76 protein-coding genes, 1 pseudogene and 2 riboswitches (2 of these 79 running past the window's edge) are annotated in these 55,431 nt (G+C 37.4%); of the genes and pseudogenes, 64 read left to right on the top strand and 13 right to left on the bottom strand.

Features of this window, described 5'->3' with window-relative positions; translation table 11 throughout:
- Positions 1-1,062, top strand: the 3' portion of a protein-coding gene (locus BHU72_RS04300) for a PhoH family protein (RefSeq protein ID WP_069701403.1). It extends 279 nt beyond the left edge of the window; only the last 1,062 of its 1,341 coding nucleotides appear in the window; the start codon falls outside the window, past its left edge; the stop codon is at positions 1,060-1,062.
- 59 nt (positions 1,063-1,121) lie between these two features.
- On the opposite strand, the gene BHU72_RS04305 is transcribed toward BHU72_RS04300, so the two are convergent.
- Positions 1,122-2,330: a [Fe-Fe] hydrogenase large subunit C-terminal domain-containing protein gene (locus BHU72_RS04305; RefSeq protein ID WP_069701404.1), complete on the bottom strand. Its 1,209-nt coding sequence runs from the start codon at positions 2,328-2,330 to the stop codon at positions 1,122-1,124.
- A gap of 248 nt (positions 2,331-2,578) precedes the next feature.
- On the opposite strand from BHU72_RS04305, the gene BHU72_RS04310 reads away from it, so the two are divergent.
- The 15 genes from BHU72_RS04310 (at position 2,579) to BHU72_RS04380 (ending at position 13,905) form a co-directional block, all read left to right on the top strand.
- Entirely contained in the window at positions 2,579-3,574 is a 996-nt protein-coding gene (locus tag BHU72_RS04310; RefSeq protein WP_218076096.1) for an ABC transporter substrate-binding protein, read from the top strand.
- The gene (locus BHU72_RS04315; protein WP_069701406.1) at positions 3,552-4,337 is read left to right on the top strand and encodes an ABC transporter permease; all 786 of its coding nucleotides are present in this window, start codon (positions 3,552-3,554) and stop codon (positions 4,335-4,337) included. The genes BHU72_RS04310 and BHU72_RS04315 overlap by 23 nt, the downstream gene beginning before the upstream one ends.
- Before the next feature lie 18 nt (positions 4,338-4,355).
- Positions 4,356-5,021, top strand: a complete 666-nt coding sequence (locus tag BHU72_RS04320) for an ATP-binding cassette domain-containing protein (protein WP_069701407.1) — start codon at positions 4,356-4,358, stop codon at positions 5,019-5,021.
- A gap of 102 nt (positions 5,022-5,123) precedes the next feature.
- Positions 5,124-5,312 carry a ferredoxin gene (locus tag BHU72_RS04325; RefSeq protein WP_069701500.1) on the top strand — a complete coding sequence of 63 codons (189 nt, stop codon included), beginning with the start codon at positions 5,124-5,126 and terminating at the stop codon, positions 5,310-5,312.
- Positions 5,313-5,473: 161 nt separating this feature from the next.
- Positions 5,474-6,013 carry a hydrolase gene (locus tag BHU72_RS04330; protein ID WP_069701408.1) on the top strand — a complete coding sequence of 180 codons (540 nt, stop codon included), beginning with the start codon at positions 5,474-5,476 and terminating at the stop codon, positions 6,011-6,013.
- Positions 6,014-6,322: 309 nt separating this feature from the next.
- A riboswitch (cyclic di-GMP riboswitch) is annotated at positions 6,323-6,410 on the top strand.
- Positions 6,411-6,486: 76 nt separating this feature from the next.
- On the top strand, positions 6,487-6,831 hold the full coding sequence (locus tag BHU72_RS04335; protein WP_069701409.1) for a DUF192 domain-containing protein: 345 nt from the start codon (positions 6,487-6,489) through the stop codon (positions 6,829-6,831).
- Positions 6,832-6,924: 93 nt separating this feature from the next.
- The gene (locus tag BHU72_RS04340) at positions 6,925-7,104 is read left to right on the top strand and encodes a Flp family type IVb pilin (RefSeq protein ID WP_069701410.1); all 180 of its coding nucleotides are present in this window, start codon (positions 6,925-6,927) and stop codon (positions 7,102-7,104) included.
- A 68-nt stretch (positions 7,105-7,172) separates the two neighbouring features.
- The gene (locus BHU72_RS04345) at positions 7,173-7,688 is read left to right on the top strand and encodes an A24 family peptidase (protein ID WP_069701411.1); all 516 of its coding nucleotides are present in this window, start codon (positions 7,173-7,175) and stop codon (positions 7,686-7,688) included.
- The gene (locus tag BHU72_RS04350; protein ID WP_069701412.1) at positions 7,685-8,074 is read left to right on the top strand and encodes a TadE/TadG family type IV pilus assembly protein; all 390 of its coding nucleotides are present in this window, start codon (positions 7,685-7,687) and stop codon (positions 8,072-8,074) included. The genes BHU72_RS04345 and BHU72_RS04350 overlap by 4 nt, the downstream gene beginning before the upstream one ends.
- Before the next feature lie 11 nt (positions 8,075-8,085).
- Entirely contained in the window at positions 8,086-9,003 is a 918-nt protein-coding gene (locus BHU72_RS04355; RefSeq protein ID WP_069701413.1) for a Tad domain-containing protein, read from the top strand.
- A gap of 12 nt (positions 9,004-9,015) precedes the next feature.
- Positions 9,016-9,717 carry a Flp pilus assembly protein CpaB gene (cpaB, locus tag BHU72_RS04360; RefSeq protein ID WP_069701414.1) on the top strand — a complete coding sequence of 234 codons (702 nt, stop codon included), beginning with the start codon at positions 9,016-9,018 and terminating at the stop codon, positions 9,715-9,717.
- The gene (locus BHU72_RS04365; protein ID WP_069701415.1) at positions 9,698-10,549 is read left to right on the top strand and encodes a CpaE/TadZ family protein; all 852 of its coding nucleotides are present in this window, start codon (positions 9,698-9,700) and stop codon (positions 10,547-10,549) included. The genes cpaB and BHU72_RS04365 overlap by 20 nt, the downstream gene beginning before the upstream one ends.
- On the top strand, positions 10,546-12,018 hold the full coding sequence (locus tag BHU72_RS04370) for a TadA family conjugal transfer-associated ATPase (protein WP_069701416.1): 1,473 nt from the start codon (positions 10,546-10,548) through the stop codon (positions 12,016-12,018). Before BHU72_RS04365 ends, BHU72_RS04370 begins: the two co-directional genes overlap by 4 nt.
- Before the next feature lie 2 nt (positions 12,019-12,020).
- A complete protein-coding gene (locus tag BHU72_RS04375) occupies positions 12,021-12,980 on the top strand; it encodes a type II secretion system F family protein (RefSeq protein WP_069701417.1) in 960 nt (319 codons plus the stop codon).
- Between the two features lie 4 nt (positions 12,981-12,984).
- Complete coding sequence (locus BHU72_RS04380; protein ID WP_069701418.1) at positions 12,985-13,905, top strand: type II secretion system F family protein; 921 nt, start codon at positions 12,985-12,987, stop codon at positions 13,903-13,905.
- Positions 13,906-13,949: 44 nt separating this feature from the next.
- Here BHU72_RS04380 and BHU72_RS16365 read toward each other — a convergent pair whose 3' ends face one another.
- The gene (locus tag BHU72_RS16365) at positions 13,950-14,978 is read right to left on the bottom strand and encodes an HD-GYP domain-containing protein (protein ID WP_069701419.1); all 1,029 of its coding nucleotides are present in this window, start codon (positions 14,976-14,978) and stop codon (positions 13,950-13,952) included.
- Positions 14,979-15,384: 406 nt separating this feature from the next.
- Between BHU72_RS16365 and BHU72_RS04390 the strand changes: the two genes are divergently transcribed.
- Genes BHU72_RS04390 through BHU72_RS04400 form a run of 3 tightly spaced genes read left to right on the top strand, consistent with a single transcriptional unit; the run spans position 15,385 to position 17,883 of the window.
- Entirely contained in the window at positions 15,385-16,182 is a 798-nt protein-coding gene (locus BHU72_RS04390) for a ComEC/Rec2 family competence protein (RefSeq protein WP_176720395.1), read from the top strand.
- A 12-nt stretch (positions 16,183-16,194) separates the two neighbouring features.
- Positions 16,195-16,485, top strand: a complete 291-nt coding sequence (locus BHU72_RS04395; RefSeq protein WP_069701420.1) for a hypothetical protein — start codon at positions 16,195-16,197, stop codon at positions 16,483-16,485.
- A 27-nt stretch (positions 16,486-16,512) separates the two neighbouring features.
- A complete protein-coding gene (locus BHU72_RS04400; protein WP_069701421.1) occupies positions 16,513-17,883 on the top strand; it encodes a TrkH family potassium uptake protein in 1,371 nt (456 codons plus the stop codon).
- A gap of 107 nt (positions 17,884-17,990) precedes the next feature.
- On the opposite strand, the gene pckA is transcribed toward BHU72_RS04400, so the two are convergent.
- Together pckA and mnmL are read right to left on the bottom strand one after the other, a co-directional pair.
- On the bottom strand, positions 17,991-19,562 hold the full coding sequence (pckA, locus tag BHU72_RS04405; protein ID WP_069701422.1) for a phosphoenolpyruvate carboxykinase (ATP): 1,572 nt from the start codon (positions 19,560-19,562) through the stop codon (positions 17,991-17,993).
- 50 nt (positions 19,563-19,612) lie between these two features.
- The gene (mnmL, locus tag BHU72_RS04410) at positions 19,613-20,575 is read right to left on the bottom strand and encodes a tRNA modification radical SAM protein MnmL/YtqA (RefSeq protein WP_069701423.1); all 963 of its coding nucleotides are present in this window, start codon (positions 20,573-20,575) and stop codon (positions 19,613-19,615) included.
- Between the two features lie 167 nt (positions 20,576-20,742).
- Here mnmL and BHU72_RS04415 point away from each other — a divergent pair, with 167 nt between their 5' ends.
- The gene (locus tag BHU72_RS04415) at positions 20,743-21,483 is read left to right on the top strand and encodes an SIR2 family NAD-dependent protein deacylase (protein WP_069701424.1); all 741 of its coding nucleotides are present in this window, start codon (positions 20,743-20,745) and stop codon (positions 21,481-21,483) included.
- Between the two features lie 18 nt (positions 21,484-21,501).
- Here BHU72_RS04415 and BHU72_RS04420 read toward each other — a convergent pair whose 3' ends face one another.
- Complete coding sequence (locus tag BHU72_RS04420; RefSeq protein WP_069701425.1) at positions 21,502-21,780, bottom strand: late competence development ComFB family protein; 279 nt, start codon at positions 21,778-21,780, stop codon at positions 21,502-21,504.
- Positions 21,781-21,838: 58 nt separating this feature from the next.
- Positions 21,839-23,749 (bottom strand): DUF294 nucleotidyltransferase-like domain-containing protein, encoded by a 1,911-nt coding sequence (locus BHU72_RS04425; RefSeq protein ID WP_069701426.1) that lies wholly within the window; start codon positions 23,747-23,749, stop codon positions 21,839-21,841.
- A gap of 182 nt (positions 23,750-23,931) precedes the next feature.
- Positions 23,932-24,030, top strand: a riboswitch (TPP riboswitch).
- A 139-nt stretch (positions 24,031-24,169) separates the two neighbouring features.
- Between BHU72_RS04425 and thiS the strand changes: the two genes are divergently transcribed.
- From thiS to BHU72_RS04475, 10 genes are all read left to right on the top strand, one after another.
- Entirely contained in the window at positions 24,170-24,373 is a 204-nt protein-coding gene (gene thiS / locus BHU72_RS04430; protein ID WP_069701427.1) for a sulfur carrier protein ThiS, read from the top strand.
- Between the two features lie 56 nt (positions 24,374-24,429).
- A complete protein-coding gene (locus BHU72_RS04435) occupies positions 24,430-25,203 on the top strand; it encodes a thiazole synthase (RefSeq protein WP_069701428.1) in 774 nt (257 codons plus the stop codon).
- A gap of 8 nt (positions 25,204-25,211) precedes the next feature.
- Complete coding sequence (gene thiH, locus BHU72_RS04440) at positions 25,212-26,315, top strand: 2-iminoacetate synthase ThiH (RefSeq protein ID WP_069701429.1); 1,104 nt, start codon at positions 25,212-25,214, stop codon at positions 26,313-26,315.
- A 14-nt stretch (positions 26,316-26,329) separates the two neighbouring features.
- A complete protein-coding gene (gene thiF / locus BHU72_RS04445; protein WP_069701430.1) occupies positions 26,330-26,941 on the top strand; it encodes a sulfur carrier protein ThiS adenylyltransferase ThiF in 612 nt (203 codons plus the stop codon).
- 27 nt (positions 26,942-26,968) lie between these two features.
- Positions 26,969-27,628: a thiamine phosphate synthase gene (thiE, locus tag BHU72_RS04450; RefSeq protein ID WP_069701431.1), complete on the top strand. Its 660-nt coding sequence runs from the start codon at positions 26,969-26,971 to the stop codon at positions 27,626-27,628.
- 22 nt (positions 27,629-27,650) lie between these two features.
- Positions 27,651-28,436 carry a bifunctional hydroxymethylpyrimidine kinase/phosphomethylpyrimidine kinase gene (thiD, locus tag BHU72_RS04455; protein WP_069701432.1) on the top strand — a complete coding sequence of 262 codons (786 nt, stop codon included), beginning with the start codon at positions 27,651-27,653 and terminating at the stop codon, positions 28,434-28,436.
- Between the two features lie 21 nt (positions 28,437-28,457).
- A complete protein-coding gene (gene thiC / locus BHU72_RS04460; RefSeq protein ID WP_069701433.1) occupies positions 28,458-29,759 on the top strand; it encodes a phosphomethylpyrimidine synthase ThiC in 1,302 nt (433 codons plus the stop codon).
- A 207-nt stretch (positions 29,760-29,966) separates the two neighbouring features.
- Entirely contained in the window at positions 29,967-30,383 is a 417-nt protein-coding gene (locus BHU72_RS04465; RefSeq protein ID WP_069701434.1) for a bacteriohemerythrin, read from the top strand.
- Positions 30,384-30,386: 3 nt separating this feature from the next.
- Positions 30,387-30,848, top strand: a complete 462-nt coding sequence (locus tag BHU72_RS04470; protein ID WP_069701435.1) for a chemotaxis protein CheX — start codon at positions 30,387-30,389, stop codon at positions 30,846-30,848.
- A gap of 178 nt (positions 30,849-31,026) precedes the next feature.
- A complete protein-coding gene (locus BHU72_RS04475; protein WP_069701436.1) occupies positions 31,027-31,305 on the top strand; it encodes a spore coat protein CotJB in 279 nt (92 codons plus the stop codon).
- Between the two features lie 112 nt (positions 31,306-31,417).
- On the opposite strand, the gene BHU72_RS04480 is transcribed toward BHU72_RS04475, so the two are convergent.
- The 3 genes from BHU72_RS04480 to BHU72_RS04490 form a co-directional block, all read right to left on the bottom strand.
- Positions 31,418-32,938: a recombinase family protein gene (locus BHU72_RS04480; protein WP_069701437.1), complete on the bottom strand. Its 1,521-nt coding sequence runs from the start codon at positions 32,936-32,938 to the stop codon at positions 31,418-31,420.
- On the bottom strand, positions 32,904-33,425 hold the full coding sequence (locus tag BHU72_RS04485) for an ImmA/IrrE family metallo-endopeptidase (protein WP_069701438.1): 522 nt from the start codon (positions 33,423-33,425) through the stop codon (positions 32,904-32,906). Before BHU72_RS04485 ends, BHU72_RS04480 begins: the two co-directional genes overlap by 35 nt.
- A 69-nt stretch (positions 33,426-33,494) precedes the next feature.
- Entirely contained in the window at positions 33,495-34,106 is a 612-nt protein-coding gene (locus BHU72_RS04490) for a ComEA family DNA-binding protein (protein WP_069701439.1), read from the bottom strand.
- A 196-nt stretch (positions 34,107-34,302) separates the two neighbouring features.
- On the opposite strand from BHU72_RS04490, the pseudogene BHU72_RS16495 reads away from it, so the two are divergent.
- Positions 34,303-35,235, top strand: a pseudogene (locus tag BHU72_RS16495) (DUF6731 family protein).
- 12 nt (positions 35,236-35,247) lie between these two features.
- Positions 35,248-35,790: a hypothetical protein gene (locus BHU72_RS04500; protein ID WP_069701440.1), complete on the top strand. Its 543-nt coding sequence runs from the start codon at positions 35,248-35,250 to the stop codon at positions 35,788-35,790.
- A gap of 43 nt (positions 35,791-35,833) precedes the next feature.
- Here the strand turns inward: BHU72_RS04500 and BHU72_RS04505 are convergent, their stop codons facing one another.
- The 3 genes from BHU72_RS04505 to BHU72_RS04515 form a co-directional block, all read right to left on the bottom strand.
- Positions 35,834-36,145 carry a hypothetical protein gene (locus BHU72_RS04505; protein WP_069701441.1) on the bottom strand — a complete coding sequence of 104 codons (312 nt, stop codon included), beginning with the start codon at positions 36,143-36,145 and terminating at the stop codon, positions 35,834-35,836.
- A 133-nt stretch (positions 36,146-36,278) separates the two neighbouring features.
- Positions 36,279-36,515: a hypothetical protein gene (locus tag BHU72_RS04510; RefSeq protein ID WP_069701442.1), complete on the bottom strand. Its 237-nt coding sequence runs from the start codon at positions 36,513-36,515 to the stop codon at positions 36,279-36,281.
- A 239-nt stretch (positions 36,516-36,754) separates the two neighbouring features.
- Positions 36,755-37,117 (bottom strand): helix-turn-helix domain-containing protein, encoded by a 363-nt coding sequence (locus tag BHU72_RS04515; protein WP_069701443.1) that lies wholly within the window; start codon positions 37,115-37,117, stop codon positions 36,755-36,757.
- A 182-nt stretch (positions 37,118-37,299) separates the two neighbouring features.
- On the opposite strand from BHU72_RS04515, the gene BHU72_RS04520 reads away from it, so the two are divergent.
- Positions 37,300-37,536 (top strand): helix-turn-helix transcriptional regulator, encoded by a 237-nt coding sequence (locus BHU72_RS04520; RefSeq protein WP_083248254.1) that lies wholly within the window; start codon positions 37,300-37,302, stop codon positions 37,534-37,536.
- Between the two features lie 13 nt (positions 37,537-37,549).
- The gene (locus BHU72_RS16015; protein WP_218076097.1) at positions 37,550-37,696 is read left to right on the top strand and encodes a hypothetical protein; all 147 of its coding nucleotides are present in this window, start codon (positions 37,550-37,552) and stop codon (positions 37,694-37,696) included.
- Here the strand turns inward: BHU72_RS16015 and BHU72_RS04525 are convergent.
- Positions 37,693-37,887, bottom strand: a complete 195-nt coding sequence (locus tag BHU72_RS04525) for a hypothetical protein (RefSeq protein WP_069701444.1) — start codon at positions 37,885-37,887, stop codon at positions 37,693-37,695. The two genes, BHU72_RS16015 and BHU72_RS04525, sit on opposite strands and share 4 nt — an antisense overlap.
- A 269-nt stretch (positions 37,888-38,156) precedes the next feature.
- Between BHU72_RS04525 and BHU72_RS04530 the strand changes: the two genes are divergently transcribed.
- The 30 genes from BHU72_RS04530 to BHU72_RS04665 all read left to right on the top strand — a co-directional run.
- Positions 38,157-38,360: a hypothetical protein gene (locus tag BHU72_RS04530; RefSeq protein ID WP_069701445.1), complete on the top strand. Its 204-nt coding sequence runs from the start codon at positions 38,157-38,159 to the stop codon at positions 38,358-38,360.
- Between the two features lie 52 nt (positions 38,361-38,412).
- Complete coding sequence (locus tag BHU72_RS04535) at positions 38,413-38,604, top strand: hypothetical protein (protein WP_069701446.1); 192 nt, start codon at positions 38,413-38,415, stop codon at positions 38,602-38,604.
- Positions 38,605-38,681: 77 nt separating this feature from the next.
- On the top strand, positions 38,682-39,194 hold the full coding sequence (locus BHU72_RS04540) for a hypothetical protein (protein ID WP_083248255.1): 513 nt from the start codon (positions 38,682-38,684) through the stop codon (positions 39,192-39,194).
- Positions 39,181-39,426, top strand: a complete 246-nt coding sequence (locus tag BHU72_RS04545; RefSeq protein WP_141709247.1) for a hypothetical protein — start codon at positions 39,181-39,183, stop codon at positions 39,424-39,426. The genes BHU72_RS04540 and BHU72_RS04545 overlap by 14 nt, the downstream gene beginning before the upstream one ends.
- A gap of 15 nt (positions 39,427-39,441) precedes the next feature.
- Complete coding sequence (locus tag BHU72_RS04550) at positions 39,442-39,711, top strand: hypothetical protein (protein ID WP_069701449.1); 270 nt, start codon at positions 39,442-39,444, stop codon at positions 39,709-39,711.
- Positions 39,704-39,829 carry a hypothetical protein gene (locus BHU72_RS16370; RefSeq protein ID WP_301553487.1) on the top strand — a complete coding sequence of 42 codons (126 nt, stop codon included), beginning with the start codon at positions 39,704-39,706 and terminating at the stop codon, positions 39,827-39,829. Before BHU72_RS04550 ends, BHU72_RS16370 begins: the two co-directional genes overlap by 8 nt.
- A complete protein-coding gene (locus tag BHU72_RS04555; RefSeq protein WP_069701450.1) occupies positions 39,830-40,009 on the top strand; it encodes a hypothetical protein in 180 nt (59 codons plus the stop codon).
- Positions 40,010-40,021: 12 nt separating this feature from the next.
- On the top strand, positions 40,022-40,174 hold the full coding sequence (locus BHU72_RS15770; protein ID WP_176720397.1) for a hypothetical protein: 153 nt from the start codon (positions 40,022-40,024) through the stop codon (positions 40,172-40,174).
- Positions 40,175-40,269: 95 nt separating this feature from the next.
- Positions 40,270-40,527 (top strand): hypothetical protein, encoded by a 258-nt coding sequence (locus BHU72_RS04560; RefSeq protein ID WP_069701451.1) that lies wholly within the window; start codon positions 40,270-40,272, stop codon positions 40,525-40,527.
- A 12-nt stretch (positions 40,528-40,539) separates the two neighbouring features.
- The gene (locus BHU72_RS04565; protein WP_069701452.1) at positions 40,540-42,522 is read left to right on the top strand and encodes a coiled-coil domain-containing protein; all 1,983 of its coding nucleotides are present in this window, start codon (positions 40,540-40,542) and stop codon (positions 42,520-42,522) included.
- A gap of 1 nt (position 42,523) precedes the next feature.
- Positions 42,524-43,423 (top strand): recombinase RecT, encoded by a 900-nt coding sequence (locus BHU72_RS04570; protein ID WP_069701453.1) that lies wholly within the window; start codon positions 42,524-42,526, stop codon positions 43,421-43,423.
- Positions 43,416-44,123 (top strand): MBL fold metallo-hydrolase, encoded by a 708-nt coding sequence (locus BHU72_RS04575; protein ID WP_069701454.1) that lies wholly within the window; start codon positions 43,416-43,418, stop codon positions 44,121-44,123. The genes BHU72_RS04570 and BHU72_RS04575 overlap by 8 nt, the downstream gene beginning before the upstream one ends.
- A 14-nt stretch (positions 44,124-44,137) precedes the next feature.
- Positions 44,138-44,611, top strand: a complete 474-nt coding sequence (locus BHU72_RS04580) for a hypothetical protein (protein WP_069701455.1) — start codon at positions 44,138-44,140, stop codon at positions 44,609-44,611.
- Between the two features lie 19 nt (positions 44,612-44,630).
- A complete protein-coding gene (locus tag BHU72_RS04585) occupies positions 44,631-45,482 on the top strand; it encodes an LvrA C-terminal domain-related protein (protein ID WP_069701456.1) in 852 nt (283 codons plus the stop codon).
- A 2-nt stretch (positions 45,483-45,484) separates the two neighbouring features.
- Positions 45,485-46,027, top strand: coding sequence for a replicative helicase loader/inhibitor (locus tag BHU72_RS04590; protein WP_069701457.1), 543 nt, complete (start codon positions 45,485-45,487; stop codon positions 46,025-46,027).
- Positions 46,028-46,039: 12 nt separating this feature from the next.
- Positions 46,040-46,324: a hypothetical protein gene (locus BHU72_RS04595; protein ID WP_069701458.1), complete on the top strand. Its 285-nt coding sequence runs from the start codon at positions 46,040-46,042 to the stop codon at positions 46,322-46,324.
- A 3-nt stretch (positions 46,325-46,327) separates the two neighbouring features.
- Positions 46,328-46,600 carry a hypothetical protein gene (locus BHU72_RS04600; RefSeq protein WP_069701459.1) on the top strand — a complete coding sequence of 91 codons (273 nt, stop codon included), beginning with the start codon at positions 46,328-46,330 and terminating at the stop codon, positions 46,598-46,600.
- Complete coding sequence (locus tag BHU72_RS04605) at positions 46,597-46,803, top strand: hypothetical protein (RefSeq protein WP_069701460.1); 207 nt, start codon at positions 46,597-46,599, stop codon at positions 46,801-46,803. Before BHU72_RS04600 ends, BHU72_RS04605 begins: the two co-directional genes overlap by 4 nt.
- A gap of 30 nt (positions 46,804-46,833) precedes the next feature.
- Entirely contained in the window at positions 46,834-47,214 is a 381-nt protein-coding gene (locus BHU72_RS04610) for a hypothetical protein (protein ID WP_069701461.1), read from the top strand.
- A gap of 24 nt (positions 47,215-47,238) precedes the next feature.
- Entirely contained in the window at positions 47,239-48,270 is a 1,032-nt protein-coding gene (locus BHU72_RS04615) for a hypothetical protein (protein WP_069701462.1), read from the top strand.
- Between the two features lie 134 nt (positions 48,271-48,404).
- Complete coding sequence (locus BHU72_RS04620; protein WP_069701463.1) at positions 48,405-48,806, top strand: nucleoside triphosphate pyrophosphohydrolase family protein; 402 nt, start codon at positions 48,405-48,407, stop codon at positions 48,804-48,806.
- Positions 48,807-48,826: 20 nt separating this feature from the next.
- Entirely contained in the window at positions 48,827-49,330 is a 504-nt protein-coding gene (locus BHU72_RS04625; RefSeq protein WP_245671855.1) for a Holliday junction resolvase RecU, read from the top strand.
- Positions 49,327-50,142, top strand: a complete 816-nt coding sequence (locus BHU72_RS04630; protein ID WP_069701465.1) for an MmcB family DNA repair protein — start codon at positions 49,327-49,329, stop codon at positions 50,140-50,142. The genes BHU72_RS04625 and BHU72_RS04630 overlap by 4 nt, the downstream gene beginning before the upstream one ends.
- Complete coding sequence (locus BHU72_RS04635) at positions 50,142-51,569, top strand: DNA cytosine methyltransferase (protein ID WP_069701466.1); 1,428 nt, start codon at positions 50,142-50,144, stop codon at positions 51,567-51,569. The genes BHU72_RS04630 and BHU72_RS04635 overlap by 1 nt, the downstream gene beginning before the upstream one ends.
- Before the next feature lie 116 nt (positions 51,570-51,685).
- On the top strand, positions 51,686-51,835 hold the full coding sequence (locus tag BHU72_RS04640; protein ID WP_245671858.1) for an XtrA/YqaO family protein: 150 nt from the start codon (positions 51,686-51,688) through the stop codon (positions 51,833-51,835).
- The gene (locus tag BHU72_RS04645) at positions 51,832-52,644 is read left to right on the top strand and encodes a putative phage abortive infection protein (protein ID WP_069701468.1); all 813 of its coding nucleotides are present in this window, start codon (positions 51,832-51,834) and stop codon (positions 52,642-52,644) included. Before BHU72_RS04640 ends, BHU72_RS04645 begins: the two co-directional genes overlap by 4 nt.
- Positions 52,645-52,895: 251 nt before the next feature.
- On the top strand, positions 52,896-53,288 hold the full coding sequence (locus BHU72_RS04650) for a hypothetical protein (RefSeq protein WP_069701469.1): 393 nt from the start codon (positions 52,896-52,898) through the stop codon (positions 53,286-53,288).
- 213 nt (positions 53,289-53,501) lie between these two features.
- Entirely contained in the window at positions 53,502-53,807 is a 306-nt protein-coding gene (locus tag BHU72_RS04655; protein WP_141709248.1) for a hypothetical protein, read from the top strand.
- 45 nt (positions 53,808-53,852) lie between these two features.
- A complete protein-coding gene (locus BHU72_RS04660; protein WP_245671856.1) occupies positions 53,853-54,716 on the top strand; it encodes a terminase small subunit in 864 nt (287 codons plus the stop codon).
- On the top strand, positions 54,700-55,431 hold the 5' portion of the coding sequence (locus BHU72_RS04665; RefSeq protein WP_069701503.1) for a PBSX family phage terminase large subunit. It continues 552 nt past the right edge of the window; the window shows 732 of its 1,284 coding nt (coding positions 1-732); its start codon is at positions 54,700-54,702; its stop codon lies off the right edge, out of view. Before BHU72_RS04660 ends, BHU72_RS04665 begins: the two co-directional genes overlap by 17 nt.

The following is a 55,431-nucleotide window of genomic DNA, read 5'->3' on the forward strand; positions in this document are numbered from 1 at the left end:
TTATTTTTAGAAATAAACAATGATAATCGAATTCTTGCTGTTGCACTTAATTTATTGCTAGAGGAGTCCTGTAACGCATCTCCTAAATCAGTCATTCTAGTAAGTATGGATGCTATAGTACGAATTAAAGCTGACGTGTTAGGGCTTAAAGCGGAAGACTATAAAAATGAAAAAGTAGTAGACTATCATTTACTTTACCCGGGATTCTCCGAGTTTGTGATTTCTAATGAATGCTTAAATAAATATTATACAGAAAAAAAACTAGTTAAATCTGAGTTAGAAGAAGACATGGGGGAATCAGAGGTAGCGCTTTTTCCTAACCAAATGGTAATTCTAAAAAATGCCCTGTTACCGAATCAATCAGCCATCGTGAAATACAATGCCACCAAACAATCTCTTGAACCGTTTCAACTGTTGAGAGAACATGTGTGGGGAATATATCCGAGAAATGCTCAACAAAAGATGGCATTGGAACTTTTGTTAGATGATAACATTTCCTTAGTTACAATCACAGGTAAGGCAGGAACAGGGAAGACATTAATATCATTAGCAGCTGGATTATACAAGACGGAAGATGAGCGAAAATATAATAAAGTGTTGGTAGCAAGACCGATTATTCCGTTTGGCAAAGACATCGGGTTTTTACCAGGAGAGAAACAGGATAAGCTAAGGCCGTGGATGCAGCCAATTTTTGATAACCTTGAGCTGCTTTTTAATAAAAGGCAGAAGGATATAGAAGACATTGTTGCCAGTATTAATATCGAAGTGGAAGCGCTTACCTATATTCGCGGAAGAAGCATACCGAATCAATATATCATAATAGATGAAGCCCAAAACTTATCAAAGCACGAAGTCAAAACTATTATTACACGTGTTGGAGCCAACAGCAAAATTATTCTACTTGGTGATCCAGAACAAATTGATAACCCATACTTAGATTCAACAAACAATGGACTTACATATGTTGTAGAAAAATTTAAATACGAGCACATCTCTGGCCACATATCCTTATTAAAAGGGGAACGTTCAGAGTTAGCGCGCTTAGCATCACATTTATTATAGATACAATCCATGATAAAACCTTGGCATCTTAATGATGGCCAAGGTTTTGTTAGATCAAATTACTTCTTTTCAGTCAAAAAAGTACGTGTGAAAATTGGATTTGGTTCCAGTAAGCTTTCAAACGAGTGAAACCCTAAACGCTTTAATAATGCAATCACGTAAGGATTATCAACGGGTGTTTTATAGGTAGCTTCATCGCCGTATGTATTGACATATTTAGTCGCTCGGTCTTTATCAACTAATGCCTTTCCTCCTCCAACGCATCCGCCAACACATCCCATTCCTTCTAAGAAGTTAGCTTTAATATTTCCAGTTTGAATGTCTTTTAGGAGGGATTTACATTCCATGATTCCATTGGCTTGGAAAGAGCGCAACGGAATCGAACGATCAGGATTTAAACGGTTTAAAGTATTCTGAACCGCCTCACTTACTCCACCTGTTCTTGCGTATTTTCGTCCAGCAGTCGAAGAATGGTCTTTTAAATCTTCTTCTAGCTCTTCTGGTTTGATTTCTACTGCCTCAAAGACTTCTTGAATCTCTTGGAAAGTTAGTACGTAATCGACCGCATCCTTGACATCTGGTTCTTTTGCTTCTGCCCTTTTTGCAATGCATGGCCCGATAAATACAGTTTTCGCATTCGGGATTAGTTTTTTAATAGCGCGGCCACTTGCTACCATTGGTGAAACAGAGGGAGGCATATGAGGAACTAATTCTCCATACACTTTCTTAATCATACCTATCCACATTGGGCAACAGCAACTTGTTAATAAGAAGTCATCTTCATTCTTGATGTGATGGTCAAACTCTATCGCTTCCTTTAATGTTAGAATATCAGCAAACAAAGAAACTTCAACCATACCTGCAAAGCCTAATTTTTTGAATGCACTCCTTAACTTACCTTGTGTCATAGCGTCACTAAACTGACTGACGAATGCTGGTGCAATCATCGCATATACAGGATCATCTGTATTATTGATAAGTTCGAAGATTGGTAAAACTTCCTTTTTCCCAATCAGATTTTTACTTTTGCAGTCTCCTACACAATCATGACAGCCTGTACAGCAATTTTCATGAATGGCAACATTTCCGTATTCATCACGTGATAATGCTTCAAAAAAGCAAACCTTATCACAAACTTTACGCATTTCATCGGAACATGAACACTCTGCTAAACGCAAAACCGGTTTTTGTTTATCAGGATTTAGCAAACAATCAAGATGGGACTCATCAATTTCAACATCAAATAAAGAATTATCATAAGATTTCATAGTACCCCTCCTATACCTTTTCTTTTAAAATATATTTACAACTACAATAAAAAAGCTTAGAATTTAATTTAGAATTATTATAAAGCAGCAATTGTATCATAACGAAAGATATCAGAATTGACAAGAAGAAATTACCTATGAATATATTAACCATTTATTTCAATGATTATAGATATCTTCCATGATATGATATTAACATATAGCTTCAACTTTTTAAAATATACATAAAGATGAATGGAGAGAGAAAATTGAAAATCACAAAACAAATCTTGTCTTTAGCACTAATTATGTTTCTTACAATGGTACTGATTGCTTGTGAAATTGAAGAAAAGCCGGTTTCTCAAAGCGAGGATAAACAAATTCTTCGAATTGCTACCTTAAAAGGACCCACTGGAATGGGGATGGTACAGCTTATCGAGAATAATCTACATGGGAAAACACAGTTACATTATGACATTACTTTATATGATAGTCCCGACGCAATGATTGGAAAGATAGTTAACGGTGAAGTTGATATAGCAGCAGTACCGTCGAATGTAGCATTGCTTTTATATAATCGTACAAATGGTGCTGTGCAACTGGCAGGCGTGAACACACTAGGGGTATTATATGTACTTGAGAATGGTCAAAAGATTCAAACAGTAGAAGACTTGAAAGGCAATCAAATCGGTATTAGTGGGAAAGGAGCAACTCCCGATTTCATCACTCGTTATATACTAGAGCAAAATGGAATAAAACCTGATGAGGATGTACAATTAGAGTTCAAATTAGAGCATGCGGATTTAGCAACGGCTATGGCAGCTGGTGATGTGAAGATCGCTGTATTGCCGCAACCGCATGTTACAACGGCGATAGCTAAAAATCCTCAAATTCGCGTTGCATTAGATTTAAATCAACAATGGTCGTCATCTACAGGAGGAAATATCTTACCAATGGGTAGTATAGTAGTCCAAAAATCTATCGCTCAGTCGAATCCCGAGCTAATTCATACATTCTTAGAAGAATATAACCAGTCTGTGACTTTTGTTAACGAGCAAATGGATTTAGCTGCAGAATGGATGGAAAAGCATAACATCCTCCCAAAGAAAGAAATAGCACGTAAGGCGATTCCTGATTCTAATATTGTTTTAATGAAAGCAGTTGATGCAAAACCATATCTGGAACACTATTATCAAACGCTTTTTGACTATGAACCTAAGTCCGTAGGAGGAAAATTAGCAGATGAGGGTTTCTACTTCCAATAGCAGATCGAAATATTCTCGATTCTTATATATTACGAGCATTGGAATGTTCTGGATATCCCTCTGGTATCTATTACACGTATATATACAGAAGGAATTATACTTACCTGCACCAATTGATGTAATAATTAGAATAACAGATCTTATTGTAAAACAATCTTTCTGGATTTCAATAGGCTCTACCATGTTTCGGGTCCTTGTTGGCATTTTACTTTCTTTGACGGTCGGAACAGCATTTGGTATTATCGCTAGCTTTAATCGAGTATTTTACGACTTATTGTTTCCATTTGTTTCAGCGATTAAATCAACACCTGTAATGTCGTTTATAATCCTAGCGTTGCTTTGGTTTTCATCGTCGAATGTACCAATTTTCATATGCTTTTTAATGTGTTTTCCAATTGTTTATTCAAATGTGATTGAGGGCATTCGCAATACAGACCGTACTCTAGTGGAAATGGCTAAGGTTTATGGAGTAACAAAGAAGAAAATATTGTCTAAGATATTTCTACCTTCCATACGACCATATATTTTAGCTGCTGTTTCCACTACCTTAGGACTTGGCTGGAAAGTCAGTGTTGCAGCAGAAGTTCTCAGTCATCCAAGGTTCGGAATCGGTTCTAACATTTTTAATGCAAAAGTATATCTTGACTCAGTAGAATTGTTCGCATGGACTTTCGTTGTCATTATTCTTAGCGTATGCTTAGAAAGTCTATTTCAAAAAGTAATGAAAGTAAAATACCTAAGGGGTAACGATAATATTGTATGAGAGGGCTCCTAAAAGAATATGAATAATCAATCGCAGTTATCATTAGAGAGTAAAGATAGAACATTGAACATCGTCTTGTCCAAAAAAACATACAATCATGTGAGTGTAATCGAAGAAACTTCGGTTTCGCTTCCATTTGGTTATACACATTGTTTTTTTGGCCCATCAGGATGCGGCAAGACAACATTTCTACTTGAAATTGTACAGTATCTAAAGAACCCCAAAAATAATCGTATAGAATTAAAGACTCCAACTATATCGTGTATTTTTCAAGAGGACCGCTTACTACCGTGGCTTACGCTTTTAGAAAATATCTTATTTGTTACTGATAAATCTAACAGTAAACCTGCCTGTGTACCAGTGGATTTTATCTTAGATATTGTTGGCTTACTGGAATTTAAGCATTACTATCCCAATCAACTAAGTGGAGGAATGAAACGAAGGGTAGCAATTGCTAGGGCATTAGCATATGACGGTGAAATATTTATCATGGATGAGCCGTTTAAAGGACTTGATCAAGGGATTAAAACTCAAATTATAAACTACATGAAAGAAACCTTTACTTCTCAAGGAAAAACTGTGCTGTTTGTAACCCATGATGACCTTGAAGTAAAGGATTTTGCAGATTATCAGTATATTTGTGAGGGACCTCCATTTAGAATTATAGAGACGAAGAAAATTTGAGAATTTAAGGTGAATACTTCTCATTAGAGTTGCTCAAACTATGATAAGGCAATACATTGAATATATTGTCAACTTATTTGGAAGGGGATTATTTAAATGGCAATGAAAGCAACTGTAGATCAAGATTTATGTATTAGTTGTGGTGCGTGCATTGATATTTGTTCCGAAGTGTTTGATTGGAATGATGACGGTAAAGCGCATGTAAAATCTAATGAAATATCTTCAGATTTAGAAGACAGTGTTCGTGAAGCTTCGGAATCCTGTCCTACTGACGCGATTCCTATTAGTTAATCAATTGTTTAGATGGAATATATGAGCAGTATTTGAAAAAGAGATCATTTGGAAATTTCATTTGATCTCTTTTTTTCATTTCAGGTACGTGTCCATTAGAAGTACGTTTCTTGCAGTTATATATGTTATACTTTATGAAAAACTCATAGGAGCGTGTCGAAATGCTATCTACGCAAGATACAGTATTGGTAGTGATTGATATTCAAGAAAAGTTAGTAAAAGCAATGAAAGATCAAGAGCTACTTATTCAAAATGTACAGAAAATGATTCAAGGAGCACAGGTATTAGAAATACCTATTATTGCGTTAGAGCAATACCCAGAAGGGATAGGTGCAACAGTACCGGAAATTACTGCTTTAGTTCCAGATTGGTCGGCAATATCGAAGAACTGTTTTAACTGTGGGGCTAGCGAGGAATTTATAAATACATTAACTGCTTATAATAGAAAACAAGTATTATTAGTTGGCATAGAAGCTCATATATGTGTGTATCAGACGGCATTGGACTTAAAACAACGGGGATATGACGTAGAAGTAGTAATTGATGCTATTTCATCAAGGACTGAACTAAATTTAGAGCTAGCAATTGATAAATTAAGTAACAAGGGAATAGGGGTTACAAGCGTAGAAATGTCATTGTTTGAGTTGTTAGGTAAAGCCGAAGGAGAACAGTTTAAAAAGATTCTAAAAATTATAAAATAATCAGGCCATCTGACCTATATTAATTGATTGGCCTAGGAAAATAGTTACGGAAAAAACTGTAAATTTAAATGGTATAATCTTGGTTATATCTTGCGATTTGAGCAAAAAGGAATTATACCTATGACGTATTTCTGAAATATAGAATTATATTTCAGAAATACGTTTTTTATTAGGACTTTTGATATTTGTTATAAGCGTTAAGACATAGAATTCTATTTCTTATAATCGCGAAATATGATGGATGCTTATCTTGGTGGTTGTAAGTATAATAAAGACATAACAAAGATTCATCGATTAAACATCGCTGAATCTCGATAAAGGCAAAACTGATGAAAGTCAGTGACGCAAAGCTACAGGGGCTAATGTGTTTCGTGCACGATGCTCGCCAGCTACCGAAAGATTAGGGTGTTTTACATATTTTATCCCTACTTTCGGCGAAAGCAGGGATATTTTTTATACAAAGGAGGAGTGAAATGGCTTTAATCAATCTGTCGAACCACAGGACGCTAGCGAATTCACTTTTTAAGGCAGACACCTTTTGGAAACGATTCAAAGGTTTAATGTTTACGAAAGAATTATCTGCGGATTGTGGTTTACAGATTCATCCCTGCCGGTCGATTCACACATTTTTCATGAACTACACGATTGATGTACTTTACTTAGATGATAAGAATCGTGTCATTGCAATTGATCACAAAATGAAGCCTTATAAGCTTGGAAAGTATTATAAAGCTTCCCAGTCAGTCATCGAGCTTCCAGCTGGTAGGGCAAGTGAAACAAACACAAACATTGGCGATCAATTAGAAATTCAACATTAGAAACAAACTATAGAAATAAGTAAACAACTGATAAAAAGCTTAATTAAACAAAAGAACAAAAACAAAAAAACTCAAATTAAAGGAGCGAATGATATGATAAACAAATTAAAATCATTAGTACGTGAAGAGCAAGGACAAGGGATGACAGAGTATGGATTAGTCTTAGGATTAATCGCGGTAGCAGTAGTTGGAGCACTAGCATTACTAAGAGAGCAGATTATTGAAATGTATGATGGAGTCGTAGACATCGTAACAAACCGCGAAACTCCATAGGAATTTTAAAATGGCCTTGCGTATTCAGCGTAAGGCCATTTTTAAAAAACAGATTGCGAGGGATACCAATGATACTTGACATACTTCTACTGCTTGTTTTAATCATTTGCACCATTACAGATATTAGAGAAAGAAAAATTTACAATAAAATCATCTTCCCTTCCCTTGCTGTTACAATCCTATGGCATACGATGGAGGCTGGTTGGGCTGGCTTGGGAACTTCACTGTTAGGATTTGTGATGGGGTTACTATTACTATTGATTCCTTTTATGCTGGGTGGAATGGGAGCAGGAGATGTCAAGCTGTTAGCTTTAATTGGAGCAATTAAAGGGTATGCGTTTGTACTCACTACCGCAGTGTATATGGCACTTATTGGTGGAACTATAGCGATTGTCATTTTGTCTCGTAAAGATGCCTGGAATATCATACGATCTCTAGGATATTATCTTTCAGCAATTCAATGCGGAATGAAGGTGCCTTTAGTCGCTCTAGACTCACAAAACATGAAAACAACATATCCTTATGGCGTGGCAATTGCTCTTGGAGCAGTTATCAGTTTATTCACTAAAGGGTGGTTATTATGAGGTTTATTAAAGATGAAAAGGGACAATCGCTCGTTGAAATGGCGTTATTACTTCCGATACTTATAATTTTATTAGTCGGTATTATTGATATGGGTAGATTCTTATATACAAATCTTCATTTACATCTGGCTACACAGGAGACCGTTAGATTGGCAGGCTTAGGTGCAATGGATGAAGAGTTGAAACAATTTGTCGAGGGTTACTTCCATGGTGGTGACGCCAAGCAATTGAATATGACGGTCTCGCCAAACCAAGCAAATCGGAAATCAGGGCAATATGTAACAGTAATCTTGGAATATCCAATGGAAACTAAGACACCTATCATTTCTAGAATACTTCCACTACCAATTATGATTAAGACAGAATCAACGATACGCATCGAATGAGGTGAAGTTGGATGATTAGATTAATAAAGAAGTTAACCAATGAACAGAAAGGAAGCGCCATCATTCTAGTTTCGCTTGCTTTCATGGGTTTGTTAGCAATGACGGGCTTAGTATTAGATGGAGGTTCTTTGTACGTTACGAAAAGTCACTTACAAAAAACGGCCAATGCCGCTGTTTTGTCTGGCGCACAAGAATTAAATAACGCAACAAACCGAGTGCACGATGTTGTAAATCAAATTCTAGTAGCACATAATGAGCCGGATAGTATTCATGCTCTTAATGTTGTTGCCAATGATCGAGTAGTAGTCGAGTTAAGCCGAGAAGTTCCATTAAACTTTATGAGCCTATTCGGTATCGCCACGGCAACAGTCGATGTGGAAGCCAAGGCAGGACTTGGAGTAATGGGAACTGGTGCAGGCGCTGCTCCATTAGGAATCGATGATTCTGTGCAATTGAATTATTATAGTACTTATAAATTGAAAGTAGACCAAACGGGAGTAGATAGTGGAGTTTTTGGTGTATTAGCCTTAGGTGGAACAGGGGCTAGTACTTACGAAGACAACCTTCGTTTCGGTTATAAGAACGAAATAAAAGTAAATGATATATTGGATACCCAAACGGGCAACATATCTGGGAAAACGAGGACATCTATCAATGAGCGCATTCAAAAGTGTCCGTATCAAGTCAATGAATACCATCACAAAGACTGCCCAAGGATTCTTCTGGTACCAGTCTATACACCACATGAACATACACAAAATCAATTGAAACAAGTAAGAGTTACAGGATTTGCCTATTTCTATATTACAGAACCTATGGGCAGCAACGACACAAGCATCACAGGCGTCTTTATCAAAAAAACCGGGAGAGGTGTAGTAAGTGCTACTGGTTCTGATCGAGGGGCCTATGTAACGAGACTTATACAATAGGCAGGTGAGAAAATGAGATCAAAATTCTTTTTTATCTTAGCAATTATCATGGGTTTGGTTACCACGGCCCTTTTCTATAACTATATGAGTCAAATGAGCAAGGAAACAGTGCTTAATGAAACGCTCGTTGATGTCATCGTTGCAAAAGAGAAAATATCAAGAAATCAGATGATTTCAGCCAATGTATTACAATTATCAGCAGTACCTGCGGTATCAGTCCATCCAAATAGCGTACAAAGCTTAGAACAAGTTATAGGCGCTTATGCAACTTCTGATATTGAACCTGGTGAAACTATTTTAACTCATCGCGTCCAAAAAGAAGTGGGCGAAAGCGAAGTTCTAGCAAGAAAAGTCCGAAATGGATATAGAGCGGTATCTGTAGGTGTAAATTTTGTTCAATCGATTTCTAATATGATTCATCCCAATGACTATGTTGATGTGATTGTCAGTGAACAAGTCCAAGTTGGAGACCAAAAAATCATTCAATCGCAGTTGATTTTAGAGAAAGTGAAAGTATTAGCAATTGGTCGTAAAATGTTAGAAGCAACCAGTCCAGAATCCTATGTAGAGTATACCTCAGTCACTTTAGAGCTGACAAGTCAGGATTCCGTTAAGTTAGTAAATGCTGCGGAACGAGGAGAGATTCAATTTACGATGCATAGTCGTATTTTGCCACCTAAGGAGGGGGCAGCCAATGAAAAACTTGCAAACTAATGAAATCCCACTCAATGATAAGGCAAAACGCGGGGAAATGATTACTGTGTGTAGCGCTAAGGGCGGAGTCGGCAAAACGATGCTATCCGTCAACTTAGCGGTAGCTTTAGCAAAAAAAAATATGAAGGTATGCATCCTCGATGGCGATTTTCAGTTCGGTGATGTAAGTTTAGCAATGGACATTCATGCTACGTTTACAGTAAAAGACATCGCTGAGGAAATGGACCGCATGGATGCTACGACGCTGTTAAGTTATCTAAATCGACATGAAAGTGGTGTCGATGTCCTATCAGCACCAGATCGCCCTGAATTTGCAGAATTAGTCACAATACCAGTGTTGGAACGTACACTCGATTTTCTACTGCAGCAATACCACTATGTCATCGTAGATAGTGAAGTTGGATTCCAAGAGAAAAACTTATATCTTAAGGAGAAATCAGACACCTTATTAGTTGTCACCAACTTAGAAATGACAACCTTAAAAAACACGAAAATTATGCTTGAGACATTATCGGTATTAGGATTCCGTGAGAAAGTCCAGGTTGTCATTAATCGAGCAGATATGGAAAGTGTCATTCAAGCCACAGATGCTCCAGATATTTTAGGAGTCGCATCACCTATCTATATTCCTAACGATTTTCAGACAACTTCACAGTCTATCAATATTGGAGTACCATTTGTGATTAATCGTGGGCGAACGGACATTGCGAAAGCGATTTTAAAAACAGCAGATATAATGACAAGTCGAAGAGAAATTGCGACGTTCGAAGCACCAAAGCGAACAATTTTCGAGAAATTCTTTAAAAGAGGTCGAAATGAGGGGAACGAATGAGTTTACTACAGAGAATTCAATCCCAATCTATCACTCAAGACGGATCACATAATCCTATAGATGGAAAAGATAAGACTGAGAAAAAGGATATACTGGCCTCTTACAGAGAGTCAAAAATCAATGAATTTAAAGAGACTAACCCAGCAGAATACAAAGAATTAGAACAGCAAAGAAAGCAAAATGTATTACTCAAAAAACAAAAACAAAGTGCGCATGACAATAAACATCAAGAAATAAAAAATTTGCTACACAAAAAAATAATTACAGAGCATAAAAATCAATCGGTTGATGAGATTATCCCTCATCTTGACTCTATGGCAATAGAAATCATTAAGGAAGATGATTCTTTGCGAGGAAAAGTTGATAGAGGTAAAGTTGTCAACGAATTGATCAATGATTTAACAGGCTATGGCCCTATTAACCCGTTGCTTTTAGACGAAGATATATCAGAAGTTATGGTAAATGGTCCGAATCAGGTATACGTTGAACGTAAAGGAAACTTAGAACTGACAAATATCACGTTTCGAGATGATGAGCACGTTCTCAATATTATAGAAAAAATCGTTGCGCCGATTGGAAGAAGAATTGATGAAAGCAGTCCAATGGTAGATGCTAGACTTCCTGATGGATCACGTGTGAATGCAATCATCCCTCCACTTGCTTTAAAGGGCCCAACGATTACAATCCGAAAATTCGCAAAAGACCCCTTTGTTATCGATGACTTAGTCAATTTCGGTACAGTATCTAGAGATATGGCAACATTTTTAGATGCATGCGTAAAAGCGCAATTGAACATTTTTGTCAGCGGTGGTACTGGCTCAGGGAAAACGACAACATTAAACGTATTATCCGCATTTATTCCTAACGATGAAAGGATAGTTACTATAGAAGATGCTGCAGAATTACAGCTTTGGCAGGATCACGTAATATCCCTTGAGTCGAGACCACCGAATATTGAAGGAAAAGGAGCTATCACAATTCGCGATCTAGTAAGAAACTCTCTTCGTATGCGACCAGATCGAATTGTTATAGGTGAGGTTCGTGGGGGCGAAGCTCTAGATATGTTGCAAGCGATGAACACAGGTCACGACGGGTCATTAGCTACTGGTCACTCCAATAGTCCACGTGACATGATTTCTAGATTAGAAACAATGGTGTTAATGGCAGGTATAGAGTTACCAATTAAAGCGATTCGTGAGCAAATCGCAGGCGCGATTGATATAATTATTCAACAGTCAAGATTAAAGGATGGATCAAGAAAAATCGTTAATATTACAGAGGTTCAAGGTCTTGAGGGAGATGTTATCGTCTTACAAGATATCTTCTCGTTTAAACAAGAAGGCGTGGATGCCAATGGCAAGATTATAGGAAAGTTGTCACCGACAGGTATTCGACCGAAGTTCTATGACCAACTAGAAAAATCAGGGATTCATATTCCTGCGACCGTATTTATGGATCGTGAGGTGTAGTGATGGAATGGATTATTATCGCTTGTTTCTTTGCTACATCAGTCTTGATTTTTTATGCAATTCTTTATATGATGGTGAATTCCGATCAAAGGTTAGAAAAAAGAATCTATCATTACTTAGATGTAAGTGAAACTAAAAAACTAGAGCCAAAACAATGGAACATGCTGATGCATCTGTATACATTGAAGAATAAAATAGCAAAACCACTAGCATTAAATAAAAACGTACAATTAAAAATTCGAATAGAAAGCGCTGGACTGCCTTTAAAACCAGAAGAGTTTATTATTTTTCAATGGATAGCTACTTTTTTATGCGGAGGCGTCTTTTATTTAATCAGTGGCAAGCTCTTTCCACTCTTATTAGGTCTGGTGATTGGATATATCGTTCCTGATTTTTGGTTGAAAAGTAAACAAAACAAGCGACTCAATGAGTTCAACGCAGCTCTGCCAGATATGATAACAACAGTAGTAGGATCATTGCGAGCAGGTTTTAGCTTTCCACAAGCTTTGAAAACCGTAGCGGACGAAACGAAGGGTCCAATGAAAGAAGAAATCGATAAACTATTAAAAGAATTACAATTCGGTTTAAGTGTTGAAAACGCGCTAAACAATCTAAATGAACGTATGCCAAGTGAAGATTTAGAACTTATGATTCACGTTATTATCATCCAGAGACAAGTAGGCGGGAATCTAGCAACAGTACTTGATAAAATCGTAGATACAATTCGCGAAAGAAAACGCATTCAACAACAAATCATCACATTAACTGCACAGGGTCGTTTATCGGGAGTTGTCATAGGACTACTACCAATAATCTTAGGAATTGTTATCTATTTAATTGAGCCTGATTATGTAGGAACGTTGTTCTCACATCCTATAGGGATTGGTATGTTAATCATGGGAGTTATTAGTGGGATTATAGGGTATGTATTAATTAGAAAAATGACTATGATCGAGGTGTAATACGATGATGTATCTGACATTGTTTGTTACAGTCACAACCTTAATATATGCTGTATTTATTCTGCGTGATGAGAAGGTAGAAACTGTAAAAAAAAGATTAGCATTTCTGGATAAGGATAAGCAGCATGTTGAAGTTATTGAGAAAAGCGATGATAAGTCTGGATCAATAATTAGACGATTATTCCATCCTCTATGGGTTCGTCTCAAACGGGCGTTCCGTCAGAAAATATCAGTAGATAAAATAGAGAAATTGGAACAGCTACTATTGCAAGCAGGAAATCCATTTAGTTTAACACCCATTGAATTCCGATTAATACAAATGATTTTCATGGTATTAATACCATCCATAAGCATCCTATATGCTTTTATGCTAAAAGTTAGCGTTCTAGGAATCATGATGTTTATAATGATAGGATTTGCAATCGCAGCATATCTGCCATATTTTTATTTAAAGCAAAAAATAGCAGAACGTACGCGTAATGCTCAAAGGGAACTGCCAGATATCTTGGATTTACTGACAGTAAGTCTAGAAGCGGGATTGGGATTTGATTCAGCACTAAGTAAAGTTGTGGCAAAACAAGAAGGAGTATTATCTAAAGAATTTCACCGTTGTCTAGAGGAAATTCGATTAGGTAAAACACGAAGAGAAGCACTCATTGGGGTTCGTGAACGAGTTCAAACGAATGACATTAACATCTTGATTAGTAGCATTTTACAAGCTGAGAAGTTAGGGGTAGGGTTAGTGCAGGTTTTCCGTGTCCAATCCGCAGAAGTACGTGAGAGAAGAAGACAAAGGGCGGAAGAAGCAGCGATGAAAGCACCTATTAAAATATTATTTCCGCTCGTCTTATTTATTTTTCCAAGCATCTTTATAGTTTTACTTGGGCCAGCTGTGATTCAGTTTATTACAACTTTTAGCAAATAATAGAAAGCATAGATACTAGTTCGACTGTATCTATGCTTTCTAATTTATTCCGTAATAATATTTTTTATAAAAATAGTTTTTTCTTTCGATAGATCAATATCTCGTATATCAGCATGGTCAAAACTAGATGAATCGTCATGATTGGCAGAAGATAGAACCCTTACAATAGGTCGAGATGGTAAGCCTCGATGCTGAGCTATGACTACTCCTACCTCATTAGTAGTTAAGGTTACCCAACTGCCTGTAGGGTATACGGCAATAGATTTAAGGAAATGCTTTACTACTTCTAAATCATATCGTGTACCTGCATAACCCATGATATACTCACAAGCCTCAAATGGCGGTAACTTTTGATAGGATATTAGGTCATCATAATAATCAGTGACACCTACAATACGTGCGCTAAGAGGTATTTCACTACCTGCTACACCCCTTGGATATCCTGAACCATCAAGATGTTCATGATGTTGTAGTGCAATGTGGGCAGTAAGGACATTGAAGTCATGTTTTTTACGTAACGTATTAAATCCTACCCAAGGATGATTCTTATCATCATCCTCAGAAACTAGTGTTTTGCCTATATCATGTAATAAGGAACCAATGGCAAGTTCTACTAATTGGATTTGATTCAATTCTAACTTTACGCCAACTACAACAGATAGCATACAAGTATTTAAAGAATGTACAAATAATTCGTTATCCTTAGTCCGTATGTCCATTAAATTGGCGAGGATGTTTTTGTTCTGAGAAATCTCTTGGACAAGAGTATTAGCAACACTTGAAATCGGCTGGAGGTTAAAGTCTTTACCCGCTTGCACACATTGCATAGCAACTGATAGCTGCTGTATGGCTTCCCGTCTAGTTTCCTCAGTTACTAAATCTTGTGTTTCTTCAATATCTTGGAAACGGTCATCTAGTATGTACAGTGCGGATACACCAATATTACGTAATCTAGTAATTAGACCAACCGTAAGTTCTACACCCTTTTTTAATAAGATACCACCGTTTTCTTTATAGATGTTTCTTCCTAATTTTTGCCCGTATTGGACATTGTCGATAGACGTATAAATCAAATAATTCACTTCCTAAATTATATGTAATGGTATATTAGAACTTATTCAGATTGGGTCAATAGTATTATAATAAAAGAAAAAAATAAAAAAATAAATAGATATTTGTGCCTATTCACGACAATTCTTTCATTTTGAAACTAACTATGATAATATAGAAAACGATTTTCATGTACTATCAGACTTTATATAATTAACGTAGATAGTATAGCTTTGCATTAGCAACACATCAGTAATAAATTACTGTGTTTTTGCGTCAGTGCAACTAAGGCATTCTCTTCGCTAAAGCTTGGTGAATGCCAAGTTTTCTTTATAGGAAGGCAAGGGAAAGCCCATGTTTAATTCTAGAAAAAATTATAAAATGAAATCGAGTCAATTAATATATCTGGGAATTTTCCTGTTCATCCTATTGATTTCTAGTTATTTTCAGAATGAGACGAATACAAGTATAACCAGTGATGGGATAGACGTCTATTTTTTTGATGTTGGTCAAGCGAATGCTACTTTAATTCAAGGGCCTGATTTTAATATTTTAATTGATGCAGGGCACTATCAGAGAAACGATGTAATATCTCATTTGCAAAGGATTGGGATACAAGAGCTAGATTTATTGATAGGGACCCACCCCCATGCGGATCACATTGGTCAATTTGATCAAGTGTTGGATCATTATCCTGTCAAGGAAGTATGGTTGAGTGGAGATATACACACTTCCAAAACTTTTGAAAAAGCCATCGATGCTATCGAAAGGTCGGGGGCAGGGTATCATGAACCAAAAGAGGGAGAAATTCACCAAATAGGTCAATTAACAATTGAAGTATTAAATCCTAATGAACTGAATGGTAGATTCCATGATGGATGTATAGCGATTCGAGCAATCTATAAAGATTTTTCTGTGCTTTTAACTGGTGATATAGAAGCAAATGTTGAAGAAAGAATCATCAAAGGTAATAAAGATTTACAATCCACCGTTTTACAATTAGGTCATCATGGTTCTAAGACTTCCACCACAGAAGCTTTCCTAAAAGCAGTGAATCCGAAAGTATCCGTATATAGCGCAGGTAAAGGGAACGACTATGGGCATCCCCATGATGTGGTAATCAATCGCTTACAATCATTAGGAATGCTATACTTTGGTACTGACTTACGCGGTACCATACGCATATTTTCTGATGGGAAACAATTCCAAATCATAAAAGAACGATAAAGTGGTGATGTTATGGAAGTGAGAGGTTCTATCGATAAAATATTAGAACAAACAATTGTCATTGTCTTAGATGATTATTTGATTCTTAATAACGATAAAAACTTATTAGAACTTGTTTGCTCCTTTGAAGATATTGTAGGAGTTCCTATTGAAGGGGGACGGGTTTTGATAAAGTATACATTAGGAAATAATGAAGACGTCTCGATTCATTCCATTGTTCTTGACATGGAAGATACGAATGATGTAAAACATCGAATAGAGGAAAAGATGAATCGCTTACGGGCAAGAGGTAGAAAGTTATAACGACTAAGAGTTTAGGAAGAGTGAAAGATGCGCATTACAATCCCATTATATAAAAAAATTGAATTAACGGCAGCGCAATTGATTGTATTTATTTATACATTGGCTATTGCGATCTCATCATCTTTGTTAAGTCTCCCATGGGCAAAGCAACCTGGTGTTGAAATGAATTTTGTAGATTTATTATTTACTACTGTAAGTGCTATTACTGTAACTGGATTGACAGTAGCAAATACTGCAGAAACATTTACACCTTTTGGCACTACTATTATTGCAATGCTACTCCAAATTGGAGGGGTAGGAGTAATGACGTTATGGACGTTCATTTGGCTGATATTTGGCAAAAAAATTGGGCTAGGCTATAGACAGTTGATTATGATCGACCAAAATCGAGATCAGTTGACCGGATTAGTAAAAGTCATTCAATTAGTTTTTGGATTTGCTATTGCCATTGAACTGCTTGGTGTTTTGTTCTTTACAAGTATTTTTTATTTCCGAGGATATTATCCTGAACTTAGCCAAGCTTTCTATCATGGTTTCTTTCATTCCATCTCTGCTTATACCAATGGTGGATTTGATATCTTTGGTAACTCATTGCAATCATTTTACCAAGATTATTTGGTCCAGACAGGAACTATTGTATTAATCATCTTAGGGGCGATTGGATTTCCAGTACTCATTGAGGGATGGTCATATGCAGTAGCGAAAAAGAATAAAGAAAAGTTTAGATTCTCTCTATATACGAAAGTAACGTTACTTACATTTGTTATATTACTTGTAATAGGGACTATTGGCATCTTTTTTATGGAACATCAAGGGTATATCAAAGATGCACCATGGCATGAAAAGTTGTTTTTTTCACTATTTAATTCTGTCACGGCCCGCAGTGGTGGTCTATCGACAATGGATGTATCACAAATGTTTGTACCTACTCTACTTTTCCTTTCCGTGTTGATGTTTATAGGAGCAAGCCCTTCGAGTGTAGGGGGCGGTATCCGAACGACAACCTTTGCTACAGTGATTCTTACGATACGCACCTATGCAAGAGGTAGAAAAAACGTTCATGTATTTGGGAGGAGACTAGACGAGGCGGATATTTTGAAAAGCTTTGTAGTGTTTACCTTCGGTGTATTATTAATCGTCACATCAATCTTGATTATAGATTTTTTGGAAATGCATCAGCATTCACTAGTATCTGTCATATTTGAAGTTACCTCAGCGTTTGGAACCTGTGGACTATCGACAGGAATTACACCAGACCTAACGAATATTAGTAAATTTATTTTAATGGGTCTAATGTTTATAGGGCGAATAGGAATTCTTGCGTTTTTAGTATCGATGAGTGTAGATCATGGACATGCTAACATTAAATATCCAGTAGAAAAAATAATAATCGGCTAGAAAATAAGCGAACAGAATAAAGGCTGTCTCAACATGATTGAATTCAAATCATTTTTGAGACAGCCTATTATTTTATGAAGTATATGAATATTTAAAGTCTAAATAATTTATTTAATAGGTCCCGCATTGATGATAGACTCAGGCATGTCAGAGAACTTCAAGAAGTTTTTCTTAAAACGATCGGCAAGGTCTTGTGCCTTCTCGTCATATGCATTTTTATCTGCCCAAGTATTACGAGGAATCAGCACTTCATTAGGAACACCTGGGCAAGAGACAGGCATATTAAACCCAAAGATTTCATCTGTTACGTATTCCACTTGATCTAAAGTCCCATCCATAATCGCGTTAATCATACTGCGTGTATATGGGAGATTCATACGTTTTCCGACGCCATAAGGACCACCAGACCAACCAGTGTTTACTAAATAAACTCGTGCGTTACGTTGCTCAATTTTTTCCCCTAGCATCTTAGCGTATACTACAGGAGGTAATGGCAAGAACGGAGCGCCAAAGCAAGTCGAGAAAGTAGCTTGCGGCTCTGTAATTCCTCGCTCTGTACCAGCTAGCTTACTTGTATAACCAGACAAGAAGTGATACATAGCTTGTTCTTTCGTAAGTTTAGCAACTGGAGGTAAAACACCAAATGCATCAGCAGTTAAAAATACAACAACATTTGGATGACCAGCAGTACCTGCTAAAATCGCGTTCGGAATATAATGAACTGGGTACGCTGCACGAGTGTTTTCTGTAAGTTCAGAACTATCGTAGTTCGGGTTTCTCTTCTCATCAATCACAACGTTTTCTAATACAGAGCCGAATTTAATAGCATCCCAAATTTGTGGTTCCGTTTCGCGAGAAAGTTTAATGCATTTAGCATAACATCCACCTTCGAAATTGAAAACACCATGATCTGACCAGCCATGCTCGTCATCACCAATCAAGAAACGGTTCGGGTCTGCCGACAAAGTTGTTTTTCCAGTGCCAGATAATCCGAAGAATAATGCAACATCATTGGATTGCCCAACGTTTGCTGAACAGTGCATCGGAAGAATATTTTGTTGAGGAAGTATATAATTTAGCAAGCTAAATACAGTTTTTTTCATTTCACCAGCATATTGAGTACCACCGATGATCACAACTTTTCTAGAAAAGCTCACGATAATAAAAGCTTCTGAATTTGTTCCGTCAATTTCAGGAACTGCTTGGAACCCTGGGGCAGACACAATTGTAAATTCTGGTTGGAAATTTACCAATTCGTTAGATGTTGGGCGGCATAGTAACTGTCGAATGAAAAGATTATGCCAAGCGAATTGATTCACTACACGAATCGGTAAACGATATCGCTCATCTTTACCACCAAAACCTTCGAATACATACTTCTTTTTATCTTCTAAAAAGTTCAGTACTTTTTCATAGAGAAGATCAAATTTCTCAGCAGAGAAAGGTTGATTGACTGTACCCCAATCAATTTTACTATGTACTAAAGGCTCATCTACAATAAACTTATCCTTAGGCGAACGACCAGTATACTTCCCAGTTGTAGTCCTAAAGGCGCCGGTTTCTGTTAATACTCCTTCACCATTTGCTAACGCTCGTTCTACTAATAATGGAACAGGCAAATTCTTCTCTGTTAAGCTAGAATTTACAAGACTGCTTAATTTGTCTCCTAGGGTATCCATACTAACTTCCTCTCTCGTGTATTTTCTATATAGTAATTCAAATCAATATCCTATTTAATAATTGTAGTATTATTTGAACTGTTATGCAACAAAAAATCTTCCCTAAGTTTACCTTGTTCGCTGGAACGTTTTGCTAATTCAGTATCAATAGCATTAAGGACTTCCCATTTTTTTAGGCTCCATGTGGGTCCTATCAGTAATTCTCTAGGACTATCACCAGTTAATCGATGAATAATCATTTCCTTAGGCAATATTTCAATCGTATTTACAACTAATTGAATATACTCGTTCATAGTTAAAAGAGGGAATGGATTTGCTTGATAATAAAGCTCTAAAGGGGTATTTTTCATCACATGAAGCAGATGGAATTTTATTCCTTGGATTGGTAATGAAGATACCGCTTGTGAGGTTGTAATCATGTCTTGTTCCGTTTCACCTGGTAAACCGTAGATTATATGAGCACAAGTTTTTATTTTATGTTTTTGTAGTTTTTGCAGTCCTTCAATAAATTCTTGATAGGTATGACCTCGTTGGATCAGCATACCAGTATCGTCGTGAATCGTTTGCAGCCCTAACTCAACCCAAAGATATGTTTTTTGATTAATCTCCGATAACAAATCAATGACTTCATCAGGTAAGCAATCAGGCCTTGTGGCAATCGATAGGCCCACAACACCGGGAAAATTTAGAGCTTGATCATAGATTTTACGCAAAAAATCTATTGGTCCGTAAGTGTTTGTAAATGCTTGAAAATAAGCAATGTAATTTGCCTCCGGCCACTTGTTATGCATCATTGTTTTTGTCTGTAAGTATTGCTGTTCAAGATTTAAGTGTACCTCTCCAGCATAATCTCCAGAACCTCTACTACTACAGTATATACAACCAGAGGTTCCTAATTTCCCATCTCGATTTGGACAGGTGAACCCAGCGTCAAGTGGTAATTTAAATATCTTTTTTCCAAATGTTTGTCGTAAATGGTAGTTCCAAGAGTGATAACGTTTATCGCCCCACACATGATCACCTCCACAAGGATGTTGTTACGTTCTGCCATTAAGAATATACCATGTATATCAATTTTCTACAAAAAATCATTTCTTCCATCCTTTACATGGTGTACATACTTAGATAAAATGGCTAAAAGGAATAATTCCACCAATAGGTGATATAGGATGATAACTTAATGAACAACATAGAACAACTAGTCTCGTGGATGAAAGAATCACAATTGACAACAGTATTTACAGGTGCAGGGATGAGTACGGAATCAGGATTGCCAGATTTCCGTTCAAATAACGGATTGTGGAAAAGCGGTGATCCGAGCAAATTAGCATCTACAGAAGCACTAAATGATAATTTTAAAGAATTTATCGCATTTTATCATGAACGAATCTTACAATTAAAACAGTATACTCCCAATGAAGGACATAGAATATTAGCGAAATGGCAAGGGGATGAATTGATTCATGCTATCATTACTCAAAATGTTGACGGTTTCCATCAGCTAGCTGGTGCGACAAACGTATTGGAACTACACGGAACATTAGCTAAAATGAGATGTCTGGGATGCCGTAAAATTTATGATAGTATGGACTATATAGCTGGACAAGAAATTTGTGTGAAATGTCAGGGGAACGTACGACCATGTGTAGTACTATTCGGTGAAGCATTACCACAAATGGTATTAGAACTAGCTTTTGCAGAAGCTGCGCGTAGCCAATTATTCATCGTATTAGGTTCATCACTTGAGGTTTCTCCAGCAAATATGCTGCCATTGCATGCAAAAAATGCAGGGGCTAGACTATGTATTATCAATAGAGACGAAACTCGAATGGATGTAGAAGCGGACTTAGTTATTCGCGAAAATATTGGAGCTGTTTTAGAAGAAGTAAATCGCCAATTCACAACAAAAAAAACCCGGTAAGGGTTTTTTTAATTCGTACTATAGTTTTTCATGATTTGGTTTTTTATTGACTATATCAATTGCCTTCGTAATTTCAATGACCGCATCACTATTAAACTGATTCGATAAAGTATTAAGTTTTGTGAACACTTCGCCTTTGCGAGTGCCTACATATTTTGGGGGCAGATGATTTAATGCAATCGCCATAATATCAACTTTACATTCTTCACAATCACACACGTGATTCGATTGCTGTAGAACATCTGCTAATGCATCTTCCACTACTTTTTCCATCATGTTATATAATTTGATACGCATAGGATACCTCATCCCTTACTGGTTTCTTTTCATCGTTTTGTTAGAAGTATAGGGTAATTTAATCTTTAGTAACAAGGAAATTAGCAACGCTTTTTTGTAGCTTTTGTGTAGTAAGAAGTGCTTCTTTCAAGATTTCAAGTTCATCTTTGCCAAGCATATGTGGTTCTACTTTGTGGTTTGGCTTTTTATTAAGCTTTCTCTTACGTATATTTGCTTCTAATGATAACTTTAGTAAAATTTCTAATGCTTCTTTATATTTTTTTGCTTCAAATTTTGAAAAGTGACCCATATCTACTAGTTCGTCAATGCGTTCAAATGTTGAGTTCTTTTCTGCTCCGAAACGTAAAGCATAGAGTCTGACACAATTTACAATGTGCATAAAACCATCATTGCGTAAATCAATTAAACCTTTATCTTCACCAGATTGTGCCGTTACAATTTGCCCCAGAACATCGATTGGGACGTCCTTTTGCAATTCAATCGATGCTAGGTTATGGACAAACATCGTAGCTGGCTTTGCCTGATCGATAATATAATAACGTAAATCTTCCGCAATTCTTTTCTTACCATAGATGAAACGGAAATCCAATAGGTAAGTGGAGAGCTGGATTTCATCTTGTTTGGATGAATTTAGCCATTGGTTCACTTGCTTGAACCAATTCGTTAAAGACAAGCACCAGGCAGGATTATTAGCAGTTATGTTCTGCTCGGACGCTAATAAACCACAATCTTCTAAACCTCTGACTATTTTTTCAGTGAAAGCAGTGAAGTATTCTTCTACCTTTTGTACACGATTTGGTGGTGGGTCATTATATAAAAGAGCATTCGTTTGGAATGTACGTAAAATTTGTTCTTTTCGTCCTGCATCTCCTAGTGATAGCCAGCAGTATTCCACCGGTGGTGCGCCTAATCCGTCGTCTATCATCTGTTTTTCGACAATTTGAATGATTTTACGTACGACGCGATCTTGGAATTCGGTAAGAATCGTGCTAATTTCGTAAGCTGGTGCCTGCTCATTTATTAAAGCTTCCAGCACTTTATCGATTTCTTTTTGAGCATTAGCTAACTCTTCGATTGTCGATTGTTTTTCTATGCTGTCTACAATCGATAGGGTACCAACACTACGAGCCTTCATTAAGTCCTTTACAGTTACAATCCCAATCAGTTTATCGTCTTCGATGACTGGTAAATGTTTTATATGATTTTGCACCATCTTTAGTAGGGCATCGTAATAATATGCATTGGCTTCAATAGTATGTAGTGGATGGCCCATAATTTCAACGGCAGTTATGTTCGTAATATCTTTTTCCTTTGCTATAACTTTTTTGATTAAATCAGATTCCGTTACAATACCCATTGGAACATTGTCATTTTTCTTAGTTACTACAATAGAACTGATTTTATGCTCAAGAAATAATTTAGCGATTTGTGTTATTTTCTCGCTCGGTGGGCAAGTAAGTACTCGTGCTGTCATAAATTCACCAATTTTTTTGCGGAATGGTAAAGTTTCAATGCCCAGCTTATGATGGGAGATTTCTTCGTGTAATTCTCGATAGATTTTCAATAACCGTTCACTGATTGTACGGGTCATTTCTTCAGAGAAAGCTGGGTTAGAATTTACAAGTTCCAGGAATGTTTGACGACTTAAAGCTAAGCATGTAAGGGGTTGCACAGCTTGCACGGAGATTGGTGGTGCAGATGCTGCCATCGCTGCTGCTTCACCAAAGAAACTACCTGGTCGGAAGAATTCAATCACCGATTCTTCACCATCGGACATAGTTAGCATTGCCATTGCCATTCCTTCAATTACTACGTAAACCTCATTTAGTGCCTCTTTCTCTTTAAATACGAACTCTTGCTCATTGTACGTTTTTAAATATGCCTTTTCTACAAGCTCATCTATAGCAGAAGTAGGAAGCTTATTAAAAGGGGAAGTCTGTACTAAAATATCGCGTGTTTTCTGTTCCATTTAGACACTCCTTCCAACGATTTTCTTAGTTTAACAATAATATTTAGGGATGAAAAAATCAACCAAAATGTTCTAGTTCCTATAGATGGGTAGTATACCCATTTTTCATTATATCATGTTATTAGAAATAATCCTTTACATATGTATTATAACAGGATAAAATTTGTGTATTAACCGAATATTTCACAAGCTAGGGGAGCCGATAATGGCTGAGAGGAGAAATCCGACCCTTTGAACCTGATATGGATAATACCAGCGAAGGAAAGCTTAGAGAATGCTATATGTAATGCTTTGCTTATTACATTAGGATTATTAATCACTAAGCTTCCTGTATATCAGGAGGCTTTTCTTGTTTTTTATTATGATTGATCTTAAGAAATAAGTATTTATATCAATATATAGAAGAAAGGAGAAATGTAAATGAAGGTGACAATTAACGGCAAAGAAGAGCAACTAACAGTAGAAGGGTTAAGTATCTTGGAATGGGTTGTGGAAAAAGGCCTACAGCCGCAGCAATTGGTCATTGAACACAACGGTCAGGTAATCGAACAAGAACAATGGTCCCATATAACTCTGAAAGAAAACGATCAACTAGAGGTATTGCGTTTTGTAGGGGGAGGTTGATTTTGTGACCGGCATTAGGAACGAATCGATTTGCATATAGCAAAGGGGGAACTGTTGTGGGTGAACAAGATACATTAGAAATTGGTGGACAATCGTTAACGAGCCGCTTGCTAGTCGGTACGGGGAAGTTTGCCAGTCATCAGGTAATGCAAAAATCAATTCTTCACTCACAAAGCCAAATAGTAACAATGGCGTTGCGAAGAATTGATTTTGACTCAGAACAAGAAAATGTACTGAATTATATTCCAGATACTTGTACACTTTTACCGAATACATCGGGAGCTCGTAATGCAGAAGAAGCTGTACGAATCGCCCGCATTGCAAAGGCTGCGGGTTGTGGGAACTGGATTAAGATAGAAGTAATTAAAGACAATAAATATTTGCTGCCTGATAATTACGAAACGATAAAAGCTACGGAAATCTTGGCCAAAGAAGGGTTTATTGTACTACCGTATATGAGTCCAGACCTAATGGTAGCGAAGCAGTTAGTTGATGTAGGGGCAGCGGCAGTGATGCCATTAGGGGCACCTATTGGTTCGAATCGTGGATTACTAATGAAAGAAATGATTCGCATATTAATTCAGGAGATATCGTTACCAATCATTGTAGATGCTGGCATTGGTAAGCCATCGCAAGCAGCAGAAGCAATGGAGATGGGGGCAGCAGCAGTGCTTGTAAACACTGCAATTGCTACAGCAGATGATCCTGTGTTAATGGCAGAGGCCTTTGCGCAAGCAGTGAAGGCTGGGCGTACAGCGTTTTTAGCAGGCCCTGGCGCAATTAAGGAGTATGCGGAAGCTTCTTCTCCATTAACTGGGTTTCTGAAGTGAGGGATGATATGAGTTTTTATCCAGTCTATAAAACGTATGAGCAATACTCCATTGAAGATTTTTTTCTTACGATTACCGATTCTCATGTTCACAAGGTATTACAAAAGGAATCGCTTGATGAGTGGGACTATTTAACACTACTATCACCAACCGCTGCTAACCATCTGGAAACAATTGCCCAAAAGGCGAATCAAGTAACAGTGCAATACTTCGGGAAGACAATCGGGCTATATACACCCATCTATTTATCAGATCACTGTGTAAACCAATGCTCATATTGTAGTTTCAATAGTAAGCACACATTTCGTCGGAATAGACTCACGATGGAGCAGGTAGAGCAAGAAGCCAAGATTATTGCTGCCACAGGGCTAAAACATATTCTGGTACTTACTGGGGAATCTCGCAAAGTTTCACCTGTATCCTACATTCAAGAAGCTGTTCAGGTGCTTAAGCGCTATTTTTCATCAATCTCAATTGAGATTTACCCTCTAGAACTAGTTGAATATCAATCACTATGTAAATCCGGTGTGGATGGTTTGACAATTTATCAAGAAGTATATGATGAGGCAATTTATAAGGAAGTCCATGTTGCAGGGCCAAAAAAGGATTATCTGTACCGTTTAGATGCACCAGAACGAGGGTGTATTTCGGGAATGAGAACTGTCAATATAGGCGCGTTACTTGGACTTGGAGACTTCTACAAGCAGGCCTGGGCAACAGGGCTTCATGCTCAATATCTGCAGCAGAAATATGCTGATGTAGAAATAGGTGTGTCATTACCAAGAATGCGCCCTCATATCGGTAGCTTTCAGCCTCACTCGATCGTAGATGACCGTCAGATGGTCCAAATGTTGATGGCTTTGCGTTTATTTATCCCAAGGATAGGAATTAACATATCTACCCGTGAGCAATCGCAATTTCGGGATTCAATTCTGCCTCTTGGAGTCACTCGAATGTCAGCAGGGGTGTCTACGAAAGTAGGTGGACATAGCGGGCAGGAAGATACTTCAGAACAATTTGCGATTTCTGATACACGCTCTGTAGACGAGATGATGAGGATGATTTACCAAAGGAATTATCAGCCAGTATTGAAAGATTGGCACTTAATTTAGAAGGAGGGGATTACTTGAATCCATTTGAACAAGCCCTTGCTAACTACATGGGAGCGGGAAATCTAGCAAAGGTACAATCTATCACCATTGGAATTGCAGGTGCAGGAGGACTGGGTTCGAACTGTGCGTTTAATTTAGTTCGAAGCGGCTTCCGAAAGTTTGTAATCGTAGATTTTGATGTATTAGAATATAGCAATTTAAATCGACAATTCTACTTTATGGATCAAATTGGAAGACCTAAGGTGGAAGCATTGAAAGAAAATTTATTAAGAATTAATCCAGACATTGAAGTCTCAATCTTTCAAACTAGACTGGAAAGCGATAATTTGGAGGTATATTTTGGCAATTGTGATATTATTGTAGAAGCGTTTGACACGGTAGAAAGTAAAAAAATGATTGTGAGCAAATATATGAACTCGCAAAAAAAACTTTTAGTATCTGCTTCAGGTTTAGCTGGATGGGGAAATAGTGATGACATAAAAGTTAGTAAAATTAAAGATTCATTTTACTTAGTTGGTGACTTACAGTCAGGTGTTTGTCATGGCGTGCCTCCGATATCGCCAAGGGTGAACATTGCGGCAGCGAAACTAGCAGATATTATTTTAGCCAATGTATTAAGTGATTGAGACTATAGTAGAGTAGGGATGTCTATTATGAAGAGTAGGAATGATGCGCGGCAGTTATTAAGAAGCTTATTCTCTGATATATATTGCATCACTTCAGAGGAACATTCACAGGGTCGTTCAAATATTTCCGTTGTACAAGAAATGATAGACTCTGGGATTCGTATCATTCAATATCGAGAGAAAGATAAGAAGGCGTTATACAAATACCAAGAATGCGTCGCTATTAGAGAAATGACGAAGGCAGCAGGGGTTACTTTTATCATCAATGACGATATCGACCTAGCAATAGCAATTGGTGCTGATGGTGTACATATTGGTCAGGAAGATTTACCACTACCAATTGTTCGACAGCTCGTAGGAAGTGATATGTTCATAGGGCTTTCCACGCACGCTCCTGAACAAGCGATACAAGCTTTGGAATTAGGTGCGGACTATATTGGTGTAGGTCCAATCTACAAAACTTTCACTAAGAAAGATGTCTGCGAACCAGTGGGGTTAGAGTATCTAGATTTTGTAGTGAAACATATTGATATCCCCTTTGTAGCAATTGGCGGTATTAAAGAGCATAATATCCAGCAAGTAAAAGAGCGAGGGGCCAACTGTTTTTGCCTGGTAACAGAAATCGTCGGTGCTGCTAACATCTCACATACGATACAGCAAATCCGAAAGCGAATTCAATCGGTATAGTTTTAAAAGGAGTGAGGATGTATTGAAAACAGGTTTAACAATTGCTGGTTCCGATTCTTCCGGTGGAGCGGGAATTCAAGCAGATTTGAAAACGTTTTCAGCTCTTGGAGTCTACGGAATGAGTGTTATCACGGCAATTACAGCCCAAAACACAGTGGGAGTTCAGGCCGTTGAGGAAGTAAGTGGTAACATGGTAGGACAACAAATTGATGCGATATTTCAGGATATTCCAGCAGATGCAGTGAAAATTGGGATGGTATCTAGTGCGAATATCATACAGGTAATTGCGGATAAAGTGAAGCAGTACAATATGAAACATGTCGTACTAGATACGGTCATGATTTCGAAGAGTGGCTGTCATTTACTAAAGCCAGAAGCCATTGAAGCCTTGAAAAAATATTTAATACCATCTGCATATATCGTTACCCCGAATATTTTCGAAGCGGAAGTTTTAACAGAAATGAAAATTCGAACAATTGAAGACATGCAATCTGCTGCTCGGAAAATCTATGAAATGGGAGTTCCGTATGTAGTAGTAAAAGGTGGGCATTTAGAACAACAAGATTGTGTAGATATCTTATATGATGGTTCGGATTTTAGATACTACTCTACTAATAGAATTGATACGAAAAACACACACGGAACTGGCTGTACGTTTTCGGCGGCCATTGCTTCCCATCTGGCATTAGGGAAATCAGTCGAGGATAGTATCGATGCAGCAAAACAATATATCACGAAAGCGATTGAGAAATCTCTCTCCCTTGGCAATGGAGTAGGTCCAACTCATCACTTCCACGAATTTTATTAAAAAATATTAGGAGGAGTTCCGTTGACACAATTTGAAAGTGCACGATTAGGAATCATTACAGAGGAAATGAAACAAGCTGCAGAATTAGAGGGTATTTCACCAGAAGTTATACGAGAAGGTATTGCAAAAGGAGAAATCGTCTTACCTCGCAATATTAATCATAAGGGCATTAGGCCAATAGCCGTAGGAAAAGGATTATCCACTAAAGTAAATGCCAATATTGGAACTTCTGAATCTTATCCGGAACTAGAGAACGAATTACTTAAGTTAGAAGTAGCGTTAAAAGCTGGCGCCCATTCCGTGATGGATTTAAGTACTGGTGGCGATATTGATCAAGTACGTCGAGAAATTATCAAAAGATCAGATGTAATGGTTGGTACAGTTCCAATTTATCAAGCGTTAGTAGAAGTGGCTAACAAAGGAAAATCACTTGTTGAGCTAACGGCAGATGACATGTTCAAATCGATTGAGAAACATTGTAGTGACGGGGCAGACTTTATAACAGTACACTGCGGTGTAACGATGAAGGTTATTAATGAGTTGAAAGAAAGAGGCCGTGTCATGGATATCGTCTCTCGTGGCGGTTCATTCATGACAGCTTGGATGCTTCACAATAATCAAGAAAACCCGCTCTTCTCACAATTTGATCGCATGTTAGAAATAGCCAAGAAATATGATGTAACCTTAAGTCTTGGAGATGGATTACGCCCTGGATGTTTAGAGGATGCAACGGATAGCCCACAGATCCAAGAAATGATTATCTTAGGAAGCCTAGTCAAACGTTCAAGAGATGCTGGGGTACAGGTTATGGTTGAAGGACCAGGACACGTTCCGTTAGATCAAATCGAAGCAAATATGAAAATCGAGAAAACATTATGCTTTAATGCTCCATTCTATGTTTTAGGGCCATTAGTGACAGATATTGCACCTGGTTACGATCACATTACATCCGCTATCGGTGGGGCAATCGCAGCATCTAGTGGTGCTGACTTCTTATGTTATGTTACACCAGCAGAACATCTTGGTCTTCCAACTCTAGAGGACGTGAAGGAAGGTGTCATAGCTTCTCGTATTGCAGCCCATGCAGCAGATATTGTGAAAGGTGTTAAAGGGGCGAGAGAATGGGATTTAAAGATGGCACAAGCCCGTAAAGCATTAGATTGGGAAGCACAAATTAATCTAGCAATTGATCCAGAGAAAGCATCTCGACTTCGCAAGGAGAAGAATAAAGATGAGGAAGAATGTTGCACGATGTGTGGACAATTTTGTGCATACAAATTAATTAGTGAGCACCTCGGAACCACGTATAAAGGCGGCTGCTAAAAGATAATAACAGACACAATTTCATTTTTCCAGAACACATCTATAAACTAGAAATAGTATAGATGTGTTTTTTTGAAAAAGTATGAGTGAATATTAGAATTGAGATAAAAGTAAAAATATTCTGATTTTAGCAGGAATATAAATATAGATATAGAATTTATTAATTATGTTAAATTATTCTAAACATAAAAAGGTGGGAATGCAGCGATGATGTGGAAAGAAAAGTATAGAATAGGTGTACCATTAATTGATGAACAACATGAAGAACTTTTTCGTAGAGTCTCTGCTTTTATCGAAACGGTACAATCGCAAGGAGATTGGGATTCCAAACTAGAAAAAGTAAAAGAGACATTAGCGTTTATGCAGGAGTATGTAGTCAGTCACTTTAATGACGAAGAAGCATTTCAAGAACAAATAAATTACCCAGATATAGAGAACCATAAGCAATCGCACGTGCAGTTTAAAGATGCTGTTGCAGTATATGCCAACCGTTTTGAAAATGAAGGGTTAAATGAAGAATTAGTACAAGAGTTTGGAGGCAAGTTAGTCACTTGGCTTATTTTACATGTGGCTGCCACAGACCAAAAATTAGGTCAGTTTGTCAAAAGCAAGGAGGAAGAGTAAACAATGAAAGCGGAATATATTAATCCCTTTTATACGGCTACGAACGACGTATTTCGCATGATGCTAGACTTAGATGTACAAAGAGGCAAGATTGGTCTAGTAGAAGAAATGGTTTCAAGTAAAGAAGCGAATGTATTACTCGGTGTAACTGGGGACTTAAAAGGGAGTATTTTATTTAGTTTTCCTAAAGATATGATATTGGAAATGGTACGAATTATGTGTGGAATGAAGATGCAAGAAATCGACAGCTTCGTATCCTCTGCACTCGGGGAAATTGCAAATATTGTTGGGGGCAACGCAATAACTAACCTTACCTCTTTGGGCTATACTTGTGATATAGTTCCTCCACAGATCTTCGTAGGACAATATCGATCTCTATCCATGGCATCACAAAAATCTCTTCAATTAACTATGGTTACTTCCATCGGTGAGTTTGAACTTAATATATTCTTAAAAGAGAGATAATTACATATTGATAGATTTTATAAAAAAACGGAAGGTATATCGTTTCTAGATATATTCTTTCGTTTTTTTATGATGCCCAAATTTTCGTGGTCAAGCTACTGATAGCTGGGTTTTTGCATACATTATTCTAGGCTATAGATAAAAGTCTAGAAAAATTGAAACGGAGGAATTTATAGCTATGAGCACTGCAAGCACGAACTCATGCAATAAAGTGTCTAAAGAGAAACTGCTAAGAGAAATTCAAGAATTAGAATTCGTAGCAGTAGAACTCACCCTATATTTGGATATGTATCCAACAGATAAAAGGGCTGTATGCCAATACAACATGGTTTCGGAGAAAATGAACAGACTGAAAACACAATATCAAATGGAATTCGGCCCGTTATATAGTTTTGGAGAGTTTCCAAGCAAATATCCATGGGAATGGGTTAGAACGCCTTGGCCGTGGGAACTATAGGAAGCCATTTTTAAAAAGGAGGAACAATTACTGTGTGGATTTATGAAAAGAAATTACAAATACCTGTAAGAGTTGAAAAATGTGATATGCAAATGGCTAAGTTTTTAATTACTCAATATGGTGGAGTAATATCTATCTTTTGCCCCTCATAAATCGTTACAGATTGCACCATATCACGAATAGCACTTTGTTTTGCCTCTAATGAATCACTGCATAGAGTAGAAGAATAATATGTAACTTTGTCCTGAATCCTTTTTTTAATTTCTTCCGGACTTAAATTATTGGCCAAAGTCTCTATCAATTGGCTTCTTCTCTGCTCAAGTTCTTTCTGCTCTTTATTTAAACGATCTTTAGCCTGTTTTAACAAATCAATTGACACTATCCCTAATTCATATGCCCTAAACTGCTTCTGAAAGCGCTCATCAATCAATGATAAATTCTTCTCAACATGCTTTAATTCAGATTCTATTTGCTGCCGGTTGGATAATTCAACTTTTAAATCACCAACAAAATCAGTTTTATCAAGATTCAGTAATTCATTGATTACTGCTGCTTCTAATTTTTCAACATGAATAAAGTGGGAAAAGCACTGGCCTTTCTTTACATATCCTGAGCAATGGTATTTGGGTATTATCGTATACTGTTTATTTGCTATAATCCGTGGTTTAGCACTCATTCCATACATCTTTTCACCACAGTGTCCGCAGTATACTATTCCTGATAACAAATATATACTCTTCTGAGTTTGGACTGGAACGCCTTTAGTTTTTAGCAACTTATCCTGTAACTTCTCGTATGTTTCATTATCTAATATTCCTTCATGTGTATTTTCGACCAAAAGCCATTCGTCCTGAGGTCTTTCAATTGTTTTTTTGCCTTTCTTGTAAGTACGGTTCCACCAACTATTGCCTCGGAGCATTTCATTATTTTCATAATAGATTCGTACTGCTTTAGCCGTCCACATGTTTCCTCGTTTAGTAAGAATCCCACTCTCGTTAAACATTTTTGCTACAATCCATGGCCCTTGGTCTGAGATAATCATTTCAGCACCTTTTATAGCCCAAATAGCCTCTTGTTCATTTATGCGTATCTCACAATTACCACCAATACCATCTTTCTTAGATGCAATTTTACCAGTCTCAATATCTACAAGGTCAAAACCATAACATGGCTTATTAACTGGCTTACCTTCTTTAGCAATGTGGTACATGTTATCACGTACACGCTCCGCAATTCGTTCACGTTCAAACTCTGCTACAGCGCCTAACACTTGCAATGTTAATCTTCCGGCCGGCGTATTCGTATCAAAAGCTTCACTCACAGATACAAAAGAAACGGAATGGTCCTGAAAAAAATCGATGAGATTCAATAAGTCTAGCAATCGACGACTCATACGGTCCAGCTTAGTGACCATGACTTTAGAGATCTGCTTTTGTTTTACCATGTCTATAATTTCATTAAGTTTTGGACGGTCAATATCTTTAGCCGAATAACCATCGTCAATAAATAGCTCGTAATGGTCCCATCCTTGAGCAATACAATATGCTTGCAAGCGTGTCTGCTGCTCTGATATGGAGAAACCTTCGCGTGCCTGTTCATCAGTCGATACTCGAACATATAAGGCTATTTTCATGACCGTTCAACTCCTTTGACTCTTTATATAACAAAATCCTATTTTTTATCTGCTCTAATCTTTTCACAACCAATGATTCTGTGACGGTAAAGTTTTCTGATAGAAAAGGTACTATGTCGTATTCATTGAGATCATAGTGCTGCAGCATGTAATAGGGGAGAGTAGCGTACATTGCAAATGTATTCGCTTGGTTCTCCTGTAATTCCAAGAATGCCTTTGGTAACATATAATGCTTTCCACAATGTCGTAATAAGTGGCAGAGTTCATGGAAGAATTCTTCATGTTGCTGCTCTTTTGAAAGCCTACTATCAATTGTGATACTTCGGAAACGCACTTGCTCTAATGAATGGCTTGGAAGTTCTTTATAATTGAGAAATATACTGAATTCACGGCATATTCTTACTGGATTTATGTCCTCAGGAGATACAATTTTCAACCAATTATATTTCTTGTAAATCCAATCTTCTAAGTGGGTTGTTTTATACATTATATCACTCCGTTTAGAATATATGTTCGCTTTATAGGTAAAAAGAAAAGCCTTTCGGCCTTATGGTAATTAGTTTGCACATGCAAGTCCTTCTGCTTTTATGTCAGCAACTCTTTGCTTTGCAATGCCATTGATACGATCTAATTGATCTAACGTTGCATATGGTCTGTTTTTTATTAAATCATCAACCCTTTTTTCGTCAATATGAATTATATTCATCAACTCTTCCCTAGATGCAGTATTGACGTTTATGGTGCCAGGAGGGCAATCTTGTTTCGGTTCAGCAGCAGGCTGTGTAGTTACTTGTGCTTGTACTGGTTCCTCTTTTTTAGTTTCAGTTGCTAATTGAGTAGCTACTGGAGCCACAGGTTGTTCCTTCTTAACTTGAGCTAGTACTGGTTGTTGCGCAGAAGTATCTGGGGTAGTAGTTGCAGGTGATACAGGATTAACAGCTGGTTCTTCTTTCTCAGTTTCTACAGCTGGTTCTTTAGCAACTTCAATATCTCCAGTCGAATCTTCACCTGGCTTGTCCAATTCGCTATTCGAATCACTTGGTACTTGAGCCTGATTTAGTGATGCTGTCTCTTCTCCACCACCGATGGCACCAATTATCAAGAATCCAGCGATCAACCATACCCACCACTTTTTATAAAAAGGTTTTTTAGTTCTCTCTTCTTGCATCAATATCTCTCCTTTATAAATCATTCGAAAGCCTGTCTTATGTTACTACATTTTACAGCATATCGATGGTAAAGTTCAGAACTTTCGTTCGACATAATTCGACATGAATTGTCGGAAAGTGTCGAATGAATTATGTATATTTTTTTCTAAATATATTTTATTCTTGTTTAATAATATATAGTAATGGAGGATAAAAATGACAACTAGGAAAGTTCGATTTGAATATTATCATGTAACATTTAGAAAAAAATCAGATGGAAATAATGATAGAGATAGAGAATTTGATTTAGTGAGATGGATTGACAAAGCTACTAAAAAATCACTAGAAGGTAGAACCTATGATTATAAAGATGAACAAGCAAGATTAGAACAAGGTTATTGGGATGATGAGCTTCAGTATTATTGTTTGCATTTTGTTCGTCTTAGAGATACCAATATACCATCTAGAGCAAAAGCAAACGAAAAGGTAGAACCAATTGAGTTAGAAGATGACGAATACATTGGTGAGGAAGTATCGGCGCTTTATGATGAAAATCATCATATTCTTATGCTTCAGAGAAATAAATATAGTTTAGGTCCACAAGGTATAGAGGAATACTTAAATCTTGTCTGGGATAAAGAAGATGAAACAATTTATCTAAGAGCAATATGTCCACCTGATGCGATTGAATTAGCAAGAAAAGCGTCAGAGTATAGACGCATCAATTTGAGGTTAGCGGACATAAACACACGTGCAAGTGAATCGATACTAAATAGCTTAAAATCACCTTTATGAAATATCATCTCTTCCTTTGAAGAATATAATGGGATAAATGCTCAAATAATTATAAGTGTTGGAACAACAAAAGGATCCTTGGATGATTCAACGATACAAGATACTTTGGATGATATACAAGAATATAAGGGGCTTTTTTCCAAAGCGGAAATATCAAAAAAAAATTGTGAAGATACGCGTGTGGAAATAATTGATTTGTTTGAGCATAAGGCCCATGATATATGTACTTTTAGAATGGAAAGAAGAGAATCACTTAATCATTTGTCTATTGCTAAAGAAATGTGGATGATTTATAGTCAATATGAAGACTGCGAAAATAGGAGAAGTGAGATAATTAACTACTTAAGATGCTAGGAGGTTGGTAGCATGAGAAGTACCTTTGATGATATGATAAAATTAGTTGCAGATTGGGTATTTCCTCTATTAATTGCATCCGTCTTGTCTTATATAACATATACATTAGGTTTTGATAACCAAGTGAAAAATGTTGATAAATTATTCGATAATGCAATAATGTTCTCATCAATTATTTTGGGTTTCTTAGGGGCTTTATTAGGAATTTTAGCAACTATTAGAAATTCAAGTGTTGTAAAAGAGATATTTAATAGCAATAAAGAAAATATAATAAAGCGATATTTTTATGAAGCATTTATTTCTGGTTTCATGATAGTTTTGCTTTCTAGTATATTACATATAGTTTTGGAAATGGACAGATTGGTTACTAAATTTCTTTTCATAAGCTGGTATTTTTCTGTATTTTATTTTGCCATATCGGCATATAGAATAATTAATATTCTTATGGGAATATTGTTTGTTAGCAACAAAAACAAATCACGTCCTGATAGCAATAGGATTGGTGACAGTGCAGAAAGAGAAGAGTTAAGAAAAAAGTTAACAATTAAGAAATAATCACCAATAAAAGAAGAAAGCAGCCCATGCGGAGCTGCTTTTTTTAATTAATTTGTAAAATCAATAGAAAGCCTAGGAATAATATGATTGATATTACCAAAATTGCAATCACAGATCCCTTTATTTCTTCTCCTGAAGGAGTATATCTTACAGGAATCTTTCTACCATCTCTTAAAATCACGTGTGACACCTTATAACATTTTCTGTATCTAGTAATACCAGTACAGAATGCAGTAGGTCCTGCTTTCCCAAGATATTGTTCTTTCCATGTTTTGTATTTGTATTCTACTATATCATTACCATACATTTCTTTAATTTGAGCAAAAGCCTTTTCATCTGTCTTATCTATAGGCATAAATTAACCCCCTATACTACAAATTTCGACAAACCCATATAAAGCACAAAAACGACAATCCACGAAGGAAGTCGTTTTTTCTGTTCGCTATTCTTTTATTCTGCATATGTTTTATTATTTTATTAAAGTGATACTAAACAGGTCTTCTTCTTATAGAACGAATAGCAATCTCATGCTCACCAATGATTTCATTAATAGACTTTTGGTCATCCAGTATCAATCTGACATTATCGCCAGTCTCAGTAATAGCTTGCGTAATATAGGGAAGATCAGCAACATCATCCTTGGTAGCCATGGTAATCTCAATATTCGCAACACGTGAATTAAGCTTTTGCAGTTCGCTAAGAATTAGATCCAATTTGTCACTCATCTTAATCATCCTTTATAAGTTTACTTTCTTTAATAAATCTATTCTATATCAACAATAGCTTTTTATAAAGTTTTATTATTTTATTATCAATATAATAGCTTTACTAGCGCCAGTAAAGCGCACTAGGTAGTTTAACTATTGTACATCGTTAGTTTTCTAAATCGTAGAACAGTTGATTTTACTAAATTCACATATATTAACGCAATTTTATTAGCTGTTAACCAGTAATATTTATAACTTTACTTTTGACCGTTTTCATTATTCTTCTGCTCAGCCATATGCAGTAGGAACTTTATATGTTCTCTAGCTTTTACTTTATCCTCATCAGACAATTTCTCATAGTCCTTGAAAAACACATGAGCATCCTCTGGAAGTCCCCAGTCATCAGTGTCAGCAGGGGATGGGTTGTCCGTTCTACCGAGTAAATAGTCTACAGTAACCTCGAAGAAGTCAGCAAGTTTATTTATCATTTCATTATCAGGTTCATTAATGTTGTTTTCATATTGAGAGATAGTAGATTTCGCTAAACTCATTTTGTCTGCAATATCTTGTTGGGTCATTTTTTTTAATTTTCTCAAACCTCTTAACCTCTGACCTAACATACTAGCACTTCCTTAATATTAATTTTATACATTATTAAACATTGTACACGATAAATGAACATTGAATAAATAACTATAAAAAAAGTTCATGAAAAATGTTTTTTTCTGTTGACATTCATGTTTCGTGAACTTATAATAAGGTTATAAAAGTTCATGGTTCATGAATACAGGGGGTGAACACTTTGAAGAACATTAGACTTAAAGAAGCTAGAAAAAAGAAAGGTTATACACAAGAGCAAATGGCATCATTTCTAGGTTATAAGTCGAAAAGCGGTTATGCAAATATTGAAACTGGGATAAACAAACCACCGTTGATGATAGCACATAAAATTGCACAGTTACTTGATCAAGAAGTTCAATACCTTTTTTTTGAAAATGAAGTTCACGAATCACGAACAAATCGAAAATCAACCGCATGAAAGGGTGAAGTAATTGGATACTAATCGGAAAGATATTATGGAAACGCTCCAAGAACAATTTGAATTGCTTGCAGAGCGTTCCAAAAATTGTAGCGAAGATGTATTACCCAGCTTGTCCGGTGTGATGCTGGCTATCTATGTAGAACTTAATAAACCCTAAAAAGCTCTGACAGTAATTGTCTTGTTAGATTTAGGCTCACTAAATCTCTTACTAATTTTTTCATAGACTTCATTGTACTTGTCAACAAGTTCTTCTGGGCTAAGGTTTGATAAGTCTTGTTTTTCTAAATAAAGCATTGTTAGAGCAGTTGTTTTCCCGTAAGGGAATGTCTTTAAATCTACATTGCTCATACATTTTCCTCCTCTCTTAACTTATTCGGTATGCCAGTACCGTAACTACAGTATAGAAAAGAATGGAAAATATCTCAATGATTTACTAGAATCAAAAATCCAGCGCATGAAAGGGTGAGAGAATGATTCATCATTACATCACTAAGTACGAAGAAAATGGAACTAGATTTGCTGAAGCTTGGATTCAAATCAATATCCTTCGTTACTGCTTCTGTCTATTTAAGAAAAGAATTAAGATATAAAGCCACTGCGCATGAAAGGGTGAGTAAATGAAAATCAAACATCTGTGTTTAGCAAACGGTGACGAATATCGTGATATCACCGTAGAAATGGACGAGCAACAATTACTCAAGGCTATCGATGATGAAGTGTTTATTAAAGTTACTTGCACCAATGGGACACAAGTATTACTTAACCCAAATTTTGTATTATCAATTGAAATTGGAGAGAGCAGAAAGTTAACAGCTATCTAATAGGGCAGTCCTCATAACCTAGTTGCATATATAAATAATGGGAGGGGTGAATATGACTAAGAAACTTAAATCACGATCCAACGAACCTATAATCATATTGCCACCAAAAGTCTACATTCGGGAAACTGGTGAAACGGTCCCAATGACAGACGAACATCGGAAGATACTAGCAAAACGGAAAGACCAATTACTCATAAATCTAGCAAAACAAGAGGTAATGAAAGAATTGGGATATGGCTCTTAGGAGCCACCAGGACAAGCCTATAATTTAATACTACTAGATACCCTCATAGATATAGGCAAAGAGAGGGGGTGAAAACATTGGGAGTTGGTAAAGTCTTTCAAGAGGTTCGCAAGAAACATTGCTCACAACTGCAATTTGCTCTGGATAATAACATCGTTCGTGAATCAGTAAGTGCCTATGAAACAGAAAGAGCTAGATTACCGCAAGATATTAGCAGAAAAGCAATACAAAGGTTTGATAGTCCGCGTTTAGCTTTTGAAGTAGCAAGTCAATACACTGGAGGTTCTTGGCTTACTTGGCTTGATGGAAACAACGTAGATCTTCATAGAGCAAGTGTTAGGTCAAAAGTGAAGGAAGAACTTAGAGAGGCACTAGATGCAATTGCAGAAGTCTCATTGGCTAATCATCCTCATGCAATGCAGGATTTTGAGCGCAGAAAGCTAGAGCACTCCATTGAGCAGTCAATAGATGCAATCTATGCGCTATCGATGTATGTTGCTAGGGTCTGCGAGGATTATGGTTATAGCTGGCAGAGGAAATGGGACAAGCACCGTCAGAAGTTAGTTGCAAGACGGTATGTCAAAGCATAAAGGTGGTTGTGTGAACTATAAAAATGTCAAAGGTTTTATTAAGTTAACGAGAGAACAGCAGCAAGTGCTGATTAGCACGCACACTAAACATCAGAGCATACTCGGTATGGATCAGAAATATGGTTACACACCAGTTGAAGTTAAGGCTGCTAGTAAATTAAATTCAAGCGTCATTGTGAAGTTTCAGAACGGCGAATGGATGCATTACACGGCCAGTGGTGACTGGTATTAGGAGGGAAGGAGAAGGATGGACAAGCTGATTATTCGTAAAAAGATACTTCGGCAGCAGTTCACAGCACTCGCTAATCGTTGCGGTCAATGCTTCGAAACAAAGAAGAAAGAGTTTGACCAGGCAAGAGTAAAAGGTCAGAGAACACAATACTTGCAGAGTCAAGACGATTGCTATCATGGCTGTGAGTTACATAAAAAGATTCGTGAAGTAGAAGATGAACTTAGTCATGTTAAGAACATGATTCATGCTTACAAATCAAATGAGAGGGTGATAAAAGGTGCTTAAAGTTAGAGGAAATAGCGAAATGATTACAATTGGCCAGTGTGTTGATATGTATGAAGAGGCTGGGGTTGCAACAATTGGAGTTGATGGTCAAGTTTACTTAGAAATGGAGGTTATATAGATGGGTCAGGTTGTGATGTTGTTTACCAAGAATCGTGAGCAGTTGATAGATCGCATTAACAGCTTACATTATGATGCGATTGAGCTTCTTGATAAAGGTGATGTTGATGGTCACAAGGCAAAGATAGAGCATATTGCGGAGCTTAGTAAAATGATTCGGCAGTATGAACCGATTGCGTAGGGGAGAGTTAACTTGTATATAAGTAAAGTCAGAGAATTACTAATTATACTCAAAAGAGTAGGTCCGTTACTAACTAAAGATGAAATTATCGCTATAAGTACCATATTATTCGGGGTCTTATGTAGATTGGAAGCAGATTATGAGCCAGACGAGAAAGAAAAATAGCCCTGCTCGCAACAGGACTATATCGGGTACTGCTATAAACGTTCAACTTGATTATATAACAGTATCCTCTAAAAAATCAAATGGAGGAATGAATGATGAGCGAATACAACGTTGTTAAAAGCGTTCAAGGGCAAAAAACATTATGTAAAGAAAGGCAGTTACCTCACTTTGCACCGAGTGACGGTAGATGTTGGTCTTGTAAGAGAAACATCTACGAAACAAAAGAAAATAAAATGCGAAATTGGCAAACTGGTGAAATTACAGGCACATACCTCACAGGAATTACAGTCGAACAAGCAAGCAAAGAATTAGTAACAGGTTGCCCGCATTGCAGCCGTAGTTACTGCGATTAGGAGGAATGAACAATGCAAATGAAATTAATCAATCTAGTTCTTAAGAACTTTAAAGGCATTAAGCATTTCGAATTAAATACCATTGGTGGTAATGCTGACATTTTCGGCGACAACGCAACGGGCAAAACCACCGTGTACGATGCATTCTTGTGGCTGCTATTCGATAAGGACAGTCAGAATAAAAAGGACTTTGCTATTAAAACACTAGATGAGCAAGGAAATGTCATCCATGGCCTAGAGCATGAGGTTGAAGGAACATTTGATGTTAATGGTAAGAGATTGTCACTACGTAAGGTCTATGCAGAAAAATGGACCAAGAAACGTGGTTCTGTGCATCAAGAATTTACAGGTAACACAACTGACTATTTCATCAATGACGTTCCAGTAAAAAAGAGCGAGTACACAGATAAGATTGAGAGCATTGCAAAAGAAGATATTTTCAAACTATTAACATCCCCAACGTATTTCAATGAACAACTGCACTGGCAGGACAGAAGAAAGATTCTCCTTGAGGTTTGCGGCGATATTGCAGACCAGGACGTAATCGCATTAAATGAAAAGTTATCAGTGCTAGCATCAGTCCTTGGAGAACGCTCCATTGACGAACACAAGAAAGTCATAGCTTCACGCAGAAAGAAAATCAATGAGGAACTTGAGAAAATCCCAGTACGCATTGATGAAATCAACCACAACTTACCTGATATATCAGGTCTAAATCAAAACGAAATCACATCCGAGATATCCACTCTAAAAGAACAAATCCAGTTAAAGAATGATGAAATTACACGCATCCGGAACGGTGGCCAAATTGCAGAGAAACAAAAGCAGATTCGAGAAATTGAGTCTGAAATGATTGCTGTTAAGAACGAATTGACGCAGGCTACTAATGCAAAGCTTCAAACAAAGCAACGTGAGTTGTCAGAGATAAATTCTAAGATTTTAGATTTAGATAACCAGCAAATAGCAAAACAACGGTCAATTGGAAATATTGAAAATGAAATAAAGATTGCAAGCGAGAAAAGAGAAAAGCTAGTCGCTAAATGGTCAGAGATCGATTCAGAAGTATTCTCTCATTGTCAAGACGAGAATTGCGCTACATGCGGTCAAGCATTACCAAGTGAACAGATTCAACTTGCAAAAGAAAAAGCCGTTGCAATATTTAACAAGAGTAAATCTGAACGATTAGAAGCAGTAGAGGGCGAAGGTCTTGCTGCTAAAAATCAGATTGAGAAGCTAGAAAAGCAATTGGATACAGAGAAGTTCCAGATCGCAACACTGCAAGGGACCATTACTAAGCTCAATAAAGATAGAGAACCATTGCAGGCTGAAATTGAATCTATTAAGGAACAAGCTAATGAAGCTGCACATGACTCTAGACTTATTGAATTGAATGAGCAAATTGAAGTTCTAAAGGTTGAAATCGTTGAACTAAATACATCAGTCGATGCAGAGTTAGCAAAAGTCAGAAGTGAGATTGCAGAACTCGAAGGCAAGAAGTGTGATTTCGAATCTGATTTGATGAAATTCGAGCAAGTTAAGTCAGCTACAAAGCGCATTGACGAACTGAAAGCAGAAGAACGAAATCTGGCCGAAGAGTTTGAAAAGCTGGAGCATGAGTTATATCTAGTTGAAGAATTTACTCGAGTAAAAGTCGCTATGTTGGATGAAAAGATCAATAAGAAATTTAAACTTGCACGCTTCAAGATGTTCGAAACACAGGTTAATGGCGGACTTCAAGAAGTATGTGAGACTCTATACAATGGTGTACCTTATTCCAGTGGCCTAAATAATGCAGCACGTATCAATGTCGGAATCGATATCATTAACACACTTTCACAACACTATGGATTTAATGCTCCTATATTTATCGACAATCGTGAATCAGTGACAAAGCTTGCTGAAAGTAATAGCCAACTGATTAGCCTTATTGTGAGTGGTTTGGATAAGAAATTGCGTGTAGAAACTGAGAATCGTGATATGAGGGAGGCAGTATAGTATGACTAATATTTCTATAGTTAAAAAAGACACGGTTGATATTGTAGCAGCGAAGGTAAAAGAATTCCAAGAACGTGGAGAACTACACTTCCCTGCTAACTATAGCCCGGAGAATGCAATGAAAAGCGCTTGGTTGATTCTCCAAGAGGCTAAGACAGGTAAAAACGAAGGTTATAAGCCTGTACTTGAAGTTTGCTCCAAAGACTCAATCGCTAATAGCCTGTTAGATATGGTTGTTCAAGGATTGAATCCTGCTAAGAAACAAGGGTACTTCATAGCTTACGGAAAGCAGCTCATATTCCAACGTTCTTATTTTGGCACTATGGCCGTTACGAAGAGAGTCACAGCAGCCAAAGATATAGATGCATCTGTAATCTATGAGGGTGACGAGGTTGACTACGAGATCATAAACGGACGTATTAAAAACTTAACCCATAAGCAGAAGTTCGGTAACATCAATAAAGAAAAAATTCTAGGCGCATATTGCATGATTACCTTTTCAAATGATGAGGTCTACACAGAACTAATGACCATGGATGAAATAAGAAAAGCCTGGTCCAAATCTCAAATGTGGGGAAAAGACCAAGATACAGAGAGACAGGGCAGCACGCATGATGATTTCAAACAGGAAATGTGCAAAAAAACGGTCATCAATAGAGCTTGCAAAAAGTTCATGAACTCCAGTGATGATAGTAGTCTGATAATGAAACACTTTAGACGTTCTGATGAGGCATTAACTGAGGCTGAGGTTGAAGCTGAAATATCTGAGAATGCCAATAGTGAGTTTATCGATGTTGAGAGTGAGCCAATAGACGAAGATTCTATAGAGCTGCCAGAAGGTATTGAACAGCAACAAATGACCATAGAAACATCCCAGCAAAGGAAGCCTAGCTTTGCTTAACATTAAGGTATTAGCAAGCAGTAGCAAAGGGAACTGCTATCATATTACGGATGGCAGTACTCCCTTGCTCCTGGAGTGTGGAATTAGCTTCAAAGAGATTCAGAAAGGGCTCAATTTCAAAACATCGGATATTCAAGGGTGCTTAATATCTCATGAACATAAGGACCATTGCAAGGCAGTGAGTGACGTTATAAAAGCAGGAATTGACGTATACGCATCACAGGGAACCATAGGGGCTATGAATGTATCTAGTCACCGATTAAATGTCATACAGGCGAAAAAACAGTTCAATATCGGCACCTGGACCATATTGCCGTTCCAGACCGAGCATGATTGCGCTGAACCCTTAGGATTCCTACTCACAAATCAAGCTGGTGAGAAGTTGTTATTCGCCACAGACACCTACTATGTACGATATAAGTTCCGTGGGCTCACACATATTATGATTGAGTGTAATTACGCAATCGATATCCTCCGGAAGAATGTAGAAAATGGGAAAGTTCCAGCTGCAATGAAGGACAGGCTTTTCAAATCGCATTTCAGCTTGGCGAATGTTAAAGAGTTCCTAAGAGCCAATGATTTGAGCATGGTGCAAGAGATTTATTTATTGCATTTAAGTGATGGTAATAGCGATTCTGATAGATTTAAACGGGAAATACAAGAGTTGACAGGGAAGATTGTTAAAATAGCAGGATATTAAAAGGAGTGAATACAATGTCGCCAGATCAAGTAATAAAAAGGGTAGCTGAACTTGGTATAACTATTTCTAGACGAACTCTTAACAATTATGAAAAGTGGGGTCTAATATCACCAGTAACTTTCAGGAATAGTAGGAAGGCTATATACCCAGAGATTGTGGTAGTTGAAGTAGCTGCAGCATGGCTTTTTCTAAGAAGAATCCCTAGACCAGAGATAAAGTATGTAGCATTACTAAGGACTCTATTTTATAGTCCCGTTAATGATATAAAAGATCACTTGCAGAATCATCCGGAACATAAAGCTTTAGTTTTAAGCGATTATTTTAAATTCTTCAAGCCTAACAAAAAAGATCTTGCAAAATTAGCATCTAGAATTATTTCAGATTTCACAAACAATCCTATTGGATTCAACATAGAAAAACATTTGACTGATTTCCACTGTAAGTTGGTTAAGGACTTAGATGCTTATGCAGAATTACTAGATTACTAGAAGGACTGGGGAGGATTTAATGCCAAACCGAATACTCAAAGAAAGCATATGTACCAGCGACACAATAGAAGAACTTACATTAGAGGAAGAAATATTCTTTTATCGACTTATTGTCACCTGTGATGACTATGGAAGGATGGATGCTAGACCTTCCATACTCCGTGCAAGGTGTTTTCCTTTAAGGATTGATAGGGTAAAAGATTACGATGTAGAGTTTTGGTTACATAAATTCCATTCCGTTGGTTTAATCACACTCTATCAAGTTGAAGATAGACCGTATTTACAGATGAAAACTTGGAACGATCACCAACAAATAAGAGCACACAAAAGTAAGTATCCTGCACCTGATATCAACGGAAATCAAATGATATCAGGTGATATCAAATGTTACCGTAATCCAATCCAATCCGAATCCAAATCCGAATCAGAATCAGAATCCAAAAATAATATGTGTGCCGATGCACACGCTAGTGATTCACAACCTGAGGGAGCGCAGTCCAAAATTGTGGCTGGCAAGGGCAAAGATAAAGCCCCGGCTGGGAAATCAGGAGAAGAATACACGCAAGAGTTTGAGGAATTCTGGTCATTGTATCCACGAAGGATTGAGAAGAAGGCTGCATATAAGGCTTGGAATGCTCGTTTAAACGAAAAAGAGCACTATGACAACATGATATCGGCTGCTAGGAACTATGCTTTGCACTGCCAAGATCACTGCACGGAAGACAGGTTTATTAAACATGCAAAGACGTTTCTTGGCCCTAGTAAACCGTATCAAGAGTTTGTCAATGGTGCACCACTTATTGCTAGTAATCCTGGTAAGAAAATTCCACGTGCTTTTCAGAGTTTAAGAGATTGGGCAGAGGGGGAATAAATATGACTCGTAAAGAGATTATGCAACTTCTTGGAATAGCTACTGCCAACTTTCCAAGTTTACAGGAGAAAGATTTAAAGCCAACAGCGATTCTGTGGGAGAAGACATTGTCAGATGTGCCTTATCAGGTTGCAGAAAATGCACTAATTAAGGTGTTGTCAACATCGAAATTCTTCCCAACAGTTGCTGAAATCCGTGAGGCAATAGTTGCTATAACTGAGCCTAGAAAGCTAGATGCAATTGAGGCTTGGGACTTAATTGTTCAGGCTATCAGGAAATATGGGTTCTATCGCGAACCACAGGCTATGGAGTCATTACCAGAAGACGTAGCAAGAATGGCTAGACGTTTTACATGGCGCGAGCTATGTCACAATGAAAATCCTGATACCTTGCGTGCTCAATTTCGAATGGCATGGGAGACTGAGTCTAAGAGAGAAAAAGAAATGAGTGTTCTACCAACGGACATAAGAGAGTTGATTGGTACGGTATCCAATCAATTAGTAATGGATAGGCCACCTTTAAGGTTAGTAAAGAAAGTTGATTAGTGGGGTGATCAAGTGGATATCATCCAAGAGATACAGAACAAATATGACGGTACCGTAGGATCAATAAGAGTAATTCGTCAGAGATTAAGAAGAAATGGTCTAACACTCCAGCAGTGGAAGCAGCTTAAGGATTATGCGCTAGGTAATTATTCAGGAAATACGCGAAATACGAAAGCTGAAAAGCAGTTATCAAAATACCTTGCATATGCTGCTAAGCAAAAACGATTGAGTGCTGATGATATAGGCAGGATTATGGAGATTGTCAGAAGTGAAAATAAATTAGTTAGGCAGGGATAATATATGGCAATACCAACAGCAAGTTTCCCAAACTCCCCAGGATATCAAGGGGAAAGTGGAGTGTATATAGTTCTTGAGGACCTAGATTTTATCTGGAGCAAGCAGGATATAAAAGTGGTTCGGCAGTTGTGGAATGAAAATGTGAGCATAAAAGAAATTTCTAAACAAGTAGGCCGTGAAGTAGACGAGGTTGCACTATTGATTATGGACCAAGCACGTAAAGGAATCATCAAGAAGCGCAAGAATGGTGTTTGGGGTGAGGTTGATGCTGCGTGAATTCGGCAGTAACTGAGGACACCAAACGTCAATTAAAGCCCGGGGATATGGGTTATTACATTGAGGGTTCGGGCGAATGGTTTGAGACTGAAAGCGGTATGATTGAAAGTTGCTTGGAATCTGGAATGACGTTAGAAGAAATTGAAGCTGCTCGAGACTTAGAAAATGGATATATCTATTGGACCGAGTATGACGGTACGTGATTAGAATGCGTAGTAAAGGATGATTTTAAAATGGGAGAAAACATACCAAGCCAACTGCAATGTGTATACTGCAAACGGAATCATACTCATGGAGGAGAATGCCATAAGCCTAAAAATGATATTAAGGGGTGTTTGATATTCTTACCAGACGAAAGAGGCTGCATTCGATCAAAAGATACAAGGCTAACATTTCCTATATTTCATAAAATACCACCGTTACGAACTTGGGATAGTGATTGGGAAATTGGTGGGATAGATACAAAAATAAGAATCAACAGAATTCACGGTTTTGATTGGGATGTCCCGAAAGGCAAGTTAATTGTATATTGCAATATAGACTATTTTATAAATGAGTATCACCCAGAGTTTAAACATCCTACGAGTAAACCAACTTTAACATTGATTAAGTGATTAGAATGTGCAGCAGAAAGGGAGATGGGAAAATTGCAAGTACACGAATTTATGCAGAGGCAAAGTTTGCCTTATGAAGCTAAAATAAACCACGCAATAATAAAAGCCCAAGAATTTTATGACCGTATGGATGGCGAAGTATATGTAAGTGTTGGCGGGCTAGATTCTATTACTTTATTACTTTTTTTAAGAGAACATATTTCAAGAGATATCCCTAGCATTTCAGTTTCTGTTTTAGAGGATATTAGTATTCAAAAGATTCATGATGAGTTGGGAGTCATCAAACTTAAACCAATTAAAAGCAAGACACAGGTAATTAGAGATCATGGATACCCTGTGATAAGTAAGGAGAAAGCGAACAAAATAGAACTATTGCAAAACCCAACGGATAAAAACACAACTGTCAGAAATGCAATAATGACGGGAGATACTGGCGAGTATGGAGGATGGAGAAAGGGCACGAGAATGAAATTACCACAAAAATGGCTGGAGTTGTTTGGTGGTCCAGAGAATCATAAATACGGAACCACGTATAAAACTGCACCATTTAAAGTTAGTAATAAGTGCTGTCATTATCTAAAAGAAAAGCCATGTGATAACTATGCAAAGTCAACAGGTAAAAAGCCATATCTTGGACTAATGGCATGTGAAGGTGGTCAAAGAGAAAAAGCACTAATGAAAAATGGGTGCAATTATTACGGAAAGACTGTGACTAGAAGTTGCCCATTTGCTATATTCACAAGGCAAGATTTATTGCAGCTTTCTCTAGATCTGAAAGTTCCTGTACCAGAAATTTATGGAACTATTGAACGACACGATAATGGAACCTTATACACTACTAGGGCACAACGTACAGGATGCTCAATGTGTGGATTTGGTATTCATATCGAAAAAAGACCACATCGATTTGACAGACTTCGAGAGGACAATCCGAAGGAATGGAACTTTTGGATGTACACAATGGGATGGGGAGAAGTACTGACTTATATTGGTGTTGAATGGGAAAATGAGTATCAAGAGGACAAGCAATTAACACTAGAGTCTGTTGCGCAATAATAAGACACAACGCATCAAAGGAGCAACAATATGACCGAAAAATCATGTGCAACATGTATGAACGTTAGCAAATGTATGTTTGCTAAAACAAAGCCTCCGATTAAATTATTCTGCTGGAAAGGGTGGTTGAAGAAGTGAAAAGCATAACGGATCTAGTTAAAAATGCACATATTACAGCAGTATCGAAAGGTTGGCACGAAAAAGAAGTGAGCTTTGGAGAGATTATCTCTCTTATGCATTCTGAGTTATCAGAGGCTGTAGAAGAGTTTAGACAAGGTAAAGATTATCAAGTGATTTATTGGGAATGCAAGTCAAAAGATGTATGTCCAAATCGTTGTGATGGAGTATGCGCGCTTGAGTACCCTGCTGATTGCATCAATGCAAAGCCGTGTGGAATACCGATAGAATTCGCTGATACAGTGATTAGAGTATTCGATGCTTGCGGAAAGTACGGAATAGATTTAGAGAAAGCGATTGACATCAAGATGGCATATAACATTGGTAGGGGATATCGTCACGGAGGTAAAGTGATATGAATTCCTTTGCAAATCGCGGGATGAGCTTTGAGGCATTAATAGAATACACCAATAAACTCTATGAGCAGACAGGACGGGCGATAGTAACGAAGAGGCCTACTCCAGTAAAGGTGCTTAAGCTTGTAAATGGCCGAATCAAAGACGGCTGGTTTGAGAAACCTTCTACCGTGGATTACGAAGGTACTTTCCAAGGACGGTCAGTAAACTTCGAGGCTAAGTCAACAAAGGAGCTTACAAGGTTTGATTTGAAGAACATTCATGATCATCAGGTGCAGCATCTTAAGAAATGTCATGAGCACGGTGGGATAAGCTTTATCCTAGTTGAGTTCAGAACACAGCGTAAGACTTTCTTGATGCAGTACGAAACATTTGCAGGCTACTGGAGCAGACGTGTCAGGGGTGGCACAAAGAGCATTAGTTTTGATGAATTTGAGCACACGGCGTATGAAGTGCCGAGGGGTAAGGTGCCAGTGGATTACTTAAGTGTAGTGCAGAAAATATGGGAATTGAGGGAAGTGTCGTGAGCGATAAGATTGCACGTCATATCAAAAAAGTAAGTTCACATCATATCAAGCTAGCACTAGAAAGAAAGCACCAAGATGATTTTTTCATGACTGAGGTCAAAAACGGTCCTACTCATGCAGCTGGTAAAGGCGAATTACTGATAATGGATGCAGTAGCAATAAAGAAAAGCTGGGCAAATCCATGTATCACTGTTTATGAGGTTAAGGTAGATCGTCAGGACTTCTTGCGTGATGATAAATGGAGAGGGTACACGAATTATGGCCATCAATTCAGCTTTGTATGTCCTACTGGTTTAATAGAACCACAAGAGCTGCCAGATGATGTTGGATTGATTTATTACAATCACGAAAAGCAATCGCTATATACTAAGCGCAAGGCACACTACAAGAATATCGAAATATCAGTAGATATGCTGATGTATGTGATTATGAGTAAGCTTCAATCAGACCGTTACCCGTTCTTTTCATCGAAGCAGGAATACTATGAGCAGTATGTGCAAGATAAGATTTCTAAAAAAGATTTGGGATGGAAAGTTTCATCTAAGCTAGTACAAGACATGGTAAAGATGAATAATGAACTGAATAGATTGAAGAACGATTTAGAAGATACCAAGCACTACAAAGAACAATTAGAAAAAGTTAAATCAATAATTCGTGATTATGGGATTCAAATCAATCGCTGGAACGGCTGGGAAGAAGAATTGAGAAATACTTTAGCCAGTAGTATGCCGCCAAATGTAATGAATGCTGTTGAACTGATTGCTAGTAATGCGGAGAGACTAAAGCAACTGTTGAAGAAGGAAGTGTCGTAATGAGATCAAATGAAATCATCGTAGATAATTTTGCAGGCGGTGGTGGAGCATCTACGGGAATATCGCTAGCAATTGGAAGATCAGTTGATATAGCAATCAATCATGATCCATCTGCCATTTCTATGCATAAGGCGAACCATCCGGAAACAGAGCATTACTGTGAGGATGTTTGGGATGTAGATCCAGTGAAAGCATGCAAGGGTAGACCAGTGGCATTAGCCTGGTTTTCTCCAGATTGCAAGCATTTTAGCAAGGCTAAAGGTGGAAAGCCAGTAGATAAAAAAATCAGAGGGCTAGCGTGGTTAGCAGTAAAGTGGGCTAAGGCGGTAAAGCCAAGAGTGATAATGCTTGAGAATGTCGAAGAGTTTAAAACATGGGGGCCGCTAAAAGAAGGTCGTCCAGATCCAGAACGCAAAGGCGAAACATTTCAACTATTCGTAAAATCATTGAATAAGTTAGGTTACAAAGTAGAATTTCAAGAATTAAGGGCATGTGATTTTGGCGCTCCGACAATAAGAAAAAGGTTTTTCATGATTGCACGTTGTGATGGACGACAAATTAAATGGCCAGAACCAACGCATGGTGCTCCTGATTCTCAGGAGGTGCAAGCAGGATTATTAAAACCTTGGAGAACTGCAGCGGAGATAATTGATTGGTCAATTCCATGCCCTAGTATATTCGATAGGAAAAAGCCACTGAGCGAAAATACGCTAATAAGAATAGCTCGGGGAATTAAGAAGTTTATTATAGAATCGGAAAATCCGTATGTGCTAGATAACAAGTCTTTATTCTTACAGCATTATTATACACATCAAGGAGAAGAAGCTAGGGGAAGTAGTTTAAATGAACCGATATCAACTATACCAACAGCCAACAGGTTTGGGTTAGTATGTGCCTTTATTAGCAAGTATTACGCTGGATGCAGTAGGTCAACAGCCTCAGGTTTGCATGATGGTCTACACACGATTACAGCTAGGCCAACTCACTCGTTAGTGACAGCGTTTATCTCACAGCAATATAAAACATCAATTGGCCACAAAGCGGATGCACCACTTGGAACTGTAACGACAGTCAATAAGGCAAATCTAGTAACAGCATTTCTGCTTAAATATTACGGTTCTGACATTGGACAATCATTAAATTACCCACTTCATACAGTTACAACTAAGGATAGGTTTGGCTTAGTGACAATCAAAGGAATGGAGTATCAGATTATGGACATAGGAATGAGAATGCTGCAGCCTAGGGAGTTATTTGATGCTCAAGGATTTCCTAAAGACTACATTATTGAACATGACAACGAAAGGAATCCAATTAACAAGACTGATCAAGTAGCCAAGTGTGGAAATTCAGTACCACCAGTATTTGCAGAGCATCTAGTTAGAGCGAACTTACATGAGATATGCATAGAGAGAAAAGCAGGATAATAAAAAAAGCCAGGATTCCTCCCAGCGATTGGCTAAATCGATTATAACATATTGGGGGAATTCCTGTGCGACTTTCTGAACTTAATATAAAAGAAAATTTGAATGTTTTGGAAGAAATGTGTAGAAATGCATCGAAACCCTGTGCTATCATAATCTCAAATGGACAAGCGAAGATTACCGAGTTGCCAGACTTTGGGGAGACTGTAATTGTTACTCATCAGGCGAAGGTGAAACGCGTAAAGTTTGATGAGGGGGAAGAGTTTTGAAAGCATATCATATTCCTATTTTATTCGGAATAGTTTTTGCTGGAGCAGCATTTGTAGTTCCTTTTCATGCAGAAACTATAGCCAACTATTTTATAACAGAAGAAAATAAATTATTATTACCAGACTTGGCTACATTCTTAGGTGGTATTATGACACCTCTACTAAGTACTGCAAGTTTCTTATTACTCTTTGCAGCAATTTTAATGCAAAGAGAAGAACTTGAGTTACAAAGAAATGAGCTTGCTAGCACCAGAGAAGTTTTTAAAGAACAACATAATACACAAGAATATCAGAGGTTTGAAAATACATTTTTTCATATGGTGGAACTTTATAGAGAAATAGTCTATAACATGAACGTGATAGGCAGAGTAGGTAGAGATTGCTTTGAAGGATTTCGTATCGAATATACAAGTATTTACTATGGGAAGAAAAACCCTCCAGGAAATATAGCTCCTTCTGAACTTGATAAAACATACGATTTACCAAAAGAGTATGTATATCTTGAGTTAGCATATAAAGAATTTTACGATAAACGTCAGCCTCATATAAGCCATTATTTTAGGGTTTTATATAGAACCATAAAAATTGTTGATGATGCTGATTTTCTAACACATGAAGATAAAAATAATTACATAGGTATTTTAAAAGACCAGTTATCATCAGATGAGCTAGTTTTGTTATTTTATGAAGGACTTTTTGGGTACAGTTTCTTTCGTCCATTAATAAGCAAGTACGATATTTTACATGGTATTGATAGTAAGTTATTAGTTCGCGAGGAAAATAAAACAATGTATGATGATAGAAAATAATTAAGTCCCACCAGTTATCTGGAGGACACTGATTAGCTTAACTGCTAGTTGGTGTCCTTTTTATTTTACCTCGTTATGTCATTGCAACCGTTCTACAATTTTATACGATTTTTTGCAACCAAGGGAGAATTGATTAACGTGAAAATAACAGTTCCAAATAACCATTGTAATCGATGCGTGTGGCTGATATATAAGCAACTATGTCCGTTCAATAGATGTGTAAAACGATATGGATTCAAGGGGTGATTAGGGTGAATATCCTTTCTACATATAACGATACTCTAACAGAAATTCAGATGATAGACCTTCGTATTAAGTCTCTTGAAATGGAGCATGAGATACTATGGAAGGAAGTAAATCGGAAGCCTACGAGTATTATGGAACGAGCATTAAATAGAATGGCTGCAATCTGCAATGAGGTTGAATCATTGGCACTAATCCAGAAAGAGAAACAAAAGGCTCTCGATGAAATGGATAAGAAGATTGATGAATTCCAATCGATTTATTATAAGGTGGCTTACATGCGTGATGTTAAAGGATTGTCGCTTGTATCAATCGGTCTAGAGCTGGGATATTCGTATGAATACATCAGGAAAATTAGCATGAAGGTACCACGGACAAGAAGAGTAAAAGCACTATTATAAAGTGGGAACAAAAATGGAACAATTTTCTTGATATTCCTGTGATATAGTGTAAGCTAGGAGGCAGGTCGGAGCGGACTTGACCTTACTATTATTTTTACATTTTGTGCAGGGCTGCCAATGGCAGTCTTTTTGTTTGTCGGTATTTGTCGAACGATTGTTAAAAGGAATTTGCCTTCTCTTGTAGAAATTGGAAGAAAGAGAGGGGTGATAAAAATGCCGATTAAAGTATCAGATGCGAATTTCTCTAATATTATTGAGATTTGGGGTCATGGGCCCAATACTATTGAAGTACACACTGGAGATGGAAGACAGGTTAAAATAACTGCTGCACATAATATAAGAAGTGGAGCAACTCCTAATTACTATGCTCACTACGAAGAAATACAAGAAATAAAAATTGATAAAAAGACTCTCAAGGTATGGGTTGCTGCCGATTATCCTTGGCAAGTTGGAGAAACAGTTGAGGGCTGTTTACGAGGGGCTTTAGTTTGGGTCGATAGAGATCCACAGAATACTTAATTCTGTTTTTGTAAAATAATCTTAACGGGTGGTGGGGTGATTGTATTGAGCGATAACAGAATAAATGCCGAGATAGATTATATGGCAGGAATGAAGTATAAGGATATCGCTGAAAAATACGGAGTCACCTTGAACACCGTAAAGAGCTGGAAAAAACGTTATGAATGGAATAGAGAGGGTGCACACAAAAACAAAAGGGTGCACACAAAAAAAGAGGTTCAACCACGAAAGATAATTGAACAAGAAATATCCAAACTGGAAGATGCTGGTCTCACTGAGAAACAGCGTCTTTTTTGTTTGTATTATATTAAGTCTTTCAATGCAACGATGGCTGCTATTAAAGCTGGGTATTCGAAAGATACAGCTCACGTTATTGGTCATGAAAACTTAAGGAAACCTAAAATAGCAAATGAAATACGCAGGCTTAAAGGAACCATGCATCAAGATATATTTGTAGATGCAATGGATGTGCTGAATAAATACATAAAGATTGCCTTTGCAGATATAACTGATTATGTAGACTTCGGAAGGAAGAAAGAAATCGTTAAGGAAGAAGTAGGAACTAATAACGAAGGTGAGCCAATACTTGAAGAGAAAGAATATGAATACAATTACGTACACTTCAAAAATGCCGTTGATGTAGATGGTACTGTCATCAGTGAGGTTAAACAAGGCAAAGATGGTGTATCCATCAGACTAGCCGATAAGATGAAGGCCCTTGAAAAGCTGGAGAAATACTTCGACCTAATTCCTGATACATGGAAGCGTAAAATTGAGGAAGAAAAACTTGCTATGCAAAAACGGAAGATTGAGGAACCGGATGAGGGAGATACGGAAGATGATGGTTTTATTGATGCCCTAAACGCTCAGGCAAGTGAGGTATGGAACGATGATGATCAAGAAGATTAAGCAAGCCATATTCAAGTTCCTGCCATTCTCAAAGAAACAAAAGAAAATCCTCAATTGGTGGATGCCTGCATCTCCTGTTAACGACAAAGAAGGTATCATTGCCGATGGTGCAATCAGATCAGGCAAAACACTTTCTATGTCACTATCTTATGTCATGTGGGCAATGGAATCATTTGAACAACAAAACTTCGGCATGTGCGGAAAGACAATAGGTTCATTCCGTCGAAACGTACTCTTTTGGCTTAAGCTCATGCTCAAGTCAAGAGGTTACAAAGTTAAAGACCACCGCGCAGATAACTTAGTCATTATATCTCGTAAGGGCAAGACAAACTATTTCTATATATTCGGAGGTAAAGACGAACGATCGCAAGACCTGATCCAAGGTATCACTTTGGCAGGAGTGTTCTTTGATGAAGTTGCGCTTATGCCTGAGTCATTCGTCAGCCAAGCGACTGGTCGTTGCTCTGTGGATGGCTCAAAGTATTGGTTTAACTGTAATCCAGAGGGACCGTATCACTGGTTCAAGGTGAATTGGATTGATAAAGCTAGGGAAAAGAAACTCATTTATCTTCATTTTACGATGGATGATAACCTTTCACTAACTGAGCGCATCAAAGATCGTTATCGGCGCATGTACTCAGGAGTATTCTTTAAGCGGTACATACTTGGCTTATGGGTAATGGCCCAAGGAATCATTTATGATATGTTCGATGAA

The organism is Desulfuribacillus stibiiarsenatis, from assembly GCF_001742305.1.
Taxonomy (GTDB): domain Bacteria; phylum Bacillota; class Bacilli; order Desulfuribacillales; family Desulfuribacillaceae; genus Desulfuribacillus_A; species Desulfuribacillus_A stibiiarsenatis.

Coding starts and splice junctions, on each gene's coding strand:
- BHU72_RS04345 (WP_069701411.1), top strand. CDS start 7,173: ATGATACTTGACATACTTCTACTGCTTGTTTTAATCATTTGCACCATT.
- BHU72_RS04635 (WP_069701466.1), top strand. CDS start 50,142: ATGAGATCAAATGAAATCATCGTAGATAATTTTGCAGGCGGTGGTGGA.
- BHU72_RS04550 (WP_069701449.1), top strand. CDS start 39,442: ATGGACAAGCTGATTATTCGTAAAAAGATACTTCGGCAGCAGTTCACA.
- BHU72_RS04500 (WP_069701440.1), top strand. CDS start 35,248: ATGAGAAGTACCTTTGATGATATGATAAAATTAGTTGCAGATTGGGTA.
- BHU72_RS04485 (WP_069701438.1), bottom strand. CDS start 33,425: ATGTATAAAACAACCCACTTAGAAGATTGGATTTACAAGAAATATAAT.
- BHU72_RS04545 (WP_141709247.1), top strand. CDS start 39,181: ATGTCAAAGCATAAAGGTGGTTGTGTGAACTATAAAAATGTCAAAGGT.
- BHU72_RS04580 (WP_069701455.1), top strand. CDS start 44,138: ATGTCGCCAGATCAAGTAATAAAAAGGGTAGCTGAACTTGGTATAACT.
- BHU72_RS04335 (WP_069701409.1), top strand. CDS start 6,487: ATGGCTTTAATCAATCTGTCGAACCACAGGACGCTAGCGAATTCACTT.
- BHU72_RS04525 (WP_069701444.1), bottom strand. CDS start 37,887: ATGAGCAATGTAGATTTAAAGACATTCCCTTACGGGAAAACAACTGCT.
- BHU72_RS04375 (WP_069701417.1), top strand. CDS start 12,021: ATGGAATGGATTATTATCGCTTGTTTCTTTGCTACATCAGTCTTGATT.
- BHU72_RS04480 (WP_069701437.1), bottom strand. CDS start 32,938: ATGAAAATAGCCTTATATGTTCGAGTATCGACTGATGAACAGGCACGC.
- BHU72_RS04535 (WP_069701446.1), top strand. CDS start 38,413: ATGACTAAGAAACTTAAATCACGATCCAACGAACCTATAATCATATTG.
- pckA (WP_069701422.1), bottom strand. CDS start 19,562: ATGGATACCCTAGGAGACAAATTAAGCAGTCTTGTAAATTCTAGCTTA.
- BHU72_RS04370 (WP_069701416.1), top strand. CDS start 10,546: ATGAGTTTACTACAGAGAATTCAATCCCAATCTATCACTCAAGACGGA.
- BHU72_RS04420 (WP_069701425.1), bottom strand. CDS start 21,780: ATGCGTATCAAATTATATAACATGATGGAAAAAGTAGTGGAAGATGCA.
- BHU72_RS04610 (WP_069701461.1), top strand. CDS start 46,834: ATGGGAGAAAACATACCAAGCCAACTGCAATGTGTATACTGCAAACGG.
- BHU72_RS04465 (WP_069701434.1), top strand. CDS start 29,967: ATGATGTGGAAAGAAAAGTATAGAATAGGTGTACCATTAATTGATGAA.
- BHU72_RS04320 (WP_069701407.1), top strand. CDS start 4,356: ATGAATAATCAATCGCAGTTATCATTAGAGAGTAAAGATAGAACATTG.
- BHU72_RS04490 (WP_069701439.1), bottom strand. CDS start 34,106: ATGCAAGAAGAGAGAACTAAAAAACCTTTTTATAAAAAGTGGTGGGTA.
- BHU72_RS04565 (WP_069701452.1), top strand. CDS start 40,540: ATGCAAATGAAATTAATCAATCTAGTTCTTAAGAACTTTAAAGGCATT.
- BHU72_RS04395 (WP_069701420.1), top strand. CDS start 16,195: ATGGAAGTGAGAGGTTCTATCGATAAAATATTAGAACAAACAATTGTC.
- BHU72_RS04340 (WP_069701410.1), top strand. CDS start 6,925: ATGATAAACAAATTAAAATCATTAGTACGTGAAGAGCAAGGACAAGGG.
- BHU72_RS04530 (WP_069701445.1), top strand. CDS start 38,157: ATGAAAATCAAACATCTGTGTTTAGCAAACGGTGACGAATATCGTGAT.
- BHU72_RS04515 (WP_069701443.1), bottom strand. CDS start 37,117: ATGTTAGGTCAGAGGTTAAGAGGTTTGAGAAAATTAAAAAAAATGACC.
- BHU72_RS04655 (WP_141709248.1), top strand. CDS start 53,502: ATGCCGATTAAAGTATCAGATGCGAATTTCTCTAATATTATTGAGATT.
- BHU72_RS04590 (WP_069701457.1), top strand. CDS start 45,485: ATGACTCGTAAAGAGATTATGCAACTTCTTGGAATAGCTACTGCCAAC.
- BHU72_RS04640 (WP_245671858.1), top strand. CDS start 51,686: ATGTGTAGAAATGCATCGAAACCCTGTGCTATCATAATCTCAAATGGA.
- BHU72_RS04425 (WP_069701426.1), bottom strand. CDS start 23,749: ATGGAACAGAAAACACGCGATATTTTAGTACAGACTTCCCCTTTTAAT.
- BHU72_RS04585 (WP_069701456.1), top strand. CDS start 44,631: ATGCCAAACCGAATACTCAAAGAAAGCATATGTACCAGCGACACAATA.
- BHU72_RS04505 (WP_069701441.1), bottom strand. CDS start 36,145: ATGCCTATAGATAAGACAGATGAAAAGGCTTTTGCTCAAATTAAAGAA.
- BHU72_RS04625 (WP_245671855.1), top strand. CDS start 48,827: ATGAGCTTTGAGGCATTAATAGAATACACCAATAAACTCTATGAGCAG.
- thiH (WP_069701429.1), top strand. CDS start 25,212: ATGAGTTTTTATCCAGTCTATAAAACGTATGAGCAATACTCCATTGAA.
- BHU72_RS04470 (WP_069701435.1), top strand. CDS start 30,387: ATGAAAGCGGAATATATTAATCCCTTTTATACGGCTACGAACGACGTA.
- thiE (WP_069701431.1), top strand. CDS start 26,969: ATGAAGAGTAGGAATGATGCGCGGCAGTTATTAAGAAGCTTATTCTCT.
- BHU72_RS04415 (WP_069701424.1), top strand. CDS start 20,743: ATGAACAACATAGAACAACTAGTCTCGTGGATGAAAGAATCACAATTG.
- BHU72_RS04555 (WP_069701450.1), top strand. CDS start 39,830: ATGGGTCAGGTTGTGATGTTGTTTACCAAGAATCGTGAGCAGTTGATA.
- BHU72_RS04380 (WP_069701418.1), top strand. CDS start 12,985: ATGATGTATCTGACATTGTTTGTTACAGTCACAACCTTAATATATGCT.
- BHU72_RS04355 (WP_069701413.1), top strand. CDS start 8,086: ATGATTAGATTAATAAAGAAGTTAACCAATGAACAGAAAGGAAGCGCC.
- BHU72_RS04475 (WP_069701436.1), top strand. CDS start 31,027: ATGAGCACTGCAAGCACGAACTCATGCAATAAAGTGTCTAAAGAGAAA.
- BHU72_RS04615 (WP_069701462.1), top strand. CDS start 47,239: ATGGGAAAATTGCAAGTACACGAATTTATGCAGAGGCAAAGTTTGCCT.
- BHU72_RS04600 (WP_069701459.1), top strand. CDS start 46,328: ATGGCAATACCAACAGCAAGTTTCCCAAACTCCCCAGGATATCAAGGG.
- BHU72_RS04400 (WP_069701421.1), top strand. CDS start 16,513: ATGCGCATTACAATCCCATTATATAAAAAAATTGAATTAACGGCAGCG.
- BHU72_RS04510 (WP_069701442.1), bottom strand. CDS start 36,515: ATGAGTGACAAATTGGATCTAATTCTTAGCGAACTGCAAAAGCTTAAT.
- BHU72_RS04315 (WP_069701406.1), top strand. CDS start 3,552: ATGAGGGTTTCTACTTCCAATAGCAGATCGAAATATTCTCGATTCTTA.
- BHU72_RS04350 (WP_069701412.1), top strand. CDS start 7,685: ATGAGGTTTATTAAAGATGAAAAGGGACAATCGCTCGTTGAAATGGCG.
- BHU72_RS04330 (WP_069701408.1), top strand. CDS start 5,474: ATGCTATCTACGCAAGATACAGTATTGGTAGTGATTGATATTCAAGAA.
- BHU72_RS04570 (WP_069701453.1), top strand. CDS start 42,524: ATGACTAATATTTCTATAGTTAAAAAAGACACGGTTGATATTGTAGCA.
- BHU72_RS04325 (WP_069701500.1), top strand. CDS start 5,124: ATGAAAGCAACTGTAGATCAAGATTTATGTATTAGTTGTGGTGCGTGC.
- BHU72_RS04365 (WP_069701415.1), top strand. CDS start 9,698: ATGAAAAACTTGCAAACTAATGAAATCCCACTCAATGATAAGGCAAAA.
- BHU72_RS04560 (WP_069701451.1), top strand. CDS start 40,270: ATGAGCGAATACAACGTTGTTAAAAGCGTTCAAGGGCAAAAAACATTA.
- BHU72_RS04305 (WP_069701404.1), bottom strand. CDS start 2,330: ATGAAATCTTATGATAATTCTTTATTTGATGTTGAAATTGATGAGTCC.
- cpaB (WP_069701414.1), top strand. CDS start 9,016: ATGAGATCAAAATTCTTTTTTATCTTAGCAATTATCATGGGTTTGGTT.
- thiS (WP_069701427.1), top strand. CDS start 24,170: ATGAAGGTGACAATTAACGGCAAAGAAGAGCAACTAACAGTAGAAGGG.